General features: G+C 69.4%; 53 protein-coding genes, 1 pseudogene and 1 riboswitch (2 of these 55 running past the window's edge). Of the genes and pseudogenes, 24 read left to right on the top strand and 30 right to left on the bottom strand.

The window, feature by feature from the left end; genetic code table 11:
• The 3 genes in view from ligA to PV734_RS25245 are tightly spaced (at most 41 nt apart) and all read right to left on the bottom strand, a layout consistent with a single transcriptional unit that may run on beyond the window.
• Positions 1-1,375 carry the 5' portion of an NAD-dependent DNA ligase LigA gene (ligA, locus tag PV734_RS25255; RefSeq protein ID WP_319095025.1) on the bottom strand. It extends 821 nt beyond the left edge of the window, so only the first 1,375 of its 2,196 coding nucleotides appear in the window; its start codon is at positions 1,373-1,375; its stop codon lies off the left edge, out of view.
• A gap of 15 nt (positions 1,376-1,390) precedes the next feature.
• On the bottom strand, positions 1,391-2,392 hold the full coding sequence (locus PV734_RS25250) for a methionine synthase (protein WP_319095024.1): 1,002 nt from the start codon (positions 2,390-2,392) through the stop codon (positions 1,391-1,393).
• 41 nt (positions 2,393-2,433) lie between these two features.
• On the bottom strand, positions 2,434-3,132 hold the full coding sequence (locus PV734_RS25245) for an SDR family oxidoreductase (protein WP_319095022.1): 699 nt from the start codon (positions 3,130-3,132) through the stop codon (positions 2,434-2,436).
• A 116-nt stretch (positions 3,133-3,248) separates the two neighbouring features.
• On the opposite strand from PV734_RS25245, the gene PV734_RS25240 reads away from it, so the two are divergent.
• Complete coding sequence (locus PV734_RS25240) at positions 3,249-3,572, top strand: DUF427 domain-containing protein (protein ID WP_319095021.1); 324 nt, start codon at positions 3,249-3,251, stop codon at positions 3,570-3,572.
• 12 nt (positions 3,573-3,584) lie between these two features.
• Here PV734_RS25240 and PV734_RS25235 read toward each other — a convergent pair whose 3' ends face one another.
• From PV734_RS25235 to PV734_RS25210, 6 genes are all read right to left on the bottom strand, one after another.
• Positions 3,585-4,856, bottom strand: a complete 1,272-nt coding sequence (locus PV734_RS25235) for an ATP-grasp domain-containing protein (RefSeq protein ID WP_319095020.1) — start codon at positions 4,854-4,856, stop codon at positions 3,585-3,587.
• Between the two features lie 56 nt (positions 4,857-4,912).
• Positions 4,913-5,875 carry a quinone oxidoreductase gene (locus PV734_RS25230; RefSeq protein ID WP_319292023.1) on the bottom strand — a complete coding sequence of 321 codons (963 nt, stop codon included), beginning with the start codon at positions 5,873-5,875 and terminating at the stop codon, positions 4,913-4,915.
• A gap of 54 nt (positions 5,876-5,929) precedes the next feature.
• Positions 5,930-7,342: a methylaspartate mutase gene (locus tag PV734_RS25225; protein ID WP_319095018.1), complete on the bottom strand. Its 1,413-nt coding sequence runs from the start codon at positions 7,340-7,342 to the stop codon at positions 5,930-5,932.
• Complete coding sequence (locus tag PV734_RS25220; RefSeq protein WP_319292020.1) at positions 7,339-7,767, bottom strand: cobalamin-dependent protein; 429 nt, start codon at positions 7,765-7,767, stop codon at positions 7,339-7,341. The genes PV734_RS25225 and PV734_RS25220 overlap by 4 nt, the downstream gene beginning before the upstream one ends.
• A 143-nt stretch (positions 7,768-7,910) precedes the next feature.
• Positions 7,911-8,936: a fatty acid desaturase gene (locus tag PV734_RS25215; RefSeq protein ID WP_319095016.1), complete on the bottom strand. Its 1,026-nt coding sequence runs from the start codon at positions 8,934-8,936 to the stop codon at positions 7,911-7,913.
• A 475-nt stretch (positions 8,937-9,411) separates the two neighbouring features.
• Positions 9,412-10,689 (bottom strand): MFS transporter, encoded by a 1,278-nt coding sequence (locus tag PV734_RS25210; RefSeq protein WP_319292017.1) that lies wholly within the window; start codon positions 10,687-10,689, stop codon positions 9,412-9,414.
• Positions 10,690-11,438: 749 nt separating this feature from the next.
• Between PV734_RS25210 and PV734_RS25205 the strand changes: the two genes are divergently transcribed.
• From PV734_RS25205 to PV734_RS25160, 10 genes are all read left to right on the top strand, one after another.
• Positions 11,439-12,185: an SDR family NAD(P)-dependent oxidoreductase gene (locus PV734_RS25205; RefSeq protein ID WP_319095014.1), complete on the top strand. Its 747-nt coding sequence runs from the start codon at positions 11,439-11,441 to the stop codon at positions 12,183-12,185.
• A gap of 81 nt (positions 12,186-12,266) precedes the next feature.
• Complete coding sequence (locus PV734_RS25200) at positions 12,267-12,605, top strand: YciI family protein (protein ID WP_319095013.1); 339 nt, start codon at positions 12,267-12,269, stop codon at positions 12,603-12,605.
• A gap of 1 nt (position 12,606) precedes the next feature.
• Positions 12,607-14,004, top strand: coding sequence for a PLP-dependent aminotransferase family protein (locus PV734_RS25195; protein ID WP_319095012.1), 1,398 nt, complete (start codon positions 12,607-12,609; stop codon positions 14,002-14,004).
• The gene (locus tag PV734_RS25190) at positions 14,001-15,326 is read left to right on the top strand and encodes an ATP-grasp domain-containing protein (protein WP_319095011.1); all 1,326 of its coding nucleotides are present in this window, start codon (positions 14,001-14,003) and stop codon (positions 15,324-15,326) included. The genes PV734_RS25195 and PV734_RS25190 overlap by 4 nt, the downstream gene beginning before the upstream one ends.
• Positions 15,327-15,371: 45 nt before the next feature.
• Positions 15,372-16,481: an LLM class flavin-dependent oxidoreductase gene (locus PV734_RS25185; protein WP_319292014.1), complete on the top strand. Its 1,110-nt coding sequence runs from the start codon at positions 15,372-15,374 to the stop codon at positions 16,479-16,481.
• Between the two features lie 92 nt (positions 16,482-16,573).
• Positions 16,574-17,077, top strand: a complete 504-nt coding sequence (locus PV734_RS25180; protein ID WP_319095010.1) for a flavin reductase family protein — start codon at positions 16,574-16,576, stop codon at positions 17,075-17,077.
• A 150-nt stretch (positions 17,078-17,227) separates the two neighbouring features.
• Positions 17,228-18,910 carry a GH3 family domain-containing protein gene (locus PV734_RS25175; RefSeq protein ID WP_319095009.1) on the top strand — a complete coding sequence of 561 codons (1,683 nt, stop codon included), beginning with the start codon at positions 17,228-17,230 and terminating at the stop codon, positions 18,908-18,910.
• Entirely contained in the window at positions 18,907-19,791 is an 885-nt protein-coding gene (locus PV734_RS25170) for an alpha/beta fold hydrolase (protein ID WP_319095008.1), read from the top strand. Before PV734_RS25175 ends, PV734_RS25170 begins: the two co-directional genes overlap by 4 nt.
• On the top strand, positions 19,781-21,019 hold the full coding sequence (locus PV734_RS25165) for a mandelate racemase/muconate lactonizing enzyme family protein (RefSeq protein ID WP_319292011.1): 1,239 nt from the start codon (positions 19,781-19,783) through the stop codon (positions 21,017-21,019). The genes PV734_RS25170 and PV734_RS25165 overlap by 11 nt, the downstream gene beginning before the upstream one ends.
• A complete protein-coding gene (locus PV734_RS25160) occupies positions 21,016-21,870 on the top strand; it encodes an FAH family protein (RefSeq protein ID WP_319292008.1) in 855 nt (284 codons plus the stop codon). Before PV734_RS25165 ends, PV734_RS25160 begins: the two co-directional genes overlap by 4 nt.
• A 28-nt stretch (positions 21,871-21,898) precedes the next feature.
• Here PV734_RS25160 and mnmA read toward each other — a convergent pair whose 3' ends face one another.
• Positions 21,899-23,023, bottom strand: coding sequence for a tRNA 2-thiouridine(34) synthase MnmA (gene mnmA, locus PV734_RS25155; protein ID WP_319095005.1), 1,125 nt, complete (start codon positions 23,021-23,023; stop codon positions 21,899-21,901).
• A 60-nt stretch (positions 23,024-23,083) separates the two neighbouring features.
• Here mnmA and PV734_RS25150 point away from each other — a divergent pair, with 60 nt between their 5' ends.
• Both PV734_RS25150 and PV734_RS25145 read left to right on the top strand, forming a co-directional pair.
• Positions 23,084-23,821: an N-acetylmuramoyl-L-alanine amidase gene (locus PV734_RS25150; protein ID WP_319292006.1), complete on the top strand. Its 738-nt coding sequence runs from the start codon at positions 23,084-23,086 to the stop codon at positions 23,819-23,821.
• Positions 23,822-24,048: 227 nt separating this feature from the next.
• Positions 24,049-25,620: a multicopper oxidase family protein gene (locus PV734_RS25145; RefSeq protein WP_319292003.1), complete on the top strand. Its 1,572-nt coding sequence runs from the start codon at positions 24,049-24,051 to the stop codon at positions 25,618-25,620.
• 451 nt (positions 25,621-26,071) lie between these two features.
• On the opposite strand, the gene PV734_RS25140 is transcribed toward PV734_RS25145, so the two are convergent.
• The 3 genes from PV734_RS25140 to PV734_RS25130 are packed head-to-tail and all read right to left on the bottom strand — an operon-like array spanning position 26,072 to position 27,720.
• Positions 26,072-27,235: a cysteine desulfurase family protein gene (locus PV734_RS25140; RefSeq protein WP_319095002.1), complete on the bottom strand. Its 1,164-nt coding sequence runs from the start codon at positions 27,233-27,235 to the stop codon at positions 26,072-26,074.
• 51 nt (positions 27,236-27,286) lie between these two features.
• Positions 27,287-27,562, bottom strand: coding sequence for a DUF4190 domain-containing protein (locus PV734_RS25135; protein WP_319095001.1), 276 nt, complete (start codon positions 27,560-27,562; stop codon positions 27,287-27,289).
• Between the two features lie 5 nt (positions 27,563-27,567).
• The gene (locus PV734_RS25130) at positions 27,568-27,720 is read right to left on the bottom strand and encodes a hypothetical protein (protein WP_006375553.1); all 153 of its coding nucleotides are present in this window, start codon (positions 27,718-27,720) and stop codon (positions 27,568-27,570) included.
• Between the two features lie 121 nt (positions 27,721-27,841).
• On the opposite strand from PV734_RS25130, the gene PV734_RS25125 reads away from it, so the two are divergent.
• Entirely contained in the window at positions 27,842-28,468 is a 627-nt protein-coding gene (locus PV734_RS25125; RefSeq protein ID WP_319095000.1) for a TetR family transcriptional regulator, read from the top strand.
• Positions 28,469-28,626: 158 nt separating this feature from the next.
• Here PV734_RS25125 and PV734_RS25120 read toward each other — a convergent pair whose 3' ends face one another.
• Entirely contained in the window at positions 28,627-29,007 is a 381-nt protein-coding gene (locus PV734_RS25120; RefSeq protein ID WP_319094999.1) for a hypothetical protein, read from the bottom strand.
• 201 nt (positions 29,008-29,208) lie between these two features.
• On the bottom strand, positions 29,209-30,069 hold the full coding sequence (locus PV734_RS25115) for a thioesterase family protein (protein ID WP_319094998.1): 861 nt from the start codon (positions 30,067-30,069) through the stop codon (positions 29,209-29,211).
• 145 nt (positions 30,070-30,214) lie between these two features.
• On the opposite strand from PV734_RS25115, the gene PV734_RS25110 reads away from it, so the two are divergent.
• Positions 30,215-31,480 carry an alpha/beta hydrolase gene (locus PV734_RS25110; RefSeq protein ID WP_319094997.1) on the top strand — a complete coding sequence of 422 codons (1,266 nt, stop codon included), beginning with the start codon at positions 30,215-30,217 and terminating at the stop codon, positions 31,478-31,480.
• Here the strand turns inward: PV734_RS25110 and PV734_RS25105 are convergent.
• The 10 genes from PV734_RS25105 to PV734_RS25060 all read right to left on the bottom strand — a co-directional run bounded on the left by PV734_RS25105 (position 31,377) and on the right by PV734_RS25060 (position 42,786).
• The gene (locus PV734_RS25105; protein WP_319094996.1) at positions 31,377-32,045 is read right to left on the bottom strand and encodes a trimeric intracellular cation channel family protein; all 669 of its coding nucleotides are present in this window, start codon (positions 32,043-32,045) and stop codon (positions 31,377-31,379) included. The genes PV734_RS25110 and PV734_RS25105 overlap by 104 nt on opposite strands.
• A 64-nt stretch (positions 32,046-32,109) precedes the next feature.
• Entirely contained in the window at positions 32,110-33,501 is a 1,392-nt protein-coding gene (locus tag PV734_RS25100) for a M1 family metallopeptidase (RefSeq protein WP_319292000.1), read from the bottom strand.
• Between the two features lie 101 nt (positions 33,502-33,602).
• Complete coding sequence (locus PV734_RS25095) at positions 33,603-34,796, bottom strand: dipeptide ABC transporter ATP-binding protein (protein ID WP_319094994.1); 1,194 nt, start codon at positions 34,794-34,796, stop codon at positions 33,603-33,605.
• On the bottom strand, positions 34,793-35,884 hold the full coding sequence (locus PV734_RS25090) for an ABC transporter ATP-binding protein (protein WP_319094992.1): 1,092 nt from the start codon (positions 35,882-35,884) through the stop codon (positions 34,793-34,795). The genes PV734_RS25095 and PV734_RS25090 overlap by 4 nt, the downstream gene beginning before the upstream one ends.
• Positions 35,881-36,888, bottom strand: a complete 1,008-nt coding sequence (locus PV734_RS25085) for an ABC transporter permease (protein WP_319094991.1) — start codon at positions 36,886-36,888, stop codon at positions 35,881-35,883. Before PV734_RS25085 ends, PV734_RS25090 begins: the two co-directional genes overlap by 4 nt.
• A 71-nt stretch (positions 36,889-36,959) precedes the next feature.
• Entirely contained in the window at positions 36,960-38,732 is a 1,773-nt protein-coding gene (locus tag PV734_RS25080; RefSeq protein WP_319094990.1) for an ABC transporter substrate-binding protein, read from the bottom strand.
• A gap of 37 nt (positions 38,733-38,769) precedes the next feature.
• A complete protein-coding gene (locus PV734_RS25075) occupies positions 38,770-39,768 on the bottom strand; it encodes an ABC transporter permease (protein ID WP_319094989.1) in 999 nt (332 codons plus the stop codon).
• A gap of 434 nt (positions 39,769-40,202) precedes the next feature.
• Complete coding sequence (locus tag PV734_RS25070) at positions 40,203-41,015, bottom strand: enhanced serine sensitivity protein SseB C-terminal domain-containing protein (RefSeq protein ID WP_319095234.1); 813 nt, start codon at positions 41,013-41,015, stop codon at positions 40,203-40,205.
• A gap of 199 nt (positions 41,016-41,214) precedes the next feature.
• Positions 41,215-42,012 (bottom strand): enhanced serine sensitivity protein SseB, encoded by a 798-nt coding sequence (locus tag PV734_RS25065; protein WP_319094988.1) that lies wholly within the window; start codon positions 42,010-42,012, stop codon positions 41,215-41,217.
• 93 nt (positions 42,013-42,105) lie between these two features.
• Positions 42,106-42,786, bottom strand: a complete 681-nt coding sequence (locus PV734_RS25060; RefSeq protein WP_319094987.1) for an AAA family ATPase — start codon at positions 42,784-42,786, stop codon at positions 42,106-42,108.
• A gap of 219 nt (positions 42,787-43,005) precedes the next feature.
• Positions 43,006-43,106: riboswitch (glycine riboswitch) on the top strand.
• A 160-nt stretch (positions 43,107-43,266) separates the two neighbouring features.
• Between PV734_RS25060 and gcvT the strand changes: the two genes are divergently transcribed.
• The 6 genes from gcvT to PV734_RS25030 all read left to right on the top strand — a co-directional run bounded on the left by gcvT (position 43,267) and on the right by PV734_RS25030 (position 49,401).
• Positions 43,267-44,385 carry a glycine cleavage system aminomethyltransferase GcvT gene (gene gcvT, locus PV734_RS25055; RefSeq protein ID WP_319291997.1) on the top strand — a complete coding sequence of 373 codons (1,119 nt, stop codon included), beginning with the start codon at positions 43,267-43,269 and terminating at the stop codon, positions 44,383-44,385.
• 124 nt (positions 44,386-44,509) lie between these two features.
• Positions 44,510-44,887 (top strand): glycine cleavage system protein GcvH, encoded by a 378-nt coding sequence (gcvH, locus tag PV734_RS25050; protein WP_319094985.1) that lies wholly within the window; start codon positions 44,510-44,512, stop codon positions 44,885-44,887.
• Between the two features lie 52 nt (positions 44,888-44,939).
• Positions 44,940-46,202 carry a serine hydroxymethyltransferase gene (glyA, locus tag PV734_RS25045; protein WP_319094984.1) on the top strand — a complete coding sequence of 421 codons (1,263 nt, stop codon included), beginning with the start codon at positions 44,940-44,942 and terminating at the stop codon, positions 46,200-46,202.
• A gap of 56 nt (positions 46,203-46,258) precedes the next feature.
• Entirely contained in the window at positions 46,259-47,626 is a 1,368-nt protein-coding gene (locus PV734_RS25040; protein WP_319094983.1) for an L-serine ammonia-lyase, read from the top strand.
• 261 nt (positions 47,627-47,887) lie between these two features.
• Positions 47,888-48,502 (top strand): type IV toxin-antitoxin system AbiEi family antitoxin domain-containing protein, encoded by a 615-nt coding sequence (locus PV734_RS25035; protein WP_319291994.1) that lies wholly within the window; start codon positions 47,888-47,890, stop codon positions 48,500-48,502.
• Complete coding sequence (locus tag PV734_RS25030) at positions 48,502-49,401, top strand: nucleotidyl transferase AbiEii/AbiGii toxin family protein (protein ID WP_319291991.1); 900 nt, start codon at positions 48,502-48,504, stop codon at positions 49,399-49,401. The genes PV734_RS25035 and PV734_RS25030 overlap by 1 nt, the downstream gene beginning before the upstream one ends.
• A 378-nt stretch (positions 49,402-49,779) precedes the next feature.
• Here the strand turns inward: PV734_RS25030 and PV734_RS25025 are convergent, their stop codons facing one another.
• Positions 49,780-49,971 (bottom strand): hypothetical protein, encoded by a 192-nt coding sequence (locus PV734_RS25025; protein WP_319291988.1) that lies wholly within the window; start codon positions 49,969-49,971, stop codon positions 49,780-49,782.
• Between the two features lie 281 nt (positions 49,972-50,252).
• Between PV734_RS25025 and PV734_RS25020 the strand changes: the two genes are divergently transcribed.
• The gene (locus PV734_RS25020) at positions 50,253-50,798 is read left to right on the top strand and encodes a hypothetical protein (RefSeq protein ID WP_319291986.1); all 546 of its coding nucleotides are present in this window, start codon (positions 50,253-50,255) and stop codon (positions 50,796-50,798) included.
• Between the two features lie 277 nt (positions 50,799-51,075).
• Here the strand turns inward: PV734_RS25020 and PV734_RS25015 are convergent, their stop codons facing one another.
• The 4 genes and pseudogenes from PV734_RS25015 to PV734_RS25005 all read right to left on the bottom strand — a co-directional run bounded on the left by PV734_RS25015 (position 51,076) and on the right by PV734_RS25005 (position 54,820).
• A complete protein-coding gene (locus tag PV734_RS25015) occupies positions 51,076-52,470 on the bottom strand; it encodes a hypothetical protein (RefSeq protein ID WP_319291983.1) in 1,395 nt (464 codons plus the stop codon).
• Positions 52,471-52,825: 355 nt separating this feature from the next.
• Positions 52,826-54,247 (bottom strand): MFS transporter, encoded by a 1,422-nt coding sequence (locus PV734_RS25010; RefSeq protein WP_319291980.1) that lies wholly within the window; start codon positions 54,245-54,247, stop codon positions 52,826-52,828.
• Between the two features lie 16 nt (positions 54,248-54,263).
• Positions 54,264-54,419, bottom strand: a pseudogene (locus PV734_RS45885) (transposase); the annotation flags it as partial.
• Between the two features lie 212 nt (positions 54,420-54,631).
• Positions 54,632-54,820, bottom strand: coding sequence for a hypothetical protein (locus tag PV734_RS25005; RefSeq protein WP_319291977.1), 189 nt, complete (start codon positions 54,818-54,820; stop codon positions 54,632-54,634).
• A 615-nt stretch (positions 54,821-55,435) separates the two neighbouring features.
• Between PV734_RS25005 and PV734_RS25000 the strand changes: the two genes are divergently transcribed.
• Positions 55,436-55,747: a hypothetical protein gene (locus tag PV734_RS25000; RefSeq protein WP_319094982.1), complete on the top strand. Its 312-nt coding sequence runs from the start codon at positions 55,436-55,438 to the stop codon at positions 55,745-55,747.
• 7 nt (positions 55,748-55,754) lie between these two features.
• Positions 55,755-57,009: the 5' portion of a DUF6531 domain-containing protein gene (locus PV734_RS24995; RefSeq protein ID WP_319291974.1), read on the top strand. 3,176 nt of this gene lie beyond the right edge of the window; the window shows 1,255 of its 4,431 coding nt (coding positions 1-1,255); its start codon is at positions 55,755-55,757; its stop codon lies beyond the right edge, outside the window.

Here is a 57,009-nt window from a genome sequence, read left to right as displayed (position 1 = left end):
TGCGCCCGCCGAGATAGAAAAGCCGCTCCCTCAACTGGGCCGGGCAGCTCTGCCCGTTGGGGCAGCGGAGGTCGACGTCGGCCTCCTTCATGGGCCGCAGCGGCGTACCGCACTCGGGGCACTCAGCGGGCATCTCGAAGGGCTTCTCCGTGCCGTCGCGCAGGTCGGCGACCGGGCCGAGGATCTCCGGGATGACGTCACCGGCCTTGCGCAGCACCACGGTGTCGCCGATGAGGACGCCCTTGGCCTTGACGACGTCCTGGTTGTGCAGGGTGGCGAACTCGACCTCCGAACCGGCCACCGTCACCGGCTCGACCTGCGCGTACGGCGTGACCCTGCCCGTACGGCCCACGCCCACGCGGATGTTGATGAGCTTGGTGTTGACCTCCTCGGGCGCGTACTTCCACGCGATCGCCCAGCGCGGGGCACGGGAGGTCGAGCCGAGGCGGCCCTGCAGCGGGATCTCGTCGAGCTTGACGACGACGCCGTCGATCTCGTGCTCCACGGAGTGCCGGTTCTCGCCGTAGTACGCGATGAACTCCCGTACGCCGTCGAGGTCGTCGACCTGCTTCGCGTACCGCGTGGTCGGCAGGCCCCACCCGTGCAGGAGGGTGTACGCCTCGGAGAGGCGGGTGAGCGGGTCGTAGCCCTCCAGGGCACCGATGCCGTGGACCACCATGTGCAGCGGGCGCGTCGCGGTGACACGCGGGTCCTTCTGGCGGAGCGAACCGGCCGCCGCGTTGCGCGGGTTGGCGAACGGCTTGTCGCCGCCCTCCACCAGACGGGCGTTGAGCTCCTCGAACTTCTCCATCGGGAAGTAGACCTCGCCGCGGATCTCCACCAGGTCGGGGACGCGCTCGCCCGTCAGCCGGTCCGGGATCTCGGCGATCGTCCGCACGTTCGGCGTGATGTCCTCGCCGGTGCGGCCGTCGCCGCGGGTCGCCGCGCGGGTGAGCCGCCCGTGCTCGTACGTCAGGTTGACGGCGAGGCCGTCGACCTTCAGCTCGCACAGGAAGTGGTACTCGGAGGCACCGACGTCCTTGTGGACGCGCTCCGCCCACGCCGCCAGTTCCAGGTCGTCGAAGGCGTTGTCGAGGGAGAGCATGCGCGAGCGGTGCTGCACGGAGGTGAACTCCGTCTCGTACGCCCCCGAGACCTTCTGGGTCGGGGAGTCGGGCGTGCGCAGCTCCGGATACTCCTCCTCCAGCGCCTCCAGGGAGCGCAGCAGCTTGTCGAACTCCGCGTCGCTGACGACGGGAGCGTCGTTCACGTAGTACCGGAAGCGGTGCTCCTCGACGCGCTCGGCGATCTGGGCGTGCCTGTCGCGCGCCTCGGCGGGCACCGATGTGGTCTGTGCGTGCTGTTCGCCGGCCACCGTGTTGTCCTCCCGTTACTCTGGGTTGTCCGCGAGTGATCTCGCCGCCTCGACGCAGTGGGCGAGCGCCGCCCATGCGTACCGCGGGGAAGCGCCCGCGAGTCCGCATGACGGAGTGACCGTGACCGCCTCCGCGAGAAGTCCCGGATGCAGCCCCAACCTGCGCCACAGCGTTCTGACACCACTGACGCTACCGGCAGGGTCCGACAACGGGCCGTCCGTGCCCGGCACGACACCGGCGAACAGCCGCAGACCGCCCTCCACCGCCTCGCCGATCGCGTCGTCATCACGCTCGGTGAGGAGCGAGAAGTCGAAGGAGACGGCGGCGGCGCCGGCCCGGCGGAGCAGGGCGAACGGGACGTCCGGCGCGCAGGAGTGGACGACGACGGGCCCGTCACCGTGCACACCGATGACCTCCCGGAGGGTCGCCTCGGCGAGCTGGCGGTCGGCGGCGCGGTGGGTGCGGTAGCCGCTGGCCGTCCGCACCTGGCCGCGCAGTACGGGGACGAGGGACGGTTCGTCGAGCTGCAGGACGAGTTGGGCGCCGGGGATACGGCGGCGCAGTTCGTCGAGGTGGAGGCGGACGCCCTCGGCGAGGGAACCGGCGAGGTCGCGGCAGGCGCCGGGGTCGGAGAGGGCGAGTTCGCCGTTCCTGAGTTCGATGGCGGCGGCCAGCGTCCAGGGGCCCACGACCTGCACCTTCAGCTGCCCCTCGTACCCCTGTGTGAACTCCTCCAGTGCGTCGAGGTCCTCGCCGATCCAGGAGCGGGCCCGCTTGGTGTCCCGGCCCGGGTGGTCACCGAGGCGCCAGCCGCTGGGCTCCACGCGCGCGTACATCTCGACCAGCAGTCCGGCGGTGCGGCCGATCATGTCGGCGCCGGGGCCGCGGGCGGGCAGTTCGGGCAGGAAGGGGAAGTCCTCGAAGGATCCGGTGGCCGCCTTGACGGCCTCCCGGGCGTCACCGCCGGGGAGGGAGCCGATGCCGGTGGCGGGGCCGAAGGTGGGGTTCGCGTTCACAGGGGGAAGCCTATGGCCGGGCGGTACCGACCCGTCCGGCGTCATCTGCCCGGGCGTACCGTCAGATCGTTGATCTCGGCGTCCCGGGGCAGATCCAGGGCCAGCAGGATCGTCGTCGCCACCGACTCCGGGTCGATCCACTTCGACGGGTCGTACTCCTTGCCCTCCTGCTGGTGCACCTTCGCCTGCATCGGGCTGGCCGTACGGCCCGGATACACCGTCGTCACCCGCACCCCGGCCCCGTGTTCCTCCTGGCGCAACGAGTCCGCGAGGGCCTTCAGGCCGTGCTTCGACGCCGCGTACGCCGACCAGTTGGCACCCGCGCTCAGACCCGCGCCGGAGTTGACGAAGATCACCTGCCCCTGGGAGACGCGGAGTTGGGGCAGCAGGTGCCGGGTCAGTTCGGCGGGGGCGAGCAGGTTGACGTTGAGCTGGTGGCGCCAGGTCCTGGGGGTCAGGTCACCGACCGGGCCGAGGTCGACCACGCCCGCGATGTGCAACAGGGAGTCCACCCGGTCCGGCAGCGACTGGTGGGAGAACGCCCAGGAGAGGCGCTCCGGGTCGGCCAGGTCACCCACCAGCGTCCGCGCGCCCGGAAACTCCGCCGCCAGTTCCTTCGCCCGCCCCGCGTCACGCGCGTGCAGCACGAGGTCGTCCCCGCGCGCGTGCAGCCTGCGCGCGACCGCCGCGCCGATACCCGAACCCGCCCCGGTGATCACATGAGTAGCCATACCCGCCATGCTCGCATCACCCGAGCCCGAGCCCGAGCCCGCGCCAGCCTCCGCTCCCCGCTCTCCCCGCTCTCCCCGCTCTCCCCGGGTGGGAACAACCCCGGCCGCCCGAACGCTTTTCAGGTATGCCTCAAGGACACACGATCACGATCGAGCAGACCGACGACCGCGTACGGGTCGTCCACGGCGACCAGGTGCTCGCCGAGAGCGGGCGGGCCCTCGTGCTGCGCGAGACCGGCTGTCCCCCGCGCTACTACTTTCCCGCCGAGGACGTCCGCCTCGATCTGCTGACGCCCTCCGACACCCACACGTACTGCCCCTTCAAGGGCACGGCGTCCTACTGGTCCCTCCCGGACGCCGCCGACCTGGTCTGGGGCTACCCCGAGCCGAAGGACGAGGTGGCCCGGATAAAGGACCACCTCTGCTTCTACGAGGTGGAGACCCTGTAGGACTCCCAGCCCCTACTCCACCGGTTCCGTCACGAACCGCACCCGCTGCTCCAGCTTCCTGGCCAGCGCCTGCGCCTCCTCGGGAGTGTCCGCGCCGACCGCGATGTGGCCGACGCGGTTCTCGACCGACCGGTGCGCCTCGACGACGGTTCCCGGGGCGATGGCGAGTTCCGCGTGGAGGACGGCGGGGTGGGCCAGCACCTCGTCCCAGCCCTCGATCGCCAGCAGGCGGCCCGGCGGCGGCGTCAGGAAGCGGATCGCCGATCCTCGTACGGGCTTCAGCGCGGCCTTGTCGACCGGGTTGCCCAGGACGTCGTCGTAGACGAGGCCGAACCACTCCAGGCCCGGGATGACGTGGGGCAGCATGCGGTGGATCCAGCCGCCGGCGTTGCGCACATGGACCTCGCCCAGGACCACGCCGTGCTCGGTCCACCACAGCTCGACATGGAACTGGCCGAAGCTGAGGCCCAGCGCCGTCAGGGCGGCGACGACCTGCCGTTCGATCTCGGCGGCGGTCGGGTCGGGCAGGATCGCCGGGATGACGTACTCGATCTCGAAGAAGTTGGGCGGCGGCAGCAGCTCCTTCGAGGTGAGCGCGAGGATATGGGGGGCGCCGCCGAGGAAGACGCCCTCCGCGCTGTACTCGGGCCCTTCCACGAACTCCTCGACGATGAAGGACACTTCGCCCGGGTCGCCGTCCCCGCCGTGCCCGCGCGGCAGGAAGTCGAGGGCCGCCGGGAGTTCCTCGGCGGTGTCGATCCGGGTCACGCCCTCACTGCCCATGGCGTCGCGCGGCTTGACCACCCAGGGGCCCGTGGAGCCGGCCAGGAACTCGCGCGCCTCCGGCTCCGTCGCGCAGACCCGGAAGCGGGGCTGGCGGAATCCGGCGGCGGTGAGGTGGGCGCGCGCCTCGTCCTTCGTACGGACCCGGTGTACGGCGTCCGGCGCGTTGCCCGGCAGGCCGAGCGCGTCGGCGACCTCGGCCACCGCCTCCTGCGCCATCTCGCGTACGCCGAAGACGACGTCGTAGCGCTCCCCGGACGAGGTGCGTTCGCGTACCCACTCGGCGCTCTCGCCGCGTACCGAGAAGTCGACCGCCGAGACCGTGTCGGCGAGGGCGTTGACGGTCGGGGTGGCGGCCAGGGTGGCTTCCTGGTTGGTGAGGTGGATGTTCAGACCGCGCGCGCGGGCCTGCCGCAGTGCCGTCTCGACGACGTCCACGGCGAGCGTGGCGTCTCCCGCGCCGCCGACGAAGAGAAGGTGAGGGCTGCTCGCCTCGGCCATGTGTGCTCCCGGAGTGGTGAAGTTGCTTGCGGTGGTGGGGTGTTCGGGCGTGCGGGTCAGGACGTCAGCAGGAGCTTGCCCGTCGTGGCGCGGCCTTCCAGCAGTCGGTGCGCCTCGGCCGCGTCCGCGAGCGGAAGGGCCGCGTGGACCAGCGGCTTCAGCACTCCGGACGCCAGGTGTTCGAAGACGGCGCCGCCGGCCGCGCGCAGCGTCCGGGCGTCGTACACGTAGTCCCGCATCGTGGGGCGGGTCAGGAACAACGAGCCCCCGCCACGCAGGAGTTCGATGTCCAGCGGCGGCACGGGCCCGCTGGACAGACCGCAGAGGGCGAGCGTGCCCCGGCGACCGAGGCTGCGCAGACTGGTGAGGTGGGTCGTGGCGCCGACCGAGTCGTAGACCACCTGCGCGCCCTGACCGTCCGTCACTTCCCGTACCCGGGCGTCGAACTGCTCGTAGCCGAAGGTGTGGTGCGCGCCTGCCCGGCGGGCGACCTCCTCCTTCTCGGGGGTGGAGGCGACACCGACGACGGTGGCCCCGCGGGCCGCGGCCAGTTGGACCAGAAGCCGGCCGAGGCCGCCCGCCGCCGCCAGGACGACCACCGTCTCGCCCTTGGCGACGGGGTGCGTCTCATGGGTGAGGTAGTGCGCGGCGAGGCCCTGGAGCGTCACGGCGGCGGCGTCGGCCAGCTCCACACCGTCGGGTACCGGGATCAGCTTGTCCTCGGGGACCAGCGTGTACTCGGCGTAGGCGCCCAGTTGGGTGGCGTACGCGACTCTCGCGCCCGGCGCGAGACCGCTCACGCCCGCGCCGACGGCCTCCACCACACCGGCGGCCTCCTGGCCCGGGGTGAAGGGGGGCTCGGCGGGGTAGGTGCCGTCGCGGTAGTAGACGTCGATGTAGTTGACGCCGGTCGCGGTGTTGCGGACCAGTGCCTGACCAGGGCCGGGGACCGGCAACTCGGTCTGCTCCAGCCGGAGTTCTGACGGGTCGCCGGGCCGGGTGACGCGGATGGACTGCATGGTTCTCTTTCCACTCCTGGGTCGTGCCGTGCGGTTCGATGTGCTCGGGTCAGCTCACTTCGGGGCTGCGGGGGTCTCCGTGGCGGAGTTCTGCTCCAGGTGCCGCCCTGCCGCGCCGCCACTCGTGCTCTCGCCGAAGATGCCGAGGAAATAGTTGATGTCCGACGTCAGCCCCTTCACCATGTCGCCGAGCCGGGACTCCCCGCCCACGGCGAGGCTGCGCTCGTGGTGCTCGCGGGTGCGGGCGGAGAACGGCAGTGATCCCGTGGCGAAGTAGCGTATGGCACCGTCCGACGCACGGCGCGGAATGATCTCCGAGCGTGCCGAGCGGCTCGCGCTGAACGGGATGTCGAGCCGTCCCTCCTCGAACGCGGCCGGAATCTCCTTGTGGAGGTCGGACGTCGAGAGGATCGGTTCGACGATCTCGGCCACCTCCCGCAGGATCCAGTCCAGTTCGGTGCCGATGCGGTCCTCGTCGAGCGTGATGAAGTCCAGGAGCGGGGAGTTGGCGCGCGAGGCGAGCAGCAGTCCGTCGATGTTGGCGCGGGTGTCGGGGATGCCGTGCGCCTCCTGGTACGTCTTGCTGATCAGCTTGCTCGCGCCTCCGAGGCGGGCGACGAGGGCGCCGTAGAGGATGAGGTCCTCGGCGTGAGGCCGCTGTTTGGGGAAGACGCCCATGAACTCGTGGAGCACGGCGTGGACTTCGAGGTCGTCGGGCAGATAGCGGGCCGCGAGTTCGGGGATGGCCCGCAGGGCGGCCACGTCCTGCTCGAAGTGGCCGCCCTGCGGATAGGCCACCGAGATGCACCGCACCCCTTCGCGCGCCGCCGCCACGGCCTCCAGCACGCTGATCGCCAGGGAGATGGACGGCGGCACGAGTACGGCGGTCAGGGTGCCGAACGTCTCGCGGTCCACCACCAGTCCGTGCCGGGCCAGTTCGCCGCACCGGGCGTCGACGTCGCGCCAGGCCGCGAGGGACTCGGCGAGCGGGACGTCCTTGCAGTACGGCAGGTTGTACGAGATGCCACCGCCCTCGAACGAGGTGATGCCGGACGCCACCGTCACCTCGAACAGCAGCCGCGCGTCGGGCGTCCCGTGCCGGATCTCCAGCGGCGCGGCCACCGCCTCGTTGAGCTCACGTCCCCTCACCCAGCCGTGGGCGACCAGCGGATACCCGTTCAGGTCCGCGGGGTTGCGGTCCAGGACGTCACGGGCTCTGTCGAACTGCTTCAGCCGGGTGTACGAGTCGATGGTGAGCGTGAGGATGTCGGGCCGGGCGTGCCGTTCCAGGTCCTGGAGCAGCGTCGTCATCTGGACGTGTGAGCCGACCCCGCAACGGGGTTGCAGTGCGAGGCGCCCCGCCGCCCGGGCGTCCCGCAGCACCTCGGCGACGGTGGGTTTCCCCAGTTGTTGTACGTAGGCCACGGACTCGGCGAGTTCGGGAAGCGGCGGGGCGGTGTCGCTCATGAGGCGGCGACCGGGGCCGCCGTGGTGGCGCGCGTCCGCAACTCGGCCAGGGTGGTGGTCAGTTCGTCCAGGTCGGACAGGACGACGTCGACGCCCAGTCCGTACAGCCGCTCGTGGTCGGCGGCGCCCTTGTAGCTGCCGACGGAGAGGTTGCCGCCGAGGATGACCGGGCAGCCCAGGCGGCCGGCGGCGCGGGCGGCGGGCAGGTCCTGGAGGTCGGCGTGGGCATGACCGTTGAGGCTGCCGATGATCACCGCCTCGGCCTCGGGGTGGTCGGCGTGCGCTTCGGCGAATTCGGCGACCGAGGTACAGGCGCCGAGATTGACGACCTGGAATCCTTCGGCGCGCAGTGCGTGGGCGATGAGGTGATTGGCCACGACATGGCTGTCACTGGCCGCGACGCCGAGAATGACGGTGCGTGTCACTGCCCGCTGTGACGTTTCTTCTTCTATTTCTTTTTCTGTTTCTTTTTCTGTATCTGCGTTCTGTCGCATGGTGAGCCCCCGGGATCTACGAACGGAATCTTGGGACGAATGTCGACCGGATCGGTCACGGTCACCACGTGCATTCAGTCGTCGAATGCGGCGAACAGTTCCCGTTTGCTGACCGAGCGCAGTCTCGCGACACTGAATTCCTCCGGATCGGCGACGGAGAGCGAGTCGAACACCCGGTTGATCGCGGGTACGAGACCCCAGGCATGCGTATAGGGCGGCCAGCCGGGGCTGCCCTTTTCCAGGTCCGCCTGGCGTTCGAAGATGTAGTTCGCCCACTGGTGGGTGGACGGATACCGGTGATGGAAGTCGTGGACCACCGTGTCGCCGGTGAGGACGAGGTAGCGCGCCGGCGCGTGCACGAACAGCATGCGCAGGGACCATCGCCCCCAGCCGGCCGCCCGGCGCAGTGGCGGCAGTCCGGGAGCGGGTGCCGCCTCGCCGATGAAGATGGCGTTGGTGAGGCCGCCGAAGTACTCCTTGCCGCGCCGGACGGTGAGGTCACGGGCCGGGAAGGTGTGCTTGACGCACAGCCGCAGGGTGTTGCTGATCTGGAAGAGCGGGATCAGCGGAACGAACCAGACGATCAGCAGGGTCTGCCAGGTCCCGGTCAGGACGGTGGCCGCGATCACGGTCGGGTAGAGGGCCAGGAAGGTCGCCTTCTCGGCCCGCGCCGAGCCGTGCCAGAACGAACGGGCGCGTGCCACCAGGAAGTTCAGGTGGAACCAGGGCGACACCAGTCGGCCGAGGACGCGCCGCCACATCTGCCGCCGGGTCATCCCGGGGTGCAGGTTCAGGCTGACCAGGAAGGCCTGGACGGTGGGGTCGCGCAGGGTCATGTGGTGGGCGGCGTGGTGGTCGCTGACGTGCTCGCGGCTGTAGCGGACGAAGTTCTGGATGACCAGCACGCTGGAGGTGAGCCGGCCTATCGCGGTGTCCAGGCGTCGTCTTCGGTACATGTTCCGGTGGGAGCACTGGTGGTAGACCATCATGCGCAGGTTGCGCATGCCGTGCAGGGTGACGGCCCAGCCCGCCGGCACCAGCAGCAGCCAGGCGCCGCCCAGAGCGAGTCCGGCGCAGCCGGCGACGACGCCGAGTGCCATGGAGAGATAAGCCGTCAGAAGGTGAAATCCTGGCGTCCACCAGGATATGGGACGCTGGCCGGCCAGGGCCTTCCCGGTGAAAAGGGTGAGTGGGTACTGGGTGAACCGGGGCAGGGCGCGCATGGTTTCGCGAGGATCCGAATAATCCGCAATGCCTTGGGTCCGGTAGCCACTGTCGATGGCTGCCATCGCACTCCTCTAGGTCAGGGATCTGAGGTGCCTGGTATTCGATCGCCCGGTCGGGCACTCGGAATATCGGCACACGAAAGGTCTGTGACTGGGTGCGTGGTCGATCCTGACAGGCGGTGACCTGCAGGGTCAACCTTTTACAGGTAAACAGGACGGAACCCGACCGATTACCGATCGAACGGTGGGCTGATTTCCGGCCGAATTCCGGTCGGGAATAGTGCGATCCCGCCGGGCGGTCGGGCGCGGAAACCGCAGGAATGCGCGCCCGCACGCGAATTCACGCGAGCTAGGCGGGCGCGTCCTGGGTACGGGGTGGTTCCGGCTCGGGAACGGGGTCGGGCAGGACCCTGCGGACCCTGACCGGGGAGAGGAAGACGGGCAGGAAGGCCGTCGACACGAAGACGCCGCCCACCCACAACGTGGCCTGGACTCCGACGAGTTCACCGAGGACACCGGAGACCGCGGCACCGACCGCCAGGGCGCCCGTCAGCAGGAACCGGAACGTCGCATTCATCCGGCCGAGCAGCGAGCCGGGGGTCATCCGCTGCCGCAGGCTGACTCCGAGCACGTTGTCCATGCCCACCTTGAACATGGCCAAACACCATCCGGCGCCCGCGAGATACAGCCACGGCCCCCGGTCGACCAGCGGCACGAGCAGCCCCGCCGGAGCCAGACACACCCCGGCCAGACCGAGCGTGCGGCCGAATCCCAGCCGGGCGGCGATGGGCCGCGCGGTGCGGGCGCCGATCAGCAGACCGATTCCGCCGGCTCCCCAGAACAGACCCAACGCGGCACCGGGCAGCCCGAGTTCACGGACGAACCAGATCGGCAGCATGGTGTTGATGACGGCGGAGCCGAGGTTGGCCAGGGCCGCGGTGAGCACCAGCGCCCGTAGCTCCGGGTTGCCGAAGACATGCCGTACGCCCTCGGCGATCTGGGTACGGAGCCGGTTGCCCGCCCCGTTTTTCGCCCTGCTGGACGGCGGAGTTCGCCGGATCGCGATGAGTCCGAGCCCGGAGGCCAGATAGGTACCGGCCGACACCAGCACGGCCGCGGGTGCGCTGAGCAGCGAGACGAGTCCACCGCCCGCGCTGCGGCCCAGTACGTTGCCCGCGGCGATCAGCGTGTTGATGTCCGCGTTGGCCTGAACCAGCGCTTCTTTGCCGACCAGTTGGGGCAGCACGCTCTGTGAACCCACGTCGAAGAACACCGTCGCGCAGCCGCTGAGCAGGACGACCGCGTAGAGCTGGCCCAGGGTGAGCGCGTCCAGCCACCAGGCCAGCGGCACGGAGGCGTAGAGCAGGGCGCGGCACAGGTCGGCGGCGATCAGTACCCGGCGATGGCTGAGCCGGTCCACCCAGGCACCGGCCGGCAGGCCGATGACCAGGAAGGCGATCGTGCTGAGGGTGGCGAGGGCGCCGACCTGGCCCGGCCCGGCGTCCAGCGCGGCCACGGCGACCAGGGGTACGGCGACGTAACTGACGTTGCTGCCCAGCTGACTGAGCGCGGAGGCGGTGAACAGCGTGCGGAAGTCGGCTGTCCGCCAAGGGGAGTCGGGTCGCATGATCCGTTCGTCCGGTGGGGTCGGTGAAAGCGGAGGGGGGAGGGCGCACGGCGGGGCGGGAGCAGGTGGGGGGCTCCCGGGGGCCTACGGGCGCGGCGGGTTCGGCCTGTGCGCCGGCCGTCGTCCGGCCGGATCGGCGAGGTCGGCCGGTGGATCAGCCGCACTCCAACAGAAAGGCGCAATTCCATACCGTCTTGGCCGGAAAGCACCCGCCAGAAGATTGCTCACTCTTGCCCCCGATCCGCTTCTTCCTCTTCCGGATGGCCGAAGACCACCCCTTGAGGATGGCGCCTGAACCGGTTCGCTTCCCAGGTTCCCGACACCATTTCATCGACTGTTCACAGTAGTTGGGCGAACGCTGCACCATACTTCCGAAGTGCCCGGACGACCAAAGGACACTACCCGGTGGGTGCGGTCCGAGCGCAAGGGTGTCCGGTTTCCGTGTGTCACGGCAAGCGGGCAACGGAATTTCCGAAAATCGTTGACAACGACCGAAGTCAGATGTGAGCCTCTGGGAGGTGCCGAGGGGGCGGCCACCCTTCTGTGCCAGTTTGTTGCGTACGTCGGAGCGTCACCGCGACCCGTACTTGCGACACCGCACACCACGTCTGCCACACAACACACACCATCGCCACTTTCAGCCCGATGACGATTCGGGCCGATTGGCGTGGCGTTCTACCGGGCTTCCCTCACCAGGGCCCTGCTCGTTCAGGGCCGCCGACTTAAGTAAAGTTTGGGTGAAAAGCAACGTGACTGCTCGTACCGCGCTCTTGATCGGTGCCGCCGGGGGAATTCTCTCCGAGGTGGCCAGAGGTCTCGCGAAGGAAGGCAACTCACTCGTCCTCTTCGACAGGAACGAGGAGACCGTCACCCGCCTCGCCGATGAGCTCGCCCATGTGACCAAGACCGAGGCGGTCGTCGGTGACATCACCGACATCCCGGCCGCCGAGCGGCAGTTGACGGAGATCGTCGCCCGGCACGCGCCGTCGGTCCTGGTGAACGGCGTCGGTGGCGACACCCGGGTCATCGGTTACGCGGATCTCGACCGCAGCCATTTCGAACAGACCCATCTGGAGAACGTGATCAGCACCTGGATCGCGATCAAGGTCTGCGCGCCCCGGATGGCCGAGGACGGCTACGGCCGGATCGTCAACTTCGCCTCGGCGGGCGGGCGGACGTACAGCCACTTCAACAACGCCGCGTACGTCGGCGCGAAGGCGGCCGTGATCGGTATGACCAAGCAGCTGGCGTACGAACTGGCCGGTTCCGGTGTGGTCGCGAACGTGGTCGCCCACGGGCCGATCGCCACCGACCGGGTCGCCGGCGCCTTCGAACGCCGTACCGAGGAGTCGAAGAAGGACGTCCTCGGACGGCTGCCCATGGGGCGCTACGGCACGGTGGCCGAGGCCGTCGGCAGTGTGCTGCACCTGTGTTCCGAGAGCGCCGGCTACTCGACCGGATCCGTGATCGACATCAATGGCGGCCTCTACATGTGACCCGCTCGCGGGCGGGTCCGTGACCTACCCCGCGCATCGCGCTACGCGCGTCGGCCTGATTCTCACTGCAAGGAGCTGGGTGTGGCGAAGTTTGTCGTCGAATTCGAGTACAACGTCGACCGGGCCGGCCGCCAGGGCCTGCATCCGGCGCATGCGGAGAACCTCTACCGGCTGGCCGACAACGGTGTCCTGCTGCTCGGCGGACCCCTTGTCGGTGAGAACTCCGGACTGCTCGTGTACGAGGTGGAGTCCCGCGAGGAACTGCAGCGCGTTCTCGACGAGGAGCCCTATGTCAAGGGTGGCCTGGTGGCCCGGACGCGAATTCAGGAATGGGCGCCAGGAAAAGGAAGTTGGATCGCCGCGTTGAACACGCCGGAAAACCGGTCAGGGGAAGTTCCGGCCGTTGAGGGAGCCCGCTGATATGACCCTCGCGACCGAGAACACAGAAACAGCTGAAACCGCAGAGAACAACGCCCGGGAAAGCGCGGAGCCCGGTGCCCCGGTGTCCTTCGCCCTCGACTCCCTGCACGCGGGAATCGTCGATCCGGCCATGGACTCCATGCGCATCCTCAGTGAGACGGCGCTGCGTTTCCCCGACGCGCTCTCATTCTCCTCGGGAGCGCCCTACGACGGAAACCATGATCTGGCCAATCTCACCTTCTACACCGAGCGCTATATCAAGCATCTGCGCGACAAGGGCGTCCCGGAACAGCGCATCACCCGGCTGCTGTTCCAGTACGGGCCCGTCAACGGCCTGATCCAGGACGAGGTCGCCCTGATGCTGAAGCAGGACGAGGGCATCGACGTCCCGGCCGAGGCGATCATGATCACCCACGGTTTCCAGGAGGCGGCCCTGGTCGCCCTGCGCGGCCTGTTCGCCTCCCCCGACGACGTCCTGCTGTCGGTGTCCCCGGCGTATGTCGGCATTCTCGGCGCGGCCAGGATGCTGGACATCCCCGTACGGGGCGTTCTGGAGGGTCCCCAGGGTCTCGACCCGGAGACGGTGCGTGCCGCCGCCCGTGCCGTGCGCGCCGAGGGCAGGCGGCCGGCCGCCCTCTACCTGGTGCCGGACTTCTCCAACCCGTCGGGGACGGTACTGCCGCTCGCGGCACGGGAGAGGCTGCTGGAGGTCGCCGCCGAGGAGGACTTCCTGATCCTGGAGGACAACCCCTACGGGCTGTTCGCGCGGGACGGCGAGTCGATGCCCACCCTGAAGTCCCTGGACGCGCGTGGCCGGGTGCTGTACCTCGGCTCGTTCGCGAAGTCGGCGTTCCCCGGGGCCCGGCTCGGCTATCTGGTCGCCGACCAGGAGGTCACCGACGCCGGTGGCACCACGCGGACGCTGGCCCAGACCCTGTCCAAGGCGAAGGCGATGTACAGCGTCGGCTCCTCCACCCTCTCGCAGGCCGTGATCGGCGGCTTCCTGGTCGAGCAGGGCTACGATCTGCGGTCCGCGACACGGGAGTTGGCGGCCGTGTATCTGGAGCGGCTGGACGCGGTGCTGGCGGCGCTGGCCGAGGAGTTCCCGCCGGACGGCGACCACGGCGTCAGCTGGAACACCCCGCGTGGTGGCTTCTTCCTGACCCTGAAGGTGCCGTTCACCGCCGACCTGACGGCCATGGAACGCTCCGCCCGTGATTTCGGGGTCAGTTGGGCGCCGATGAGCATGTTCTACCTCGAAGGCGGCGGCGACCGCGAGATCCGGCTCGGCTTCAGCAACCTCGCTCCCGACGCGATTCGGGAAGGCATCGCCAGGCTGGCACGCTTTGTCGCGTCAGTTCCCCACGAGATACCCGAAACACCCGAAGGACAGGCATGAGCGTCTCCGAGACTCCCGCTTCCCCGACCCCAACCTCCGTACCCGCAGCGTCCGTTGACGGCACCGAGGCGGCCGGCACCGGTGCCGTCGCCGTGGTCGTCGACGGCTACTCGGCCGGCAACTTCTACCCCGCCGCGTTCGCCGCCCTCGGCGCCCGGGTGATCCACGCGCAGACCACGGCCGAGCTGATCCCCACGATGCTCGCGCCCGATCTGACCGCGTACGAGAGCAACCTCGTGAGCACCGACGAGGCCGAACTCACCGAGCTGCTGCGCGCGCACGCGCCGGCCGCCGTGGTGCCCGGCCAGGAGTCGGCGGTCCAGGCCGCCGACCGGCTCAGCGAGGCGCTCGGGGTGAAGTCCAACGGCACCGCGCTCTCCCCGGCCCGCCGGGACAAGTACGAGATGATCGAGGCACTGCGCCGGGCCGGGGTGCGCTGCGCCGACCAGTTCAAGAGCGACGACGCCTCGCTGATCGTCAAGTGGGCCGAGGACCAGGGGCGTTGGCCGGTGGTCGTGAAGCCGCTGGACTCCGCCGGCTCCGACGCGGTCTTCGTGTGCCAGGACGCCGGGGAGACGCGTACCGCCGCCGAGAGCGTGTTGGCCGGCCGGACCATCTTCGGCAACGCCAACACGGAGGCGCTGGTCCAGTCGTACCTCAAGGGCACCGAGTACATCGTCGACACCGTCAGTGCCGACGGCCACCAGTACGTGTGCGGGGTCTGGGAGTACGAGAAGACGCTGCTGCCGACCGGCCGCAACATCTACAACCGGGACATCCTCGTCGCGCCGGACGCCGACCCGGTGCCGGCTCTGATCGCATATGTCACCGACGTCCTCGCGGCGCTCGACGTGCGCTGGGGGCCGACGCACGCGGAGGTCATCGTCACGGACGAGGGCCCGGTGCTGGTGGAGATCGCCACCCGCCTCAACGGCAACCTGAACCCGGCCTTCCAGGACCTGTGCCTGGGCCACAACCAGGCGGGGCTGGCCGCGCTGGCGTACATCCGCCCGGCGGAGTTCGTCCGGACGTACGGCGGCGGGGTCTACCGCAAGCTCCAGTCCGCCTACACCTACAACGCGCCCACCGCCCTGGACGGGGTCGTGTCGGCCGTCGACCGGGAGGCCGTGGCGGCGATCGACGCGCTGCCGAGCACGGTCGTCACCGCGGTCAAGTACAAGCCCGGCTCCCGCATCCGCCCCACGAACGACCTGATGACGGCCGCCCTGCGGATTTATCTGACCTCTTCCGACGAAGCCCTGCTCACCGCTGACTACGAGCGCGCCCGCGCCCTCAAGGACGCGGTCTATCAGGTGAGTTGACGGCAACCAGACCACCGCGCCCCCCACCCTCTCTGGAGGAAAGCAGTGCACAGCCGTATCGGTCTCTTTCTCTCGCCCGTTCACGAGACGGGCCAGGACCCCCATCTGGCCATCCACCGCAACCTCGACCTCGTCGAACTGGCCGACCGGCTCAACTTCGACGAGGCCTGGTTCGGCGAGCACCACACGCTCGGCTGGGGCCTGGTCGGCGCCCCGGAGACCCTGATCGCCGCCGCGAGCCAGCGCACCCGGCAGATCAGACTGGCCCACGGGGTGGTCCCGCTCTCCGGCCACCACCCCTTCCATGTGGCCAGCCGTGCCGTCCATCTGCACCACCTCACCCGGGGCCGCTACATCCTGGGCGTCGGGCCCGGTGTGCCGTTCGACGCCACGATGTTCGGCCTGGACGGCAAGGAGCAGCGCAAGCGGCTCGACGAGGCGCTGCCGACCCTCCTCGAACTCGTCAACGGCGAGGAGCGGGTGACGCAGAAGACCGACTGGTACGAACTGGTCGACGCCAAGCTCCAGTTGCCCCGCTTCGGACCCGGTCCGATCGAGGTCGCGGTGGCCACCTCGGGCACCTCGGTGACCAGTCCCCGGCTGATCGGCCGGTACGGGCTGAGCATGACCTCCTTCGCGCTGCCCTTCGCGCTGCTGACGCCGGGCGCCCCGGAGCACATGGGCCTGGCCCAGCAGTGGAAGCACGCCGAGGAGGCGGCCGACGAGTACGGGCAGACGCTGCGCCGCGAGGACTGGCGCGTCGCTCTGCCGGTGCATGTCGCGGAGACCCGTGAGCAGGCCTTCGCCGAGGTCCGCGAGGGTTACGACCGCTGGCTCTTCGAGTACTTCGGCAAGGCGGCCGGCCGGGCCGTCCTGGCGCCCGGCGCCTCCCGGGAAACCGCCCTGGAGGCCCGGGTGGAGGCGGGCGGCGCGCTGGTCGGCTCGGTCGACGACGTCGTGGAGGGCGTCCGCCGGATCCAGGAGGCGACCGGCGGCTTCGGCTCGCTGCTCGTGTACGTCGCCGACTGGACCTCGTACGAGAACACCAACCGCAGTCTGGAACTGCTCGCCCGGCAGGTGGCGCCACGGATCACCGGTGCCGCCGCACGCCCTCAGGAGGCCGTCGACTGGGCGATCTCGCGCCGGAGCCAGTAGTCCGGCCGGCGCCCGTGGGGACCGACCCCGGTTGCCACGGGCGCCGTTCGAGGCCACCGTCACCCAGGTCCTGACCGAGGGGAAGGCATCGCATGCTGGAACAGACCGCGCCGGTATCCGCACCCCTGGACCAGCGCTCGTTCCGCGACATTCTCGGCCGCTTCGCCACCGGCGTCGTGCTCGTCACCGCGAACGCGGCGCACGGCCCGGTGGGCATGGCGGTCAACTCGTTCACGTCCGTCTCGCTGGAGCCGCCGCTCGTCGCCCTGTGCGCCGGCCGGTCCTCGACCAGCTGGCCCGGGGTCCGTGCGACCGGGCGGTTCGCGGTCAGCATCCTCGGCGAGGGCCACGCGGAGCTGTGCAGGCTGTTCAGCGAACGCGGGGCGGATCGTTTCTCCGGCCGGGAGTGGGCGTACACCCCGGCCGGTCATCCCGTGCCGGCCGGAGCGCTCGGCTGGCTCGACTGCGAGATCTCCGTGATCCATCCGGCGGGCGACCACGAACTGGTCGTCGCCTCCGCCACCGAGGGTGCGCTGTCGGGCGCGGCAGCGCCCCTGGTCTTCCACGCGGGGCGCTTCCGCGGGCTGGCGGCGTGAACGTGCGCGAGGTGTTGTCAGTGTGCCGCGGCGCCGTCGTGGCTCGTCGCGCAGTTCCCCGCGCCCCTCTGGGGGCTGCGCCCTCCATCGCCGCCACCGGTGGCATTTCAGGTCGAAGCTAGCCAACAAGCTGAGGGAGTTGCTGAAGCCGTGGGCGGTTCGCAGCACTGGGAAGAGCACTGGAACACCCGTCGAGTCCCCTTCCAGGAGGAGTGCCGACAAGCCCGCGCGGCGCTGCTGGCCGACCTCGGGGACCCGGCGGCGGCCCAGAGACGGGTCCTCACGGACATCGTCGAGGTGTGCCGTGACTCCCTCCACTGGAAGGAGCGCGGCTACGACACCGTCGAACCGGACGCCAAGAGCTTCCGGGACGTCCTCCCGGTCCGGCGCTACGACGACTTCGTGCCCGAGATCGACCGCGAGACCAGGACCAAGGGCGGCGTCCTGTCGTGCAGCCCGGTCCTGCGCTGGCTGAAGACCAGCGGCACGACCGGGGCGCCCAAGCGGGTCCCGTACACCCTGCACTGGCTGCTGACGTACCGGATTCCGGCGATGCAGGCGATGTGGGGCACCTACCTGGACCTCCACCCCGCGATCCTCGACCATCCGCACGCCACCCTGGACACCCAGACCGTCCACGAGAACGTCGACGACTTCCTCTACGGGGTCCAGTACCAGGCGATCAGCAACCGGCACCCGCGCATCAACAGCCGGGACTGGAACCCACCCTGGGCGGCGGCCCCCTGGTTCGGCCTGGAGGCACCCTCCTCGCACGCGGGGCGGATGTACCACCGGATCCGCCATCTCGTGGGCCACCGGCTGGAGTTCGTGTCGGCGATCAACCCGAGCACCCTGATCTCGCTGCGCGACCTGATCGCCGAGCACGGCCCCGACCTGGTCCGTGACCTGGACGCCGGCACGCTGGCGGGCCGACCGTACGCGGAGCCCGACCCGTCGGCCGCCCGGCACCTGCGATCGGTCCTGGACCAGGGCGAGTTCACCCTCACCGACGTGTGGCCCTCGCTCGGCGCGTACAGCTGCTGGCTGTCGTCCTCCGCCGGGCTCTACCGGTCGAAGCTGGACGCGGTGATGCCCGGGGCGCGCGCGATGCCGTTCATGAGCTGCGGCACGGAGGGCGTCACCACACTCCCCGTCGACCACTCCCTGGACAGCCAACCGCTCGCGGTCAACCAGGCGTTCTTCGAGTTCGTGCCGGCGGAGGTGGAGCTGGGCAGGCTGCTGGACGCGGGCGAGCACATCGACACGCTGCTGTTCGACGAGGTCGAGGCGGGCCGCGACTACCACCTGATCATGACGCAGGGCAACGGCCTCTACCGGCTCTGGAGTGGCGACATCTACCGCGTGGAGGCGGTCCGGGACGGCGTCCCGTGGATCCGTTTCGTGCACCGCGACGGCGTCTTCCACTCCTTCACCGGGGAGAAGATCACCGAGGCCCAGGTCACCGAGGCGATAGAACAGGCGCTGGCCGCATACGGCCTGGAGGGCGGCCTCTATCTCTGCGGGCCCCGCTGGGCCGAGCCCCCGCACTACGTCATGGTCGGTGAAGTCCCTCGCCCCGGCGCCGAGTTGGACCACCGTCTGTCCGACGCCGTGGACCGTGCGCTCGCCACCGTCAACATCGAGTACGCGAGCAAGCGCACCAGCGGACGCCTCGGCCCGCTGCGGTTCCACACCGTGGGCCCCGACACCATCGCCGCGTACACCGAGTCCCGGCGCCAGCGCGGCAACGCCACCCAGTACAAGTACAGCCCCTTCCAGAAGGACACCGATTTCGTCGCCGACCTGGTCGGCGGGGCGGGAGTACCCCGGTGATCGAGACCAAGAGGCCGCCGCAGGACGTGCGTCGCGAGATCATCACGCTCTCCGTGGACGACGTCGACCTCGCGCTGCATCTGTGGCGGCCACGCGGGGAGACGAAGGGCGCGGTGTTCTACTTCCACGGGCTGCAGTCCCACGCGGGCTGGCTGTGGGAGGTGGGGCCGCAGTTCGCCGACAACGACATCGCGTTCTTCGTGCTGGACCGGCGCGGCAGCGGCATCAGCGGCGGCGAACGGCGCGACGTGCCGGACGTCGACACGATCGTCGCGGACTATGTCGCCGCGATCACCCACACCCGTGAACTGATCGGCGACGACGTCCCGTTGACCCTGTTCGGGCACTGCCTCGGCGGCTCCTTCCTGGCGGCTCTCCTGCACCACCCCGACTTCGCCGTCCGCTACGACGCCACCGTCTTCTGCTCGACCTGGCTGGGCCGGCTGCACGCGGTGCTCGACGACGAGGAGCGGGCGGCGCTGGCCGCCGAGACCGGTACCGAGCCGTGGGACGCGGGGCTGCGGTCGGCGGACTTCACGGACGATCCCCGCTACCAGGAGTTCATCGACAACGACGACCTGGCCGCCCGGACCCTCACCCGCCGTTCGCGCGCGGTCCTGCTCGCCCTCGAACGCCTCTATCTGGCCCCGGACAGACCTCAACTCCCGGACGTACCGGCCGCGTTCGTATCCGGGCTCACCGACCCCATCATCGACCTCGACGCGACCCGCGCGGTCTTCCAGGGCCTGTTCTCCGACCGCGGGCTGGCCGTGCAGTTCCCCACCGACCGGCACTACCTCTTCTACACGGACACCGGCCGCGCGCTGATCGACTGGACCTCCACGCACACCCTGCTCCAGGGGCTGGACCGTGGCGTCTGAGGCACGGCTGTACCGGGTGGCGCTGCCGATGCGCATCGGCTTCGACCACCCGGCGGCCCGCCGCCGCACCAGCGACAGCCTGGTCCTGCGCCTGAGCGTCGACGACGCGTCCGGCATCGGGGAGTGCGCGCCCCGCCCGTACGTCACCGGCGAGACGACCGACAGCGTCACGGAGGCGCTCGGGCGCGTCCCGCTGCACGCCCTGTTCGGCCGGCTGCGGACGACACCACCGGCTGACCTCGCCGACCGACTCCGTGCCGTCGGCTTCGAGTCGACGTTCCCCGAACTGTTCGCCCACACCCTGGGGATGGCCCCCGGCACCAACCTGGTGTGCCTGCTGGAGACGGCTGTACTGGATCTGCTGTGCCGTCAGTTGAGCGTATCCATAGGCGAGTTGCTGCTTCCGGGTGTCCCCGAGGCGCTGTCCGTCCCCGTCTCCCAGGTGCTGGACCTGAGCATCGGCGTCGAGGAGTTCCTCGACACGCGCGGGCCCTTCCACTTCGTCAAGGTGAAGGCATCCGACGACATCGAGCGGGACGTCCGCACGGTCGACGCGATCAGGCGACGGCTCGGCGCGGACGTACCGGTGATGGTGGACGCCAACATGAGCTGGACGCCGGAGACGGCGGCGCCCTACGCGCGTCGACTGCGCGAGGCAGGGATGGACCTCGTCGAGGAACCGCTCCCCCGCCGTTCCTGGGCCGATCTGCGCGCCCTGCGCCGCGCGACGGGCGTCCGCGTCCTGCTCGACGAGTCGGTGTGCACCGCGGCGGACGCCCGACAGGCCGTGGCCGCCGGGGCGTGCGACGCGGTGAACGTCCGGGTGTCCAAGAACGGCGGGCTGTTCGCCTCGGCCCGGCTCGTCGAGTACGCCCGTGCCGAGGGCCTGGGATTCCAGATCGGCGTCCAGGTCGCCGAGACGGGACCGCTGATCAACGCGAGCCGGGCGCTGGCACTGCGCAGCCCGGACGCCCTGACCGTCGAGGCGGGCCAGTCCGACCGCTTCTTCGCCGAGACCGACTCGATCGTGACCCCCCGCCCGCTGGTGGACCGCCGTACCAACACCGTCGCCCCCGTCGAGGGCCCCGGCCTCGGCCTGGTCCTGACCGAACAGGCGGCCCGCTGGACGGCCCTGACCTGGACCGACCACGGCTGGCACCCACCCACCGCGTCCACAGCCGTCCCCGCACCCACCCTGGCACCGGAACTAGAGGAGAGCACCCGATGACGGTCCTGTTCGAATGCGAGTACGAGGGCGAGCGGTACATCGGGCACGGCGCCCCCGAGGACACCGTCCTCACCCTGTTCGCCCTCGCCGGCACCGACCCGCGCGCCGCGGTCCTGGCCGCCGACGGCGACACCCCGGCCCTGCTGGCCGCGCTGACCGAGGGCCGCGAGCCGGTGACCGCAGCCGTGACGGACGTACGCTTCCGGCCCCCGCTGCTGCCCGAGTCGGTCGGGGACGCACTGGTCAGCGGGTTCATGGCCACCCACAACGTGAAGGCGGACTCGGGGGCGCCCACCCAGCCCAACTGGTTCTTCAAGGGCCTGGGCGAGGTCCTGAAGGTCTCAGGGGAGCCGCTGCGCGTGCCGCGGGACGCGATCGCGGTGACCGAGGAGGCGGAGGTCGTCCTCGTGTACGTCGGCGACGCGGACGGCGTTCCGAGGTACGCCGGGTACACCTTCGGCAACGACCTCACCGACATCGGCCGGTTCAAGCGGCACGCGGGGCATCTGTCGTACGCGAAGCTCTGCGACGCGGGCGTGGCCCCGTACCTCTTCCTGGGCACCCCGCCGCAGCAGGTCACCGGGCGGGTCACGGTCGAGCGGGACGGGGAGGAGGCCTGGCGGGGAACCTTCACCACCGGGGTGAAGGCGCTGCACTACGGGCTGCGGGACATGACGGCCGGGCTCTTCGAGAACGCGTCACTGCTGCACCCCGGCCGCGTGCACTACGTCTACCTCGGCGCGGACCGCAGCAGCTTCCACCACGGGTTCACGACGGCCGACCGCGACCGGGTGACGATCGACTTCGCCACCCACGGGGTGACCCTGTCCCACCCCCTGCACTGGGCCTGAGGCGGGACCGGGCAGCTGCTGCGACGGCTCAGCCCACGCCCGCCGCGGCCCGGTTGGTCGTGGCGATCGTCGCCGAGCCGACGACGCGTGTGCCGTCGTACAGGACGATCGCCTGACCCGGCGCCACCCCGCGCACGGGCTCGGTGAACGTGACCTCCAGGGTGCCGTCGACCAACTCGGCGGTCACCTCGGTCTCGCCGCCGTGGGCGCGCAGTTGGGCGGTGTAGGTGCCGGGCCCGGTGGGGGCCGCTCCGCACCAGCGCGGCCTGATCGCGGTGAGTGCGTCGACGTCGAGGGCGGCGGCCGGGCCGACCGTCACCGTGTTGTTCACCGGGGAGATGTCGAGGACGTAGCGCGGCTTGCCGTCGGCGGCCGGGGTGCCGATGCGCAGGCCCTTGCGCTGGCCGATGGTGAAGCCGTAGGCGCCCTCGTGCGAGCCGATCTTCGCGCCGGACTCGTCGACGATGTCGCCCTCGGCGCGGCCCAGTCGGTTCGCCAGGAAGCCCTGGGTGTCGCCGTCGGCGATGAAGCAGATGTCGTGCGAGTCGGGCTTCTTGGCGACCGCGAGACCGCGCCGCTCGGCCTCCGCGCGGATCTCGTCCTTGGTGGTGAGGGTGTCGCCGAGGGGGAACATCGCGTGGGCGAGCTGCCGGTCGTCGAGCACGCCGAGGACGTACGACTGGTCCTTGGCCATGTCGGAGGCGCGGTGCAGTTCACGGGTGCCGTCCGCGAGGACGATCACCTGCGCGTAGTGGCCCGTGCAGACCGCGTCGAAGCCGAGCGCGAGGGCCTTGTCGAGGAGCGCGGCGAACTTGATCTTCTCGTTGCAGCGCAGACACGGGTTGGGTGTGCGGCCCGCCTCGTACTCGGCGACGAAGTCGTCCACCACGTCCTCGCGGAAGCGTTCGGCGAGGTCCCAGACGTAGAAGGGGATGCCGATGACGTCGGCCGCGCGCCGGGCGTCGCGGGAGTCCTCGATGGTGCAACAGCCGCGCGCACCCGTACGGAAGGACTGCGGGTTCGCGGACAGGGCGAGGTGGACGCCCGTCACGTCGTGGCCGGCTTCCGCCGCGCGGGCGGCGGCTACGGCGGAGTCCACGCCGCCGGACATGGCGGCCAGTACGCGGAGGGGCTGCTGCGAGGTGTGAGTCATAACCCCTCAAGGGTACGGGGCGCCGGGAACCGGGGCGCGCGAGTATCCGTTCACGCTGACATGGAGGAAACACAGGCCCGGCGGGACACGGACCGCGGTCTCGCGCGGGACGTCCCCCGGCAGTCGCGGAGCGGGGGCCACGGGCGGGCCCCGGGGGACGGCGACCGGCGGATCGGGCGGCGCGCCCTGCTCATCGGCGGTGCGGTGGCCGCCGTCGCCACGGGCGTGCTCGCGCGCGACGAGCTGAGGCATCTGTGGTGGCGGGTGCCCGGGGTGTCGAAGCCGCGCAAGGAGGGCGAGGTCGACTTCGCGGGGGCGCGCTGGGTGCCGGCCTCGTCGGCGAACTGGCGCATGGCGGACCGGCCCGACGACTACGACGTGGACCGGGTGATCATCCATGTCACGCAGGGCAGCTTCGCCAGCGCGGTGAAGGTCTTCCAGGACCCGGGCCACGGAGCGGCGGCGCACTACGTCGTCCGCGAGGACGGCCGGATCACGCAGATGATCCGCGAACTGGACGTGGCGTTCCACGCGGGCAACCGTGAGTACAACGAGCGGAGCGTCGGCATCGAGCACGCGGGTTTCGTGGAGCGGCCGGAGGACTTCACGGACGCGATGTACGCCGCCTCGGCACGGCTGACGGCCAGGGTCTGCGCGCGGTACGGCATACCCGTCGACCGGGAACACATCATCGGGCATGTGGAGGTACCGGGTACGGACCACACAGATCCGGGGCCGGGATGGGACTGGAAGAAGTACCTGCGGCTGGTGGAAGAGGCGGCCGCGGCCACTCCCTGACCCCCCCCCCGTAAAATCCTGTGACGAAAGTCACACCTTCGCGATGTCGTGAGCAATTCGGGTGTGTCGGCCGCCCGATGTGTCCCATGCGCCGAAGATGACCTGCGGATCCCCAACCTCGCCTTTCCACAGGGGAGTTGGCAGGCACGGCAGTCGCACAGCCTCCTGGGTTCGCTCCTATCTTCGCCCCAGTCTTTACATAGGGCTTAGCCCAAAGATCCACAGCCATGACCATGAACCCCAACACAGATGCCACCTCCGGCGCGGCACCCCGGCTCGACGCCGACCACGAGTCGGGCGAGCGGGACGGCAGCGGCAACCGGGCGAAGAGCCGGAGCGGCAAGGGACTCCACCGGCGGAAGTTCCTCGGCGGGATGGCCGGCGTCGGCCTGGGCGCCGTGGCGGCGGCGGGCGCGACCTTCGGGCTGCTGACCGACGCCGGCCGCAAGGCCAGCGCGGCGACGAACACGGCCTCACTGCCCATCCCGGACCTCCTGGAGGGCAGCACCGCCGACGGCACCACCACCTTCACCCTGGAGGCGAAGAGCGGCACCAGCGAAGTGATCAGCGGGGTCACCAGCACCACCGCCGGCTACAACCAGTCGTTCCTCGGCCCGACCATGAAGTGGACCACCGGCGACAAGGTCCTGCTGAACATCACCAACAGCCTCACCGAGGAAACCACCGTCCACTTCCACGGCGCCCACGTCCCGCCGACGATGGACGGCGGCCCGCAGAACGCCTTCGCCGCCGGGGGTACCTGGGCCCCCACCTTCACCGTCCTGGACGAGGCCAAGACCCTCTGGTACCACCCGCACGCCCTGGGCACCACGGCCAAGCAGGCCACCCACGGACTGGCCGGGATGATCATCGTGGAGGACGACTCCACCGCCTCCGCCGCCCTGCCCAGCGACTACGGCGTCGACGACATCCCGCTCGTCTTCCAGTGCCTGGCCGTCTCCGCCGCGGGCGACATCAAGTACGACCAGGCCGGATACCTCACCTCCGGTCTCAAGTACCCGGTGCTGGTGAACGGCACCAACGTCGACGACACCACGCTCACCTTCAGCGCCACCAAGACCCGCAACCGCTTCCGGGCGCTCAACGCCTCGCCGTCGGACATCATCACCCTGACGCGCAGCGACGGCGGCAAACTGACCCAGATAGCCACCGACCAGGGCTATCTGACGGCGGCGACCACGGTGGAGTCCATCCGGCTGGTCGCCGGCGCCCGCGCCGAGTTCACCATGGACGTCACCGAGGACGTCACACTCCAGGTCACCATCACGACCGGCTGGATCCGCGGCGGCTCGGGCACCTACGACTTCCTCACCGTCGCCGCGGGCGGCACCGACACCCCGGCCGACCTGCCGAGCAGCCTCAACACCATCGAGCGGTACGACACATCCGGCTTCACGGCCCGCACCATCACGCTCAGCAACACGGGCGCGACGATGAAGATAAACGGTTCGGCCGGGCTCAGCATGGCCAGCATGGCCATGATCAGCACCACGCTGGGCGCCAAGGAGATCTGGACGATAACCAACGCCTCCCAGCTGGAACACTCGTTCCACCTGCACGACGTGCCCTACCAGCTCGTCGCGATCAACGGGGCGACTCCCACCGGGGTCGAACTCGGCTGGTACGACACGTACGAAGTGGTCGGCGGCGGCTCGATCAAGATAGCCATGGAGTTCACCGACTTCGCCGACGACACCTACATGTACATGCTTCACTGCCATCTCCTGCAGCACGAGGACGAGGGCATGATGGCGTCCCTGATGGTCACGGAGAGCTAGCCGCTCTCTCGGCCCCGGGTCCCACCGGGCGGGCCGCCGCCGGCGGCGAAAGCACCGGCGGCGGCCTCCGCCCCGCCGGCGCGAGGGCCAGGCCGGCGGCCGCAGAGCCCGGAACCGCCGCCGTCCCGGTGCACGGGTACCGGGACGCAGCCGCGGTGCCGAGCGCGGGCGCGGTTTCGGTCACAGGCACAGGCGCGGTCCCGGGCGCGGGCACGATCCCGGGCACGGGCACGCCCCCCGGCCCCGGTCACTGGCGCGGTCTTGGGCGCGGGCACGGTCACAGGCGCGGTCTTGGACGCGGGCGCGGTCTCGGGCACGGCCCCGGTCACAGGCGCGGTCCTGGGCGCGGGGACGGGCGCGGCCCCGGTCACAGGCGCAGGCGCAGGCGCGGTCCCGGGCGAGGCGGCGCGAGCAGGTCCCCGGACGGGCGCGGCCCCGCTCCCGCGCGGCCCTACGCCAGTCCCGCCGCGCGAGCCCGCTTCACCACCGGGGCGATGACCTCGGCGACCGCCTCGACGTCCGCCTCCGTGGAAGTGTGGCCGAGGGAGAAGCGGAGGGTGCCACGGGCCAGGTCCGGATCGGTGCCGACGGCCAGGAGGACATGGCTGGGCTGGGCCACCCCGGCGGTGCAGGCGGAGCCGGTGGAGCACTCGATGCCCTGGGCGTCGAGCAGCAGGAGCAGGGAGTCGCCCTCGCAGCCCGGGAAGGTGAAGTGGGCGTTGGCCGGGAGCCGGTCCACCGGGTCACCGCCCAGGATCGCGTCCGGAACCGCCGTACGGACGGCCGTGACCAGGGTGTCGCGCAGGGCGCCGATCTCCCGGGCGAACCAGCCCTGTTGTTCGGCGGCGAGCCGCCCGGCCACCGCGAAGGAGGCGACGGCCGGCACATCGAGGGTGCCGGACCGAACGTGCCGCTCCTGCCCGCCGCCGTGCAGCAGTGGTACGGGGCTGTACTCGCGGCCCAGGAGCAGGGCGCCGATGCCGTACGGGCCGCCGACCTTGTGGCCGGAGACAGTCATCGCGGCGAGCCCGGAGTCGGCGAAGGAGACGGGCACCTGGCCGTAGGCCTGCACGGCGTCGGCGTGCAGGGGAACGTCGAACTCGCTTGCCACGTCGGCGAGTTCACGGACCGGCATGATGGTGCCGATCTCGTTGTTGGCCCACATCACGGTCGCCAGGGCGACACTGCCGGGGTCGCGGGCGATGGCCTCGCGCAGGGCGTCGGGGTGCACTCGGCCGTACGCGTCGACCGGGAGGTACTCGACGACGGCGCCCTCGTGTTCGCCGAGCCAGTGCACGGCGTCGAGGACGGCGTGGTGCTCGACGGGGCTGGCGAGGACGCGGACGCGCGCCGGGTCGGCGTCCCGCCGGGCCCAGTAGAGCCCCTTGACGGCGAGGTTGTCGGCCTCGGTGCCCCCAGCGGTGAACACGACCTCGCTGGGGCGGGCGCCGAGCGACTCGGCGAGCGTCTCGCGGGCCTCCTCGACCGTGCGCCTGGCTCTGCGGCCGGCCGCGTGGAGTGAGGAGGCGTTACCGGTGACGCCCAGCTGCGCGGTCATAGCCTCGACCGCCTCCGGAAGCATCGGTGTGGTCGCGGCGTGGTCGAGGTATGCCATGGTGCCGTGATTCTACGGCGCCCCGATGACGGGACCGGGGGGAGGTCGCCGTCAGAAGCTCCAGGAGACGGTGTGGTCCAGCTGCATGAGGGTCACCAGGACCACCAGGTCGGCCACGCCGAGGCCGAGGCCCAGCAGGGCCCGGCCGCGTCGGGCGGTGCCGCGCCAGAGGGCGACGACGGCCAGCGTGATGGCGACGGGGCCGAGGAAGATGTTGAGGACCAGGAGGCCCGGCAGACCCAGGAGGAAGGACGCGACGGCCATGCTGTCGGCGTCGCGGCGGGTGGTGGGCTCGGTACGGCCGGTGGCCGATGCGGTGAGTTGCATGGTGATCAGCTCCGACGGGCGAGGCGCTCACGGAGCGCGAAGATGCCGAGCCAGGCGGCGATGCCGGCCGCGGCCAGGACGCTGAACGAGACCGGGAGATGGGCGACGGTGCCCATCACCATGCCCAGCAGCAGTAGGACGGCTACGAGGAAGAACATGGGAGGAGTTCCCTTTCGTCACAGTTCAGTGAACGCTTGTGGTAACACTTGTTCACTGACTCCCGAGTCTAGCGCGTCTCCCGGCTTTTCAATTACAGAGAACAGTTGTTAACTGCATGGCATGAGTCACACTCTCGGCGTCCGGCAGGTCCAGAAGCAGAAGACCCGGCAGTCGCTTCTGGACGCGGCGCTCGGGCTGTTGGAGGACCAGAGCCTGAGCAGCCTCGGTCTGCGCGAGGTCACCCGGGCCGTCGGCGTCGCCCCGACCGCCTTCTACCGGCACTTCCGCTCCACGGCGGACCTCGGTGTCGCCCTCGTCGAGGAGGCGCTCGGCAGCCTCCACCCGATGATCGGTACGACGGTGTCCGGGTCCGGCGACAGCGAGGACCGGATAGTCCGCGCGGTCGAGCTGATCGCCGGTCACGTCCAGGCGCAGCCCGCCCACGTCCGTTTCATCGCGCGCGAGCGGCACGGCGGGGTCCAGTCGGTCCGCGAGGCCATCCGGGACCAACTGGCCCGGTTCGCCGAGGAGGTGCGGGACGCGCTCGCCGAACAGCCCGAGTCGGCGGGCTGGACCGAGGAGGACCTGCTGATGCTCGCGGGCCTGTACGTCGACCAGATGCTGATGACGGCCTCCCAGTTCCTGGAGACGCTGGACGCCCCGGCGGCACGGCGCGAACAGGTGGCCCACCTGGCCACCCGCCGGATGCGTCTGATCGCCATCGGCCGCCGACACTGGCTGGCCTGACCCGACCCGACCCGACCCGCCCCGAGCCGACCTGACCCGAGCAGACCCTGCCCCGCCCTGCCCGCGTAACGCGTCCCCGGACACGCATGTGGGCGGCGCGCCCGTCCGTCGAGCGCGCCGCCCATGCCGTACCCGCGAGGCCTCCGGCCCCGCCGCCGTCAGCCCTGCTGCTGAGCCTGCTGACCCTGGCCCTGGCCCTGCCCGCCGCCGGGGCCGCCACCGCAACCGCCGCCACCCTGGCCACCACCACCCTGGCCACCGCCACCGGGGCCGCCGGACGGCATCCCCGAGGGGGCGCCGGACGGCGCCGCGCCGGTCGGCATGCCCGAGGGAGCCCCCGAGGCGCCGCTGGTCGGCGCACCCGACGGGGCGCCGCTGGGCGCACCCGAGGGGGCACCGGACGGACGCTGGCAACTCTGCCCGGAGGTACCGGAGTTGCCGCTGGTCGAGGTCGACGAGTCACCCGAACCACAGGCGGTGAGCACCAGCGGGGAGAGCGCCAGCAGGGCCACGGCGGGGACGAGACGCACACGCTTCATGAGAAACAACTCCAGGAAAGATGAGGGAGTTTCGAGGCGGGCATCGAATCAACGACACCTGGTACTTCCTTGAGTACGCCCTGTTCTCTGCCTGTGCGTCAGGTAAAGCGCGCCTATAGAGACGCGCCCGACCTGGCCTTTCTCCCCGTACCGCAAACTACTCACTGGTACAGGTCCGTGACAGAAGCCGTCGTGCCGCCCCTATCCGAGCCGTACGCTCGCCAACTGCCGTGACTGGGCGACGAGTCGGTCGGCGCTGTCCCAGACCTCGGCGTCCTCCTCCAGGAAGCCGCCGGCCAGGTTGCGGGTCGTTATCGAGACCCGCAGCGGGCCCGGCGCGGGACGGCAGCGCACGTGCACGGTGAGCTCGACCGTCGGGACCCAGCCGGACAGGCCGATCTCGAACGCGGTCGGCGGCAGCGCGTCGACGGCGAGGAGCAGCGCGATCGGGTCCGGGTCGCGGCCGTCGGCGAGTCCGAACCAGGACCGCATCTCCCCCTTGCCGGAGGGCGCGCCGAGCGCCCAGCCGAGCGTGGCCGGGTCCAGCTTCAGCAACAGCCGGTCGACGATGGCGGAACCGCCGGGGACCGGACCGGGCGCGTCCTCCTGCCCGAAGCACTGGTCCATGGGCGGCATCGCGGGCGGCGCGGCGGTCGTCCGGACGTCGTCGGGCAGGGCGTCCAGGTCGCCGTAGGAGGCGAGGACACGGATCCGCTCGACCTCCTTGCCCTCGTCGTCGTACTGGAGGAGCGAGGCCGTGCCGGTCGACAGCGAGCGTCCGGCGCGGACGACCTCCGTGCGGACCACGGCCGGGCCCGGGCGGGACGCGGTGAGGTAGTGCGCGGAGATGGTGAAAGGGTCGCCGTGCGGGAGTGCGTCCGCGAGGGCGCGGCCCAGCACCGCCAGCAGATAGCCGCCGTTGACGGCGTTGAGGATGGTCCAGCCTGCGGAGAGTTCGGCGTCGTAGACACCGGGCGCACGCCGGGTGACGGCGGTGTCGCGGTCGAACTCACTGTCGCCGATGGTGGCCCGCGCGGACTGGACGGAAGCTGCTTCTGGCATGCGTGAACGATACAGCAGAGCAATACTAAGCGGTAGCTTTGTGCTGTGGAGCGGGAATCGCACACTTGGTAAGTGCCCGGATTGTCTTGGGTAAGGGTTTCTCCGCACCCGTGACCTCTCCGCCCCGATCGGCCTCCTCACAGACATGAGCCTCACCGGTACGCCGTTCCTCATCACGACGATCGCGCTCGCCGCCGTCGCCGTACTGCTCCCCCTCGCCCTCTGGTCCCGGGTGCGCGGGCCCGTCCTCGTGCGGGGCGCCGCCCGGCTGCTGATGGTGCTGTTCGCCCAGGGCACGGCGGTCACCCTGGTCTTCCTGCTGGTGAACAACTCCAACAACCTGTACGACAACTGGGGCGACCTCCTCGGCACGGGCGACCACGTCCAGGCCGCCGCCGACCTCGGCCCCGACGGCACCGGCGGTATCTCGCTGCGCAAGCTGCCGAAGGTGCGCCAGACCTTCCGCGAGGCCAACGGGCCCGGCATGCACGCGGCCGGCGGCGTCGAGGTCACCGACCTCAGGGGCCAGGTGTCGGGCGTCGACGCCGAGGTCTACGTCTGGCTGCCTCCGCAGTACCACGAGGCCGCTTACCAGCACCGCCGGTTCCCGGTCGTCGAGCTGCTGCCGGGCTACCCGGGCTCGGCGAAGTCCTGGTTCGGTTCGCTGCACGCGCACGAGCAGCTGCTGCCGCTGATGAAGAGCGGCCAGATCACGCCCTTCATCCTGGTGTCGCCGCGCACTACGCTCATCGCCGACGCGGACACGGGCTGCGCCAACATCGCGGGCCGGGTCAACGCGGACACCTGGCTCAGTGTCGACGTCCCGAAAATGGTCACGGACAACTTCCGCGCCGAGAACGGACCGGGCGGCTGGGCCGTCGCCGGGTACTCGGCCGGGGCACACTGCGCGGCGAAGCTCGCCGTCGCGCACCCCGACCGCTACCGGGCCGGGGTGTCCCTGTCGGGCTACAACGACCCGGCCGGGGAACCCCTCTCGCTGGCCGCCGAGACCCCGCAGCTCAGGGCCGCGAACAACCCGTACCTGATCCTCAAGCACGACCGGATCCCGCCCGCGATCGCGCTCTACGTCTCCGGCGAGTCCGGCGACGGCTACGAGGCCGGCAGGGCCCTGCAGAAGGTGGCGAAGCCGCCGACGGCGGTGGACGTGGTGTTCCTGCCGCGCAGTGCCGGCGGCCACAACATGGCGCTGTGGCGGCCCCAGATCACCACGGTGTTCCGCTGGCTGACCCAGCAGTTCGACGCGGGCGGCCAGAAGGCGGGCGGCGGCACGACCGGCACCACCGGCTCTACCGCGCGGACTCCTCGTCATGGGCCGTCGACCGCCGGTTCCACGCGCGCGGAGCTCGCCAGTGGTACCGCATCGCGAGCAGCCGCAGTACGAAAGCCGTGACGACCGCGAGCCCGCTGGTGAACGGGTTGAGCACGTCGTAGCGAATGCAGAGAACCACCAGCGCGGAGCCGACGATCGCCGGGACCGCGTACAGGTCTCGGTCCCAACGCAGCAGGGAGGGAACCTCGTTGGCGAGGACGTCACGCAGCACTCCGCCACCCACGGCGGTCGCGAGACCGAGGGTGGCGGAGGCGGTGAGGCCGAGGCCGTGGTCGTACGCCTTGACCGTGCCCGTGACGCAGAACAGGCCGAGCCCCGCCGCGTCGAAGACGTTCACCCCCGCCTGGATGCGCTCCACCTCCGGGTGGAGGAAGAAGACCAGCAGGGCGGCGAGCAGCGGCGTCAGGAAGTATCCGAGGTCCGTGAACGCCGCCGGCGGCACCGCCCCGATGACCAGATCCCGCAGCAGCCCTCCGCCCAGCGCGGTGACCTCGGCGAGGACGGCGATCCCGAAGACGTCGAAGTTCTTGCGAACGGCGAGCAGGGCGCCCGAGATCGCGAAGACGAAGATGCCGACGACGTCGAGGGTGTGCTGGACGGAGGGGCTGAAGAGCTGGTGAATCACCCCCGTATTGTGACCGCGGCCGTCCTACGGGGCCGCAGAGGCTTGCGGGACGGGCAGGGCGGGCTTACAGGGCGGGCTTGCCGGTCGTGAACAGCCACGTCCGGAACAGGTCGTCGAGCTGCTTGCCGCTGATCTTCTCCGCGAGCCGGATGAAGTCGTCCGTGTTCGCGTTGCCGTACCGGTGGAGTCTGGTCCAGGTGGGCAGGAGCTTGAAGAAGGCGGGGTCGCCGATGCGTTCGCGGAGCATCTGGAGGGTCATCGCGCCGCGTTGGTAGACCGCGGAGGCGAACATGGTGTCGCGCTGCGGGTCGCCGACGACGGTCTGCCAGAAGGCGCTGGTGTCGGGGCGGGAGTTGTATCCGGCGAGGAAGGAGTCGTGCGCCGAGCGGGTGCCCTTGTGCTCGGCCCACAGCCACTGGGAGTAGGTCGCGAAGCCCTCGTTGAGCCAGATGTCCTTCCAGCGGTCCACCGACACGGAGTCGCCGAACCACTGGTGGGCCAGCTCGTGCACGATGGTCGTCTCGTTGCGCACGGCCGAGTACACCGGCTTGGTCTGCGTCTCCAGCGAGAACCCGGCCGCCGGCATGTCGTCGACGATCGCCCCGGTCTCCTCGAACGGGTACGGCCCGAAGACCTTCGACCAGTAGTCGGTGGCCTCGGCGGTCACCGCGTACACGTCGACGCTGTTGCTGTTCGCGAGCACCGGGTCGATGGCCACGTAGATCGGCGTCCCGCCGGGTGTGACGCCCGTCTTCACGTCGAACTTCCCGATGGTGGCGGTGGCGAGGTAGGTCGCCATCTGCTTCTTCTCGCGCCAGTGGGTGTACGTCGAGCCGCCCTTGTCGTACGTCGACACCAGCCGGCCGTTGGAGACGCCGGTCAGTCCCTTCGGCGCCTTGATCCGGATGTCGAAGGACGCCTTGTCGGAGGGGTGGTCGCTGGACGGGAACCAGGTGGAGGCGGCGTTGGGTTCACAGGCGACGAAGACACCGTCGTCTGTCTTCATCCACCCGTACTGGGAGCCGAAGACGATGGGCCCGCCCAGCGGTTCGGGAACGCCGCCGTAGGTGACGGCGACCTCGAACTCCCGCCCCTTGGACAGGGATCCGTGGGGCGTGACGCGTATCTCGTCGCCCGCGCGCGTGAACTGCGCGCGTCTGCCGTCCACTTCGACCCGTGTGACCTCCAACTGCTGGAGGTCCAGATCGAAGGACGAGAGGTTCTGGGTGGCACGGGCGGTGATGGTCGTCAGCCCGTCGAGACGGTCGGTGTCCGGGTTGTAGGCGATGTCGAGGGCGTAGTGCCTCGCGTCGAAACCACCGTTGCCGAGCTGCGGGAAGTAGGAGTCACCGATGCCGTCGGCCCCCGGGGCCGGGTGGGAGGAGGCTGCGATCACGAGGAAAGAGGCCGCCGCGGTGGCGACGGCCCCTAAACGTGCCGAACGGGAGAGTGCCATGAGTCATCCCTTTTCGAACGTGCCGGTCGGATAAGACGGACACGGACGACTCTGCGCTCCCCCGTTCAGGCATGTGCATGACTTTGCCAACTTGTCATGCCCTACTTGTCCTTTGACTCCTGCGGGTCCGTGGGGGCTTGTCGCGCAGTTCCCCGCGCCCCTGGGTGGGTCTCCGCCGCCGGGGTTACCAGTTCCACGGCTTCCCTCGCCGCCGAGAGCAGGTTGGTGTCCTGCGGGGCCTGGTCCTCGGCGTTCTCGGGGTGGTGACAGGCGACCTGCTGGCCGGGCTTCAGCTCCAGGAGCGGCGGCTCGGTCGTCCGGCAGATCTCCGTCGCCTTCCAGCACCGGGTGTGGAAGCGGCAGCCGCTGGGCGGTGCGATCGGCGACGGCACATCGCCCTTGAGCAGGATGCGCTCGCTCTTGGCGCCCCGGCGCTTGGGGTCGGGCACCGGCACCGCCGACATCAGGGCCTTGGTGTACGGGTGCATCGGCGCCTGGTACAGGGAGCTCCGGTCGGCGAGTTCGACGATCTTGCCGAGGTACATCACCGCGATCCGGTCCGAGACATGGCGTACGACGGACAGGTCGTGCGCGATGATCACGTAGGTCAGGCCGAGTTCCTTCTGGAGGTCGTCCATCAGGTTGACGACCTGCGCCTGGATCGACACGTCCAGCGCGGAGACCGGCTCGTCCGCCACGACCAGCTTCGGCTTCAGGGCGAGCGCGCGGGCGATGCCGATGCGCTGGCGCTGGCCGCCGGAGAACTCGTGCGGGTAGCGGTTGAAGTGCTCGGGGCTCAGGCCGACCAGCTCCAGGAGGCGCTGGACCTCCTTCTTCACCCCGCCCTCGGGCTCCACGCCCTGGAGCCGGAAGGGCGCCGAGACGATCGAGCCGATGGTGTGACGGGGGTTCAGGGAGCCGTACGGGTCCTGGAAGATCATCTGGATGTCCCGCCGCAGCGGACGCATCCCGGACGCGTTCAGCCGCGTGATGTCCTGGCCCTCGAAGTGGATCGAGCCGGCGGTCGGTTCCTGGAGCCGGGTGACGACCCGGCCCATGGTCGACTTGCCGCAGCCCGACTCGCCGACGACGCCGAGGGTCTCGCCCTTGCGCACCTCGAAGGAGATGCCGTCGACGGCCTTCACCGCGGCGACCTGACGCTGCAGGATCCCCTTCTTGATGGGGAAGTGCTTGACCAGGCCCTCGACCTTGAGCAGTACCTCGCGCTCGTCGGAGGAGGCCGCCGCCTCGGTCGCTGCTTCGGTCGCTGCCTCGGGTTTCTTCGTCTCGCTCACAGCTTCGGCGCAATCTCTTCGGTCCAGATCCGCGTACGGTCCTCCGGCGAGAGGTGACAGGCGGAGAAGTGCCCGCCTGCGACCTGCTGGAGCTCCGGGCGGACGGTACGGGTGACATCGCCCTTGGGGACGTCCGCGTACGGGCAGCGCGGGTGGAAGGCGCAGCCCGAGGGGACGTTGATGAGGCTCGGCGGCTGCCCCTTGACGGGGATGAGCCGGTCGGAGGTCTCACGGTCGATACGCGGCATGGAACCGAGCAGACCCCAGGTGTACGGGTGCTGCGGCTGCGCGAAGATCTCGTCGACCGGCCCGCGCTCCACGCACCGGCCGCCGTACATCACCAGGACCTCGTCGGCGATCTCGGCGACCACGCCGAGGTCGTGGGTGATCAGGACGACCGCGGAGCCGAACTCCTTCTGCAGGTCCCGGATCAGGTCGAGGATCTGCGCCTGGACGGTCACGTCGAGGGCGGTCGTCGGCTCGTCCGCGATGAGCAGTTCGGGGTTGTTGACCAGCGCCATCGCGATCATCGCGCGCTGGCGCATACCGCCGGAGAACTCGTGCGGGTAGCTGTCGACACGCTTGCCGGGCTCGGGGATGCCGACCCGGTCGAGCATCTCGATCGCCCGGGTACGGGCGACCTTCTTGCTGACGTCGTGGTGGACGCGGTACGCCTCCACGATCTGGTTGCCGATCTTGTAGTACGGGTGCATCGCGGACAGCGGATCCTGGAAGATCATCGCCATGTCGCGGCCCCGCAGCTTGCGGACCTCGTCGGGGTCCGCGCCGACCAGTTCCTTGCCGTCGAGCCAGATCTCGCCGGACATCTGGACGTTCTTGCCGCGGGCGCCGAGCCGGTGCAGGCCCATGATGGCCAGCGAGGTGACGGACTTGCCGGAGCCGGACTCGCCCACGATGGAGAGGGTCTTGCCCTTCTCCAGCTGGAAGCTGAGTCCGTCGACGGACTTGACCAGACCGTCGTCGGTCGGGAAGTGCACCTTGAGGTCGCGGACTTCGAGGAAGGCGGCGGGCGCGTTCGAGGGCGAGGGCTCGCCCACTGCCGCGCCGGTCTTGGACAGTTCGGTCACGAGAGCCTCACCCGAGGGTCGGCGGCCGCGTAGAGCAGGTCCACCAGGAGATTTGCGACAACGACGAAGAGGGCGGCGAGCAGAGTGACGCCGAGGATCGGGGGCAGGTCGTTGTCCTTGATGCCCTGCACCGCGTACTCACCGACACCGTGCAGCGAGAACACCGTCTCGGTGATCAGCGCGCCGCCGAGCAGCAGACCGAGGTCCATGCCGAACACGGTGATGATCGGTGTGAGCGCGGCCCGCAGACCGTGCCGGACGACGACCTTGCGCTCCCGCAGGCCCTTGGCGCGGGCCGTGCGGATGAAGTCCTCGTTCATCGTCTCCAGCATCCCCGAGCGGGTGAGCCGCGCGTAGATGGCGGAGTAGAGAAGGGCGAGCGAACACCACGCCGGGAACAGCGTGTTGGCCCACTGCGCCGGGTTCTCGGTGAACGGCACATAGGTGCGGCCGAAGATCGGCCACTGGTAGGTGAAGAGCAGCAGCGCCAGGTTGCCGGTGAAGAACATGGGCAGCGAAACACCGGCGAGGGCGACTCCCATGAAGGACCGGTCGAAGAACGATCCCGGCTTCAGGGCGGAGATGACACCGATCGCCACACCGGACACCAGCCACATCACGGCCGCGCCGGCGGCGAGCGAGATCGTCACCGGAAGGCGGGAGGTGAGCTGCGGCCAGACCTCGACGTGGGTCTTGAAGGAGTAGCCGAAGCACGGCGCGTTGCACTGCGTCGTGGTGGGCCCCAGGTCATAGGTGGCGCCGGCCACGATCCCCTTGATGAAGTGCCAGTACTGGAGATAGAGGGGGTCGTCCAGACCGAGGTTGCTCTTGACCGCAGCGATGTCCGCCGCCGACGGGCTCTTCCCGATGTACTGCTGGGCCAGCTGGTCGGCGGTCTGGCCGGCGAGCCGTGGCAGCAGGAAGAAGATGGCGAAGGTCACCGCGGTGACGACCAGCAGCAGGATCACTGCCGCGAACGTCCGACGGAGGATGTACGAGATCACGGGGATCGGCCTGGTGCCCGCGGGCTGCGAAGCCCGCGGGCACCAATGCCTTCACCTGCCTTCCGGGGCTGCTACTTCTTCGTGGTGCCGATGTTGAGGTAGTCGTACTGACCGCTGAAGGCCGCCGTGGAGACCAGGTTGGTGAAGTTGGCCGGGCGGTACAGCAGGACCTTGAAGTACGTCAGCGGGACCAGGGCGGCCGCGTCCATCGTCTTCTTGTCGATCTCGGCGTACATGCCCTCACGCGTGGTCTTGTCCTCGGTACCGATCGCCTTCCCCAGCAGGTCGTTGACGCTCTTGTCGTCGAACTGCGAGAGGTTGGTGTTGCCCGAGGCACCGATGGCGGAGCCGTTCAGGATCTGCTGGAGGAAGCCGAAGCCGGCCGGCCAGTCGGCACCCCACTGCATCATCATCAGACCGACGTTGTTCTCCGCGTCCCACTTCGGGACACCCGCGTAGTCGGTGAAGTACTTGCCCGACGGGAACTGCTTCAGGCTGGCGTTGATGCCCGCCTTCTTCAGCGAGTTGATGATCGCGGTGGCCGCGTCGATCTCGGCCGGACGGTCACTGCGCGCGGTGATGTTGGTGTTGATCGTGGTCTGGCCACAGGCCTTGAGAGCGTCCTTGGCCTTGGCCACGTCGCCCTTGTTGCCGTCGGTGGCGTAGACGTCCGACTTCGCGTAGCCCGGGATGTCGGGCGGGAGGACGGTCGTGGCGATGTCACCGCGGATCGGGCCGCCCTCGGCGGTCTGCACCGAGACCTTGTCGATCGCGTACTGGACGGCCTTGCGGCAGTCGACGTTGTCGAACGGCTTCAGCTTGGTGTTGATCGCCATGTAGACGAGACGGCCACCGTAGGTGTTGTCGGTGCTGGCCTTCTTGTCGGCGTTGTTGATGACGTCGGCCTGGGTCGCGGCCTGGACACCGGTGCCGCCGAGGTCGATCGCGTTGCCGGCCTGGACGTCCTGGTCGATGGTCTCCGGGTTGACCTTGAGGTTGACCACGATCTTGTCCGGGTACTGCTTGCGCAGCGGGTCGGTCGCGGCGTCCCAGTTCTTGTTGCGGACGAGGACGGCGGACTTGCCCTCGTCGTAGCTCTGGAACTGGTAGGAACCCGAGGACACGATGTTCTTGACGTAGTCGATGCCCTTGTCCTTGGACTGGGGCACCGGCGCCGTCTGCGGCTGCGCGGCCAGGTAGTCGAACTCCTGGAAGGCGCGGTTGAGCTTGAAGACGACCGTGGTGTCGTCCGGCGTCTGGATCGACGCCAGGCCCGCGGGGTTCTTGTCCTTGTAGGGACCCTTGTACTTGTCGCCGCCGTCGAGGAACTGCTGGAAGTAGTTCGGGCCGAGGGAGAGCACGTCACGCGCGAAGTTGGAGCGCTCGACGGCGTACTTGACGTCCTTCGAGGTGATCGGGGTGCCGTCCTGGTACTTCAGCCCCGCACGGAGCTTGTACGTCCAGGTCTTGCCGCCGTCACTGGGGACACCGGCGCTCTCGGCGAGGTCCGGGACCAGCTCGTTGCCCTTCTGGCCCGGACCGGGCTTGAAGGTCATCAGCGAGCGGGCGTACAGCCGGCTGAAGTTGAACATGTACCCGTAGTACGTGTTGCCGGGGTCGAAGGAGTCCGGGACGTCGGACAGCTCGTAGGTGACCGTGCCCCCCTTCTTGTCGGACACGTTGACGACGCCCTTGGTCGCTGCGTTGGCCCCAGCAGCCTTGGTGCCGCCGTCGTTCGAATTGTCATCGGCTTTACTGCAGCCTGCGAGCACCAGGCTCGCAGATCCGATCGCCGCAACCGCGGCCAGCGCTGACCTTCGCATGATGGTCTGCTTCTCCTCCATTAGTGGAAACTTGCTGAAAACTCCCGACACGGCCGCATCAGCGGCTGCGCGGGTCGAGTGCGTCCCGGAGACCGTCGCCGAGCAGGTTGAACGCCAGAACGGTCACGAAGATGGCGAGGCCGGGCACGATCATGAACTGCGGGTCGACCTGGTAGTAGGTGACCGCCTGGTTGAGCATTCCGCCCCAGGAGGCCTGCGGGGGCTGGATACCGACGCCGAGGAAGCTCAGCGAGGCCTCGAAGAGGATGTTGGTCGGGATGAGCAGCGTCGAGTAGACGATGATCGGGCCGACCAGGTTCGGCAGCAGTTCCCGGAAGAGGATGTACGGCCCCTTGGCGCCCATGCCCCGGGAGGCGTCCACGAACTCGCGCTCGCGCAGGGCCAGCGTCTGACCTCGGACGATGCGTCCCAGGTAGGGCCAGTTGAAGAAGCCGATGACGAAGATCAGCACGGTGATGTGGAGCGGGAGCCCTTCGAGGCCGAACGCGCCGCCCTGCAGCGTGGCGGAGATGGCGATGGCGAACAGCAGAAGGGGGAAGGCGAGGAAGGTGTCCATCAGCCGGCTGATGATCGTGTCGACCCGCCCGCCGTAGTAGCCGGCGACCACACCGAGGATCGTGCCGATCACGTTGGACAGGATCGTGGCGCCGAAGGCGACGACCAGGGAGACCCAGGAGCCCTCCAGGATGCGGGTGGCGATGTCGCGCCCGAACTTCGGTTCGACACCGAGCGGGTGGTCCCAGCTCATACCGCCGAAGTCGCCCGTGGGGAGGGAGGTGTTGGGGTCGATCAGGTCCTGGTTGAAGGCGTTGGGGTCGAGGCCGAACATCGCCTGGATGGGCCGGGAGAGAAGCGCGGTCAGGATCAGCAGGATGACGATGACACCGCCGACGACGGCCACCTTGTCCCTCTTGAACCGGGCCCAGGCGATCTGGCCCAGGGAACGGCCCTCGATCTGCCCCTTACCGGCACCCGCGAGCACAGCCTCCGGCTGTACCTCGGCTGCCGCTGCGGTGGTCTCGATCGGTGCGGTCACAGTGACCCGACCCCTCTCGCCGGTGGTGACCGGCCTACGCCTGCCGCTGTCTGCGGCTTGATTCACTTGCCTGCCGGGGCGGGCCGCGGTTGACGCGGCCCGGTGACCCGGCTGTTCGTCCCTGCTGACGATCCGTGCTGATTAGTCGACTTAGCCATGCGCCGCCCGACCGCAGGATCGATGACCCCATCGTCTGACAGGCGAGTCTTCAGTGATTCGGCGATCACGTGAAAGGTCTGTCGGCGAAAGTATGCGTAAACGTGATGCTGTCCTGTGGATTCCGTTATCCGAACACCGGGTAACGCCCCTCGGACGCGGGGCAGTTGGGACAGAAAGGGCATTCCCATACTATCGCGACCATCCGTCGCGATCTACGCGCGGAGACACTGGAAAGACAGTGGCGCGCCAATTCGGCCGTCCGGGTGATGGACCGCTCAGTAACGCCCCCGCGCCGGTGGGTACCCGTATCCCGCCGCCGGGGCCTGCGGGCTCGGGGGCGGAGCGGCGACCGCGTGGGCCTCCCGGTCGTAGAACGGCCGGGCGTTGGCGCGCAGCCACATCACGACCGGGTCCTGCTCGTCCGACATCGCGACCGTCGACACCGGCAGCCCCTCGGGGACCGCCCCTATCGACTGCTGCATCATCGCGCGCACCGAGTCCACGGCCGGCGGCGAGGTTTCGTACACGTCGAGTCCGATGGCCAGATACGGCGCGCCGAGCGCCGGCTGCACCCAGGCCCGGCGCAGGGAGCGGACCGCCGGGGTGCGGTGGGCGTTCTGCGAGAGGAGGGCGTAGAACTGCGGGATCTCGATGCCGGGCTCGGCCAGTCGCAGGGGTCCGGCTGGCTGGCGCTCCAGGCCCGCGGCGATACGGCGCAGATCGAGCCAGGGGATGCCGACGCCGCCGCCCGGGGAGTGCGGGTTGAGCCAGAGGCCGTACTGGTCCGGGTAGAGGGTGCGGGCCACGTCGAGGCCGTCGACCACCTCGTACGACCTGTTCCAGCCACTGACCGACAGCTCCTGGGCGGAGGTCACACAGGGCGCGTAGCCATACCCGTCGACCTGCATGTTTCCGTACTGCGCGTCGGGAGAGCCGGCCTGGCCGTGCCAGAGCAGCATCCAGATCTGGCCGGAGGACGGGGTCGCGAGGGCGCGCAGGAGCGCCTCGTAGGCGTCGTAACGCCCGGGCGTCACCTGGCGCAGCATGTGCTCGACCTGACCGGCCGCGGCCGTGCCCGACGCGCTCACCATTACCGCCCCTTCGTAACACCGAACGAGTTGTGCGTTTCTTAGCTTAAGCGGCGGCGCTGACAGGCACGCCCCCTGGAACGGCCGCCCAAGAGCTCGGGACTTGCTCTGTCTGGGCGGCCGCGGGCCTATTGTGGCTGGTCGCGCCCACGCGGCGCAGCCGCAAAATGTCACAGTCCCGCGCCCCGTTGGGGCCGCTTCAGTGGCCGTGTTGGTAGAAGGGGCGGACCTTTGCCCGCAGCCAGTCCGTCACCGGGTCCTGGGCTATGTCCAGGAAGACGAGGTTCACCGGCCAGGGGGAGGGTGTGTGGCCCAGCGCCCTGGCCAGGGCGTCCATCGGGATGGTGCGGGCGACCGGGTCCCAGGGGGAGAGCTCGACGCCGACGAACATGACAGGGGCGGCCGTCTCGATCGTCGCCAGACAGCGGCGGGCCGTCCGGACCACGCCCGTGCCGGCGAACTCCGTCGCCGCGGCGGCGAGGAAGTCGACCGGGTCCTCCTGCCAGTTGGGCTCGTAGAGGCGGACCCTGCCGCCGCCGGCGCCGTCGAGGAGGGTGCGGCCGGAGCGGCAGAGCTCGGCCACGGCCTGCGGGGGCAGGGGGACTCCGACCACGCCGTCCGGGTTCACGGCGATGCCGACCTGGGGCTGCAGGCCGCGGGCGAACTCGACGGCGGGGGCCACGGTGTACGAGACATGGCCGCCGACGACCTGCCGGAACTGTTCCTCCGAGCTGAAGACCGGCACGTACGCCTGGCCCGCGATGTCCATCGTGGGCAGGTCGAGAGGGCCGGTGTAGGGGCCACCGCCGGACGGAAGGGGAACCCAGACGAAGCTGCGGCCGAGGACCTCGACGATGCGGGCGCCCGCGCCGGGGACGCCGAGGGAGGCCGAGAGCACCTCCTCCAGCTCGTTGCCCGGCCATCCGCCGTGCGAATGGGGATGTGCCTGGGGGAAGCCCCCGGGAAAGTCCGGGGGAAGGTCCGCCGGGATGTCCATCTGCCTACCGCCTGCTGTGAACCGCTGTCCTGAGTCCCTCAAGGGGAGTCCCTTAATGGGCAAAACCCTAACCGGCCCCGGCGGAAACGACGGTCAGTCCGCGAAGTCGATCCTGCGCAGGATGTCCGCCGCGTCCCGGTCGATCAGCACCGCCGAGCCGCAGCCGTCCGGCAGGTTCCCCTTCTCCACCGAGCGCAGCAGCCGCGAGGCGGCCTGACGGTGCCGCAGGAACGCGTACCGCGAGACGCCCCGGCCTCGTTCACGCTGGCCCTCCAGCGCCTCGCCGGGGGTGACGTCGAGGAGGAGCAGATGCAGGGTGCCGCCCCGGCGGCGGGCCTCGCGGGCCAGCCAGCCGCGCACCCAGGCCTGTGTACCGCAGTCGTGCACGACGACTCCGGCGCCCGAGCGCAGGGCGCGGCGCAGTCCGGCGTAGTGGGCGAGGCGGACCAGCGGCCGGTAGACGGCGTAGGGGAGGAAGGAGGGCGTACGGGCGTCCCAGTGGTCGCGGGTGTTCTGCGAGTCGATGCCGGCGGCGCGCACCGCCCGGCGCATCAGTGTGGACTTGCCGCTGCCCGGCAGACCGGTGACCACGACGAGGTCGCGGGCGCCGAAGGTGAGGCCGTGCGGGCTGTGGCCCGAGCGCTCCCGCAGATCGCGGATCACGGGTTCCGGGCGGGCCGCGCACGCCTCCCGGGCGGGGCCGGCCGGCTGCTTGGGCAGCGCGTCGGTCAGTGCGAGGGCCGAGGTCGTCGCATACGCCGTGGTCCTGTTCACCGTGTTCGTCCTCCCATGGGGTCGGGAAGTACCGTCCCCGTCGAGTGTAAAGAGAAGGTAATACGCGGTGTCTCTCGGTTGGGTCCGATTACTGCAACAGGCCTGCTACAGGGCGGTGTGTGAGCCTGTGGCGGGACCGCGCCCCCTCTGTGAAGGGTCCCCCTGCCGTGCCGAAGGAATGCGTGCGATGATGTGCCCGCCAACTGCATACCGGCCGCTTGAATCCGCGCGGGAGAGTTCCGGGACCCTTTGGGTACCCGGGCGCCGAAGGAGCAAGTCCCTCCCTTGAATCTCTCAGGCCCCGTTACCGCGCGGGCGAGGCACATCTGAAAAGCGGGCCGCGGGTCGTCATGACCGGTGGCTCCACCCAAGGTGCAAGTCAGTGACCTGCCGTTTCACCGGCGGTCATGACGAACCTCTCAGGTTCCGATGACAGATGGGGAGGAACGACCTCGCCGTCATGCCCTGGGAGCACTACCGATGAGCAGCACCTCTCCGCGTCTTACCGCGCTCGACGCCCTGCATCGTTCGCTCGGCGCGACGATGACCGACTTCGCGGGCTGGGACATGCCCCTGCGGTACGGCTCCGAACGCGACGAGCATCTGGCCGTGCGCACGAAGGCCGGCCTCTTCGACCTCTCCCACATGGGCGAGATCACCGTGACCGGGCCGGAGGCCGCCGCCCTTCTCGACCACGCCCTTGTCGGCAACATCGGGTCGATCGCCGTCGGGCGCGCCCGCTACACCATGATCTGCCGGGCCGACGGCGGCATCCTGGACGACCTGATCGTCTACCGCCTGGCCGAGACCGAGTTCCTGGTGGTGGCCAACGCGGGCAACGCGCAGGTCGTGCTGGACGCCCTCGTCGAGCGGTCCGACAGCTTCGACGCGCTGGTCCGCGACGACCGGGACGCCTACGCGCTGATCGCCGTACAGGGCCCGGAGGCCCCCGGCATCCTCGCCGCCCTCACGGACGCCGATCTCGACGGCCTGAAGTACTACGCGGGGCTGCCCGGCACGGTCGCCGGCGTCCCTGCCCTGATCGCGCGCACCGGGTACACCGGCGAGGACGGCTTCGAGCTGTTCGTGGCGCCGGGTGACGCGGAGAAGGTGTGGCAGGCGCTGACCGACTCGGGCACGCCCGTCGGGCTCGTCCCCTGCGGCTTGTCCTGCCGGGACACCCTGCGCCTGGAGGCGGGCATGCCGCTGTACGGGCACGAGCTGAGCACCTCCCTCACCCCCTTCGACGCCGGGCTCGGCCGGGTCGTCAAGTTCGAGAAGGCGGGCGACTTCGTGGGCCGCGCCGCCCTGCGCGAGGCCGCCGAGCGCGCCTCCTACGAGCCGCCGCGGGTACTCGTCGGCCTGGTCGCCGAGGGCCGTCGCGTCCCGCGCGCCGGGTACGCGGTCGTCGCCGACGGCCGGGTGATCGGCGAGGTCACCTCGGGCGCCCCCTCCCCCACGCTCGGGAAGCCGATCGCGATGGCGTACGTCGACGCCGCGCACTCGGCGCCCGGTACGGCGGGTGTGGGCGTGGACATCCGGGGCAGCCACGAGCCGTACGAGGTCGTGGCGCTCCCCTTCTACAAGCGCAGGAAGTAACCCTGCCCCCTGACCGCGCTCCGGCGTCGGCAACAACCCGTGTCCTGCCCGCTGACGGGCAGGCGGTGTTTCCCTGTGGTACCCCATGCACGACCAGTCCCCCGCGTACAGGAGAATTCAGGCCATGAGCAACCCCCAGCAGCTGCGCTACAGCAAGGAGCACGAGTGGCTGTCGGGCGCCGAGGACGGCGTCTCGACGGTCGGTATCACCGAGCACGCGGCCAACGCGCTCGGCGATGTCGTGTACGTACAGCTTCCCGAGGTCGGTGCCACGGTGACCGCGGGTGAGACCTGCGGTGAGCTGGAGTCGACCAAGTCGGTCAGCGACCTGTACTCGCCGGTCACCGGTGAGGTCACCGAGGTCAACGAGGACGTCTCCAACGACCCGTCGCTGGTGAACTCCGCCCCGTTCGAGGGCGGTTGGCTCTTCAGGGTGCGGGTCTCCGACGAGCCGGCCGACCTGCTCTCCGCGGACGAGTACACCGCGATCTCCGGCAGCTGAGACCCCCGAGCCGAGTTCCCCGGGCACAAGGACGTAAGGACGTACTGACCCCATGTCGCTTCTGAACACTCCCCTGCACGAGCTCGACCCCGACATCGCCGCCGCCGTCGACGCCGAGCTGAACCGCCAGCAGTCCACCCTGGAGATGATCGCCTCGGAGAACTTCGCTCCGGTCGCCGTCATGGAGGCCCAGGGCTCGGTCCTCACCAACAAGTACGCCGAGGGCTACCCCGGCCGCCGCTACTACGGCGGCTGCGAGCACGTCGACGTCGCCGAGCAGATCGCGATCGACCGGGTCAAGGAGCTGTTCGGCGCCGAGTACGCCAACGTGCAGCCGCACTCGGGCGCCTCCGCCAACCAGGCGGCGCTGTTCGCGCTGGCCCAGCCCGGCGACACCATCCTCGGCCTGGACCTGGCGCACGGCGGCCACCTCACCCACGGGATGCGGCTGAACTTCTCCGGCAAGCAGTTCGACGTGGTCGCCTACCATGTCGACGAGGCCGGTCTGGTCGACATGGCCGAGTTGGAGCAGCTCGCCAAGGAGCACCGCCCGAAGGTGATCATCGCGGGCTGGTCGGCGTACCCGAGGCAGCTGGACTTCGCCGAGTTCCGGCGAATCGCGGACGAGGTCGGGGCCTACCTCTGGGTCGACATGGCGCACTTCGCCGGTCTGGTCGCGGCGGGCCTGCACCCGAACCCCGTTCCCTACGCGGACGTGGTCACCTCCACCACCCACAAGACGCTGGGCGGCCCGCGCGGCGGCATCATCCTGGCGAAGCAGGAGTTCGCGAAGAAGCTGAACTCGTCCGTCTTCCCGGGCTTCCAGGGCGGCCCCCTGGAGCATGTGATCGCGGCGAAGGCCGTCTCCTTCAAGGTCGCCGCCTCGGACGACTTCAAGGAGCGCCAGCGGCGTACGGTGGACGGTGCGCGCATCCTCGCCGAGCGCCTGGTCCGGGCGGACGTCGGCGAGCACGGCGTGTCCGTCCTGTCGGGCGGTACGGACGTCCACCTGGTCCTCGTCGACCTGCGCGACTCCGAACTGGACGGCAAGCAGGCGGAGGACCGGCTCCACGAGGTCGGCATCACCGTCAACCGGAACGCGATCCCCAACGACCCGCGTCCCCCGATGGTGACGTCGGGCCTGCGGATCGGCACCCCGGCGCTGGCCACCCGCGGCTTCACGGCCGAGGACTTCGAGGAGGTCGCGGATGTCATCGCCGAGACCCTCAAGCCGTCCTTCGACGTCGACGCCCTGAAGGCCCGCGTGAAGGCGCTGGCCGACAAGCACCCGCTGTACCCCGGCCTGAACAAGTAGTTTCCCGGCGGGGGCACCCGACGACGCGTGCCCCCGCCCTCTCTGGAGGAGTCCCCGTGGCCATCTCGGTCTTCGACCTGTTCTCGATCGGTATCGGCCCGTCCAGCTCCCACACGGTCGGCCCGATGCGGGCGGCCCGTCTCTTCGCCCGCCGGCTGCGCAACGAGGAGGTCCTCGGGTCGGTGGCGTCGGTCCGCGCTGAGCTGTACGGCTCCCTGGGCGCGACCGGCCACGGCCACGGCACTCCCAAGGCGGTGCTGCTCGGCCTGGAAGGCGCCTCTCCGCGCACGGTGGACGTCGAGGGCGCCGACGGCCGGGTGGAGCGGATCAAGGAGTCGGGCCGGCTCAACCTGCTGGCCGACCACGAGATCGCCTTCTCCTTCGACGACGACCTGATCCTGCACCGCCGCAAAACGCTCCCCTACCACGCGAACGGCATGACCCTTTGGGCGTACGACGCCTCGGGCGCCGAACTCCTCTCGAAGACGTACTACTCGGTGGGCGGCGGATTCGTCGTCGACGAGGACGCGGTGGGCGCGGACCGGATCAAGCTCGACGACACGGCCCTCAAGTACCCCTTCCGCACGGGCGACGAACTGCTGCGCCTGACGAAGGAGACGGGCCTGTCGATCTCCGCGCTGATGCTGGAGAACGAGCGGGCCTGGCGTACCGAGGACGAGATCCGCTCCGGGCTGCTGGACATCTGGCGGGTGATGCAGGCGTGCGTGTCACGCGGTATGTCCCGCGAGGGCATCCTGCCGGGCGGGCTTCGCGTCCGCCGCCGCGCGGCCATGTCGGCGCGTCAACTCCGGGCGGAGGGCGAGCCGTTGGCGCGCGCGATGGAGTGGATCACGCTGTACGCGATGGCGGTGAACGAGGAGAACGCGGCGGGCGGCCGGGTCGTGACGGCCCCGACGAACGGGGCCGCGGGCATCATCCCGGCGGTCCTGCACTACTACCTCAACTTCGTGCCGGGCGCCGACGAGGAGGGCGTGGTCCGTTTCATGCTCGCCGCCGGCGCGATCGGCATGCTGTTCAAGGAGAACGCGTCCATCTCCGGCGCGGAGGTCGGCTGCCAGGGCGAGGTCGGCTCGGCCTGCTCGATGGCGGCGGGCGCACTGGCGGAGGTGCTGGGCGGCAGCCCCGAACAGGTCGAGAACGCGGCCGAGATCGGCATGGAGCACAACCTCGGCCTGACCTGCGATCCGGTCGGCGGCCTGGTCCAGATCCCGTGCATCGAGCGCAACGGCATGGCCGCGGTGAAGGCGGTCACGGCAGCCCGGATGGCGATGCGGGGGGACGGCTCGCACAAGGTGTCCCTGGACAAGGTCATCAAGACGATGAAGGAGACGGGGGCCGACATGAGCGTCAAGTACAAGGAGACGGCTCGGGGCGGGCTTGCGGTGAACATCATCGAGTGCTGAGGGAACAGGCCCTGACCAGCACGTTCGTGTCTTTCCGTGCTGTCGGGGCCTTCCCTGCTTACGCGGCTGAAAGTCCCTGGAATCTCCCTGGGGCAGGCGTGAAAGTCCCTGAAAAGTCCCTGGGATGTCCCACGAGACAGGGGCCTGACCTGGGAAATCGCAACACCCTCAATTACTGCTCCGCTTCGCACAGGCTGCCGACAACCACGAGGATGTATCAAATCGATCCCCTAAAGCCACCACAGGGGTACCATTCGATACATGAGTGCTGCGGAGACCTCACGCCTGGAGCAGCGGCTGACCGGCCTCGCCCCCACGTTCACGACGGCACAGGCACGTCAGGTCCTGCTCTCCACGCGTGATCTGGCGTCCTTGGTCGCGGCGGGAGAGATAGACGAACTGTCCCGGGGGGTCTACCGGCGGGCAGACGCACCGGAGACCGCGCACGCAGATCTGCTTGCCGTGTGCGCACGGGCTCCGCGTGCCGTCGTATGCGGTGAGTCCGCCCTGGCACTGCATGAACTCATCGACGACATCCCTACAGCGGTACACATCGCCGTGCCGCGCGGTACCCGCCGTCCCACAATTTCCTACCCGCCGACCGTAGTGGCGCAGTACGCCCCGACGACCTTTGCTCTCGGCGTCGAACGATTCGAAGCAGCCCCGGGAGAGACGGTCCCCGTGTACAACGCAGCTCGCAGCGTCGTCGACGCGATGCGCCACCGTAGCCGTATCGGCGAGACCCTCGCCCTGTCCGCGCTCGGCCGCTATCTGCGCCGGGGCGGACGCCGTGACGTCGGCGAACTCCAGGACATCGCACGCGAGTTGGGCGCCCTCTCCGTCATCCGCCCTGCCGTTGAGGCGGTGCTCGCCTGATGGCCAACCCTGCGCGTGACACCACCGCCGGCCGCGTCTACAACGACCTGCGCAACCTGGCTCGCCGCGCCGGCCGGTCCACGGACGAGATCATGGTCGAGTACGTCCTCGAACGCTTCCTCTACCGCCTGGCCGCGTCACCCCTCGGCCGCGAACACTTCGTCCTCAAGGGCGGCCTGCTCCTCGCCCAGTTCGGCGCACGCCGGATGACCCGCGACATCGACATCCTCGGCCGCTCGTTCCCCGGCACCGAAACCGAGATCGTCCACCGGATCGGGGCCATCGCCGCCACCGAGATCGACGACGGAGTCGTATTCGATCCCGCGACGCTCAAGACCGTGCCCATCCGCGAGGAGGACGAGTACCACGGTCTACGCCTGTCCATGGCCGTGTCCGTAGCCCGGGCACGACTCAAGCTCCAACTGGATGTCAGCTTCGGGGATCCCGTCACTCCCGGCCCCCGGATCATCGACTACCCACAGCAGCTCACGCAGGACAGCTTCCAGATCCTCGGCTACCCACTCGCCACCGTCATCGCCGAGAAGCTCTCCACCGCTGTCTCACTCGGCGACCTCAACACCCGCGACCGGGATTACGGCGACCTCTACCGCCTGCTCACTCTCAACGACCTCGACGGCCAGGAACTCACCAGCGCGCTGACCGCCACCGCCGCGCATCGGGGCATCACCCTGAAACCCCTCAGCACCGCCGTCAGCGACCTCGGCGAACGTCGACAGACCTCGTACACCGCCTGGCGCCGTCGGCAAGGTCCCGCTGCAACCAGCTACCCCGAACGCCTCACCGACGTCGTCCGACAGGTCACCGCCTTCGCGGACACACTTCTCAACGGCGAGGCTCTCACTCTCACTTGGAGTTCAGCGACCCTCACGTGGTCATGAACCAGACCCGGCCGACCGGCCAGGCTTCAGGGCGAACCCGAGATGTATGCATTACGAGCAGTAACGGGTATCGAACGCGATCATGGGGCCCACCTGCGGCTTTGAGGATCTGAACCCTCGGTGGACCGCTGACCTGCAGCAATTCCAGCCCTCAGGCTCCCTGTCGGTCCCCGTCACTCCCGGTCACTCTCGAACACTCCGTCCCCGTGGGTCCCGTCCCCGGAGCGTCCCCGATGGTCCCGCATGGAACCGGGGGCGATGGCCTGTCAGGAAGGGGTCCCGACGAAGCCGCAGTTGTCGGGAGTGGTTCGCTTCTGGGGACCTACGCACTGCCACTCGGGCGCTGCGTACTTCTGTGTCCCCGGAAGCCTGCGCGTATCAGTCTGCCCCAACTGGCCTCCTCAAGGGGCGGATGTCGCCGAACCAGAGGTGCCGGTATGCCCGGCGGAGCTGGTTGAGGTCGCCGGTGACCGCGAGGCCGAGGGCGTCGCCGACGAGCGTGTGGAGATTGCTGCGGGCCAGCTGGCCGGCGGCCCAGGAGACGAGTTCCTCGCGGGGCTTGTAGGCCACGAGGGCGTTCGTGAGGCGCGTTGACGCTCGAAGGACGAGATCAGTTTTGCCCTTGTACTGGATGGTTTCCGGGCCGTTCACATTCAGCCAATCTTGGGCACGCTCGACGTACCAGCGGATGAGGGCTTTTCGAGCTGGCCAAGTTCAAGCTGTACGGAATTCCCCGTACAGGCCATCAAGTTCGGAACGTCGTTCGAGGCCAGAGGTAACCCTGCCACTGAGAACGGACCATCTGGTGAGCAGCCTGTTCACAGACCGTCGACTACACAGGGGGAAATGAAGTGTTTCTGGATCAGCTGGCCACATTGATGGCTGTGGCAGTCGGCGCCGCTGGCTCGTACGGCGCTACGACGCTGACCGAGCGGACGCGGTGGCGCCGGACGCAAGCCGAGCGCTGGCATGAGAAGAAATTCGATGTATACGCGCAATACGGCAACGCGCTCAAGGAACAGATTTGGATCACCCAGCGCATCTGCGCGGCGCTGGGGTATGCGCACGTCTTGGATCCCCTGGAGCCCGTCGAAGGGCTGCGGCTTCTCGATGCAGCCGAAGCGCGTCGGGCCACACTGTGGGAGTCCGTACTGCTGGTCGGTGACGCCGAGACTGTCGTAGTGGCGCGGTCATGGCACGAGGCAATCTGGACGCTGCAGTTGCATGTGCGAGAGCAGAGGCACGAGGCGGAGGGGTGGACCCGCGATTTACAGCGGGTGAGCCAGAAGCGAGATGCGTTCTACGCCTCTGCTCGGCGCGAACTAGGAGTTGCTGGGCCCCCGCCTCCGTCTGGGAACTGGCCTCGTGAATGGCAGCAGCAGGGTGAGGCCGACTAAGGGCAGGGGGTGACCGAAGTGCGGCCGCCCAGTGCCCTAAAAGCCGATGCCCTAGCGAACGGGTGTGCGAATTTTCCACTGGCAGGAGGGGAGAATCACCTGCGAAATGGTGGCGATTCAGCCCGCCGAACCGCCAAGGGGCCCTTCCGCTACATCTGCACGAACGGAAGGGCACCCATACGAGCGCCCCGTTCGAGCACTCGCGCCCCCATGTTCACTAGGACAACGGTTTCTGACAGATCTGGGCGCGGGTGATCGTCAGAAACGGTCCGGTGGGCTATAGCACCTGGACTGCCTTCACACCGGTGGTGATCAGTCCGCAGGTACCCGTAGGGCTCTTCTTCAGGCAGAGTCTGTTGTCAGCACCCTTGATGATGCCGACGCGGCCCACTCGGAAGTCGAACCCGAGGACTCCATCTGCCCACTTCGTCGCACTTCCACCGGGGCCGTTCCTGATGCGAAGGGTTCCGTCGGCCTGGATGGCGCCGAAGCGACCATCGTCGTAGACGACGGACTTGGCGTTCCTGAACAGCACCGGCCAGCTGTTGCCATTCTTGTACCGCAGCGTCCCGTCGTTCTGGACGACAGCGACGACACCGTCCTCGATGTCGAACGCCCGGACTTCGCTCCGCAGCAGTCGCCAGCTTCCGTTGGTGCCCGTCTTGATGCGCAGCGCCCCGTCGGCCTGCCTGGCGACGAACTTGTCACCGTCCAGGTCGACAGCGGTGACGTTCTGCAGCATCAGCGGCCAGCTGTTGCCGCTCTTGCCGTGCAGTGTGCCGTCGGTCAGGATGACGGCAATTCGGTCGCCCTCCACACTGAACGACTTGACGCCGCTCCCGCGGATTCGCGTCCAGGCACCGGCGACTCCCGTCTTCCGCCAGAGGGCACCGCCCTTCTGCGCAAAGATCTTGTCCTGGTTGACCTGGAATTTGGTGACGTTGCGCATGAGCGTCACCCAAGCGCCGTTGGTCTTCTGGACGTTCAGGTCGCCGTTCTTCTTCAGCAGTGCCATCAGGCCGACCTTGGCGGGCGCACAGCTCTGGCCCGTAAAGGAGGTTCCGCTCCACGCACCGTTACCGGTGCTCGGCCCGTTCGCGGTCAGATCAGGCGCTCCACAGATTCGTGCCCCGTGACCACTGTCGAAAGGGACAGCCCCGATCCCGGTGTCCCAGCAGCCATGAGACGACCACATCTGGAGGTGGATGTGCGCTACCCCGCGGTTGGCGCGCTGACCCGGTGCGGCGACCGTGCCCACCAGTTGACCAGCGCGCACACTTCCACCGGCGATGGAGCTGTTGATGTGAGTGAGAGCCACGCTCTTGCCGTTACCGGCGTTGATGCACAAGGTCCCGGTCGAAGCCTGGTAAAAGTGGACGCTGCCGCCGATCGGAGCCCGGACGTTTCTACCCGAAGCGGAATTGTCACACCCCGCCCCGGTGAGGTCGAGGGCATAATTGGCCGTCCCGGTATGAGAGACGCTGCCCCCGTAGCCCTGGCAGATATTCCACCGCTGCCCGACGTCGAACGGCGGCAGAATGTTGCCGGTGGCAGCTGAAGCTGAAGAATCCGTCAGGCCCAGGACGCTAGCAAGCATCCCAAGGACAACAAAGTACTCGGTGGCGTAGAGCCACGAGCGCTTTGCCAGATTCCTTCCGGGCTGCAATTTCATATTCACCTTAGCGCTCTGTAGGGATCGCGCTTAGGGGCTTATCGCTGGATGCAACAAGCCCCTAAGCGCTGAAGTGGTTACAATCTCGGGTATTCAGTGACTGATACGATCCGACCCCGAATAAGCTGAAGGCTACAGGGCAGGGAAATTGACTGCCAGAAGCCGCTGCCGTAGCGAACGAGCGTGCGGATTTTTCACCGGCAGGACGGGATAATCACCTGCGAAATCGCGGCGATTCACGCCCGCCAAGCCGCCACGAGGCCCTTCCGCTACATCTGTCACGATGGGAAGATCACCCAGACGAGCTCGCTGTTCGATCACGTAGGCCCCCATGTTCACTAGGACAACGACTTCTTTAAAACTCAAGCTCAGGCAGGGGGTAGTGGAGAGGTAGCCGCGGCAGCCGCAGCACTCGTAGCAGCGGGAGTCTTCGGGGGCGGAGGGGTACGGGACGCCTTGGTGGATGCCGCGGGCGTGGCCGCAGCCAGGGCGGGCGCAGTGGGGGTGGTGTTGGTTGTCGTACCGGTGGGCGGAGAGGCCTGCTTCGTGGATGGTCTGGCCGGTGCCGCGGGTGGGTTCGGGCCAGCGCGCGGATGGAGGGGGTGGCGACCATGGTGAGGGTGGCGAGGAGGATGAGCGCGGCGGCCGCGTAGAGGGTGGCATGGAGGCCGAGGAGGAGCACGGCGGGTCCGGCGGCGAACTGGGCGAGCGGGAACGCGAGGTAGGAGCCGAGGTCGTCGTAGGCGTAGACGCGGGCAAGGCGGTCCTCGGGGATCTGCTCGTTGAGGGTCGAGTACCAGGCGACGCCGGCCTGCTCGATACCCACGCCCGCCACGAAGTTGGCCACGACCAGCACCCAGGTATACGGGGCGAGCGCGAGCAGCAGCGGGATCATCGCCGTCAGGCCCATCAGCGCGCAGCCGACCAGGATCGCGCGCCAAGGGCGCCATCTCAGCGACAGTACGCCGCCGGCGACCGCGCCGAGCGAGCCCGCGGCGACGGCCAGGCCCCAGCCGGTGCGGCCGATCCCGGTGGTGTCGGCGACGGCCGGGCCCAGGACGGTGAACGACGCGGTGACGCCGGCGTTGAGGAAGCAGAAGGCCACCACGATCACCCACACCCAGCTGCGGGAGGTGAACTCCTGCCAGCCGACGCGCAGTTCCTGCACCACGCCGGGGCTGGGCGCGGGCGGTACGACCTGGACACGGACCAGCGCGAAGGACGCGGCGGCGCGCGCGAAGCTGAGCGCGTCGACGGCCAGACCCCAGCCGGGGCCGACCGCGGCGACCAGCACGCCGCCCAACGAGGCGCCCACGATCATCGCGCTGCTGCCCGCGATCCGGGAGAGCGCGAGGGCGGCGCGGCGGGACTCGGCCGGCACGGTCTGGGGCAGCAGGGCCTGGGCAGCGGGCTGGTAGCAGGAACCTGACGCCCCGTTGACCGCGGCAAGCACCATGAGCAGGGGGATGGCGGCGCTGTGGGTGAGGACCAGGGCAGCGATCACCGCCTGGCTCGCGGCGCTGACCACGCTGCTGCCGACCAGCAGTGGGCCACGCGGCAGCCGGTCCGCCAACACCCCGCCGTACAGCAGGAAGAGGATGCTGGTGAGGGAGTGGGCGCCGACCACCAACCCGAGCGAGCCGACCGAGCCAGTGGCATCGAGCACGGCGAAGGCCAGAGCGATCGGCGCCACCCCGTTGCCGAACAGACTGGCCGTCGTACCGATGAAGAGGTGACGGAACGGGCGATGACGCAGAGGCGCCAGGGCGGCAGACACGCGCCTGATCGTCGGGGACCCACAGCCGCACCGCGGTCTCGGTCAGATCGAAGTCCCTGGCGATCTGACCGACCGAGCGGTCACCACGCCGGCACAACTCGACGATCTCGGCCTTGAACTCAGGCGTGAACGAACGGCGAGGCCGAGGCTTCTTCCTCCCCGTGCTCTCCATGATGGACATCCTCCCGGGGCAGAACCCCTGATCTCGGATGTCCGTCAAAGCGAATCAAGCCCAGTGCTACCTGATCTCCTCTGCGGAGGGGGCCCGTCAACCCGTCCCGCTGCTTGCGCAACCTCAACTCCGTGAAGTGTCACCCTTCAGAGCGGCCCCGCCGTATCGCCGACGCAGGGCGACGGACCCGTCCCCGCGCTGTAGATCAACTGTCACTCTCCGTGGTAGAGGCGAGGCAAGTCGATCAGTTGGATCGTGTGGTCGTCCTTCGCAAGGTGATGCAGCTCATCGGTGAAGCCGGTGCCGCTGTAGCAGTGCAGCCGGGTTGTTTCGGTGGCGGTGCCTCGTGTGGTCAGGAGGGTGCGGATGTGGCGGAGGCGTTCCAGGTGGCCGACTCCCATCACGTTGCTCCACTTCGCTATCTCAACAGAAATAGGTCCAGCATCCAGGACGCCCGTAGCCGGGAAGGGGACCCCAGCAATGATGCCGCTTCGACACCGGAACCGTGGCCTCAGCGACGACACGGCTCTCGGGAGCCCGACTCAATGACACGCTCAACCCGCCCTGCCCTCGCGGACAGCCTCGGTCGGCTGCGCGGGACTCCCGCCGCTCACCGAAGCCCCGCCCCTCCGCCGAAGGCGTGCCGTACCAGTTCCCCATCCCTCTTCGGCACCGCGAGGTCGTACGTCCGCGCGCCCGTGACGAGTTCGCGCCGCTCGAACTTCGGCGCCAGCCGGACCTTTCTGCCCGCCGGCTTCAGCCGGAACGGCGCCTGAAGGGTCGTGCTCCGGCCGCCGCGGACTCCTCCGCCGTGCCCGTCTTCACGCCTCGGTGACGGCCGCGACCCCGGTTCCGGCGGTGGCCGCAGCTCCCGTGATCACCGCCCCGCCCGACTCTCCTCACTCGGCATCGCCTTTACTCGATCTTGGCGTTGGCCATACCGTCCGCAGAACCCGTCTCGCTAGGGTCTATCGGTTGGCATGTGCACACGGTGAATCACGGGGGCGGGCAGCATCATGTCGGACCTGGCGAAGGACGCAGCGTCGCTGCACAAGGCGGCCTCGGGGCTGCGCCACCTGCACCACCACACCACGAAGCCGTTGCAGGAGTTCAAGGCCGCCTCGCACGATCTGTCCGCGTTCGGCGCGCTCGGCTCCCTGCTCAGCGCCACCGACGACATTCGCGACGGCATGGAGACCATCGCCAAGGTCACCCAGGGCCTGGCGGACGAATGGGACGACGAGGCCAAGCTGATCGGCGAGATTTCCGACGCCTTCGACCTGCTCGACATCCTGCTCGCCGCTGCTGCCCGCGCCAAGAAGGGCTGAGCGGCCCGTGGTCGACCTCAACCCGCTGCACTGGATCAGCAAGGCCAACCACGCCTTCGGCGACACCCTGGCCAGTGGCCTGGAGTTCCTCGGCATCACCGACCCGGCCGTCGACCCCGACGGCATCCGGGAGATCGCCAAGAAGTGGCGGAACCTGGCCAAGGCTCTGGAAGACGCGAGCGGCGACGCCGAGAAGGCGCTACGGGACGTCGACTGGGAGGGCAAGGCCGCCAATGCCTTCCACAAACGGGCCAAGACTGTACGCAAGCAGGCCGACGACACCGCGCACGCGCTGCGCGAGGGTGCCAAGGCGCTGGACGAGTTCGCCGACGAGGCACACGAGTTGCTCTCCGAGATCGGTGTCGTCCTCGCCGAGATCATCGAGTTCGAACTCGCCGGCCTGGCCCTGTCCGTCCTCACCGCCGGCCTCTCCACGATCGCCACCAGCCTGGCGGCCGGCGAACGCGCGCTGAAGATCGTGGCGTTGGTCGCCAGGATCGAGCAGGCCGGCACCCGGATGGGCTCCGTCGTCCGCACCGTCATGGAGGCCATCCGCGGTCTGGAGCGCGCGCTGAAGGCCCTCAAGGAGATCAAGACGATCGCCACGGTCGGCAAGATGGCCAAGGACGGCATGAAGTTCTCCGCCTTCGCCGCCGCCCTGGAGGATCCGGGCGCGTTCAAGGACCCACAGAAGCTCGCCACCCTCCTCGCCGAGGGCGCCATCCTGGGCGTCGGCGCCGGTGTACTCGCCAAGGGCCTCGGCAAAGGGCTCAAGGCTCTCAAACCCAGCGAACTCGCCAGGCTCGGCAAGGCGTTGAAGCTCGACGGCTCCGGCCTGTCCGGGCTCAAACTACGGCCCGGCGAGTGGGAGAAGCTCCCCGCCTCCATCCGGGCCATGTTCAAGAAGTGCGAGTTCGATCCGATCGACGTCGTCAGCGGCGACATGCTGCTCCGGCAGACAGACGTACAACTGCCGGGCACGCTGCCGCTGGTCCTCGAGCGGACGCATCTCTCGTCCTACCGGTGGGGCGGCTGGTTCGGCCCGTCCTGGGCCTCCACACTCGACCAGCGCCTCCAGGCCGACGACGACGGCATCATCTACGCCGCCCCCGACGGTGCCCGGCTGATCTTCCCGTACCCCGCTCCCGACACCGCCGAGCCCGTCCACCCGGAATCCGGGTCACACCTGGCCCTGGCCTGGGACGACGAGGTCGACGGTGCCCTGCGCATCACGGACCCGGACACCGGCCTCGCCTACGTCT

The organism is Streptomyces sp. AK08-02 (genome assembly GCF_033795085.1).
Classification (GTDB): Bacteria; Actinomycetota; Actinomycetes; order Streptomycetales; family Streptomycetaceae; genus Streptomyces; species Streptomyces echiniscabiei.
Note: the sequence above shows the minus strand (reverse complement) of the source record. Positions and strands in the feature narration are given on the sequence as shown.

What these genes read in the sequence shown, in the direction of transcription:
- PV734_RS25160 (WP_319292008.1), top strand. Translation starts at nt 21,016, where the DNA reads ATGACGGTCCTGTTCGAATGCGAGTACGAGGGCGAGCGGTACATCGGG.
- glyA (WP_319094984.1), top strand. Translation starts at nt 44,940, where the DNA reads ATGTCGCTTCTGAACACTCCCCTGCACGAGCTCGACCCCGACATCGCC.
- PV734_RS25125 (WP_319095000.1), top strand. Translation starts at nt 27,842, where the DNA reads ATGAGTCACACTCTCGGCGTCCGGCAGGTCCAGAAGCAGAAGACCCGG.
- PV734_RS25180 (WP_319095010.1), top strand. Translation starts at nt 16,574, where the DNA reads ATGCTGGAACAGACCGCGCCGGTATCCGCACCCCTGGACCAGCGCTCG.
- PV734_RS25015 (WP_319291983.1), bottom strand. Translation starts at nt 52,470, where the DNA reads ATGAAATTGCAGCCCGGAAGGAATCTGGCAAAGCGCTCGTGGCTCTAC.
- PV734_RS25135 (WP_319095001.1), bottom strand. Translation starts at nt 27,562, where the DNA reads ATGCAACTCACCGCATCGGCCACCGGCCGTACCGAGCCCACCACCCGC.
- PV734_RS25235 (WP_319095020.1), bottom strand. Translation starts at nt 4,856, where the DNA reads ATGGCCGAGGCGAGCAGCCCTCACCTTCTCTTCGTCGGCGGCGCGGGA.
- PV734_RS25190 (WP_319095011.1), top strand. Translation starts at nt 14,001, where the DNA reads ATGAGCGTCTCCGAGACTCCCGCTTCCCCGACCCCAACCTCCGTACCC.
- PV734_RS25210 (WP_319292017.1), bottom strand. Translation starts at nt 10,689, where the DNA reads ATGCGACCCGACTCCCCTTGGCGGACAGCCGACTTCCGCACGCTGTTC.
- PV734_RS25000 (WP_319094982.1), top strand. Translation starts at nt 55,436, where the DNA reads ATGTCGGACCTGGCGAAGGACGCAGCGTCGCTGCACAAGGCGGCCTCG.
- PV734_RS25225 (WP_319095018.1), bottom strand. Translation starts at nt 7,342, where the DNA reads ATGAGCGACACCGCCCCGCCGCTTCCCGAACTCGCCGAGTCCGTGGCC.
- PV734_RS25100 (WP_319292000.1), bottom strand. Translation starts at nt 33,501, where the DNA reads ATGGCACTCTCCCGTTCGGCACGTTTAGGGGCCGTCGCCACCGCGGCG.
- PV734_RS25110 (WP_319094997.1), top strand. Translation starts at nt 30,215, where the DNA reads ATGAGCCTCACCGGTACGCCGTTCCTCATCACGACGATCGCGCTCGCC.
- PV734_RS25140 (WP_319095002.1), bottom strand. Translation starts at nt 27,235, where the DNA reads ATGGCATACCTCGACCACGCCGCGACCACACCGATGCTTCCGGAGGCG.
- PV734_RS25150 (WP_319292006.1), top strand. Translation starts at nt 23,084, where the DNA reads ATGGAGGAAACACAGGCCCGGCGGGACACGGACCGCGGTCTCGCGCGG.
- PV734_RS25230 (WP_319292023.1), bottom strand. Translation starts at nt 5,875, where the DNA reads ATGCAGTCCATCCGCGTCACCCGGCCCGGCGACCCGTCAGAACTCCGG.
- PV734_RS25035 (WP_319291994.1), top strand. Translation starts at nt 47,888, where the DNA reads ATGAGTGCTGCGGAGACCTCACGCCTGGAGCAGCGGCTGACCGGCCTC.
- PV734_RS25195 (WP_319095012.1), top strand. Translation starts at nt 12,607, where the DNA reads ATGACCCTCGCGACCGAGAACACAGAAACAGCTGAAACCGCAGAGAAC.
- PV734_RS25080 (WP_319094990.1), bottom strand. Translation starts at nt 38,732, where the DNA reads ATGGAGGAGAAGCAGACCATCATGCGAAGGTCAGCGCTGGCCGCGGTT.
- PV734_RS25115 (WP_319094998.1), bottom strand. Translation starts at nt 30,069, where the DNA reads ATGCCAGAAGCAGCTTCCGTCCAGTCCGCGCGGGCCACCATCGGCGAC.
- PV734_RS25240 (WP_319095021.1), top strand. Translation starts at nt 3,249, where the DNA reads ATGCCTCAAGGACACACGATCACGATCGAGCAGACCGACGACCGCGTA.
- gcvH (WP_319094985.1), top strand. Translation starts at nt 44,510, where the DNA reads ATGAGCAACCCCCAGCAGCTGCGCTACAGCAAGGAGCACGAGTGGCTG.
- PV734_RS25215 (WP_319095016.1), bottom strand. Translation starts at nt 8,936, where the DNA reads ATGGCACTCGGCGTCGTCGCCGGCTGCGCCGGACTCGCTCTGGGCGGC.
- mnmA (WP_319095005.1), bottom strand. Translation starts at nt 23,023, where the DNA reads ATGACTCACACCTCGCAGCAGCCCCTCCGCGTACTGGCCGCCATGTCC.
- PV734_RS25120 (WP_319094999.1), bottom strand. Translation starts at nt 29,007, where the DNA reads ATGAAGCGTGTGCGTCTCGTCCCCGCCGTGGCCCTGCTGGCGCTCTCC.
- gcvT (WP_319291997.1), top strand. Translation starts at nt 43,267, where the DNA reads ATGAGCAGCACCTCTCCGCGTCTTACCGCGCTCGACGCCCTGCATCGT.
- PV734_RS25030 (WP_319291991.1), top strand. Translation starts at nt 48,502, where the DNA reads ATGGCCAACCCTGCGCGTGACACCACCGCCGGCCGCGTCTACAACGAC.
- PV734_RS25005 (WP_319291977.1), bottom strand. Translation starts at nt 54,820, where the DNA reads ATGGGAGTCGGCCACCTGGAACGCCTCCGCCACATCCGCACCCTCCTG.
- PV734_RS25145 (WP_319292003.1), top strand. Translation starts at nt 24,049, where the DNA reads ATGACCATGAACCCCAACACAGATGCCACCTCCGGCGCGGCACCCCGG.
- PV734_RS25130 (WP_006375553.1), bottom strand. Translation starts at nt 27,720, where the DNA reads ATGTTCTTCCTCGTAGCCGTCCTACTGCTGCTGGGCATGGTGATGGGC.
- PV734_RS25245 (WP_319095022.1), bottom strand. Translation starts at nt 3,132, where the DNA reads ATGGCGGGTATGGCTACTCATGTGATCACCGGGGCGGGTTCGGGTATC.
- PV734_RS25065 (WP_319094988.1), bottom strand. Translation starts at nt 42,012, where the DNA reads ATGGACATCCCGGCGGACCTTCCCCCGGACTTTCCCGGGGGCTTCCCC.